We start from the raw sequence: 55,858 nt of genomic DNA, 5'->3' as shown, positions 1-55,858 counted from the left end.
AGCATGATCCACAGATCCACGCGCAGCATCTGCCCCGGCACGTCGAGCGGCCCGAAGAAGCTGGCGATGCCCATGATGGCCGCCAGGTTGAAGATGTTCGAGCCGACCACGTTCCCGATGGCCACGTCCGCCTGCCGGCGCAGCGCGGCGGCGACGGTGGTCGCCAGTTCGGGCAGCGAGGTGCCCGCCGCCACCAGCGTCAGCCCGATGGCCGCCTCGGACACGCCCGCCTCGCGCGCCAGCGCGCGCGCGCCGTCGATCAGCAGATGCGCGCCCACGGGCAGCCCGATCAGCCCCACGGCCAGAAGCGCGGCGATCTTCCACCCCGCCATCGAGGGGTCCACGTCCTCGAGCTCTTCCAGCTCCTCGAGCAACGGGTCGCACCCGTCGCCCGCGCGCGCCGCGCGCGCCGCGCGGTAGCCGTCGAACAGCACGTAGCCCAGCAGCGCCAGCAGCGCCGCGCCATGCGCCCAGCCCAGCGGCCCGATCAGGCACAGCGCGATGAAGAGCACCGACGCCGCGATCATCTGCCAGTAGCTGCGGCCGCCCTTGCAGTCGCGCCCGTCCACCGTCGAGATCAACGCCGGCGCGCCCAGCACCAGCAGCACGTTGGCGATGTTCGAGCCCACCACGTTGCCCAGCGCGATGCCCGACGCCCCGGCCAGCGCCGCCTCGATCGAGACCAGCAGCTCGGGCGCCGAGGTGCCGAAGGCGATCACCGTCAGTCCGATCAGCAGCGCCGGCACCCCCAGCCGCAGCGACAGCGCCACCGCCCCGCGCACCAGCGCGTCGCCCGCGCCCATCAGCAGCGCCAAGCCGGCGAACACCAGAACGAGGTCGATCATCGAATTCCTCCTGCGCGGCGCGCGGCGCCGGCGCTCAACCCTTGCTCCCGCCGCCGCAGGGGCAGCGGGCGCCCTCGACGATCCACGCCCCGCATTCGGGGCAGCGCGCGGCGGCCTTGATCCGGTCCCCGCCGCCCTTCTTGCCCCGACCGCGCCGCGGCGAGGCCAGGAACAGGGCGGCGATCGCCATGCCCACCAGGAAAAGAACCGCCAGCTTGGGCAACATCGCCTAGATCCCCCATTGCGCCCAGAGCGCGCGCGCCTCGGCGCCCTCGGCCACGCCCTGCGCCAGATCCGACCCCAGCGCCGCCCCCGCGCCGGCGCCCATGAGGCGCGCGGCCAGCCCCTTGCGCGCGCCGAACTCGACGAAGCGCACCCTGTCGCCCAGGCGCGCGCGCAGCACCGGTTCAAGATGGCCGAGACCGTCGATCAGACCGGTTCCGATCGCCTCGGCGCCCACCCAGACCGAACCGTCGAAGCGCGCGCGCTCGGTCAGCCGCGCGCCGCGGCGCGCGCGCACATGCTCGATGAAGGCGGCGTGGATGGCGTCCTGCATGCGGCGCAGACGGGCGACGTCCTCGGGATCCTCGGGGCGGAACATGTCCAGCATCGCCTTGCGCTCGCCCGCCGCATGAACGCGGCGCTCGACGCCATGGCGGGCGATCAGCTCGTGCAGGCCGAAGCCGGCCCAGATGACGCCGATCGAGCCCACGATCGACGCGGCGTCGGCGTAGATCTCGTCGGCGGCGCAGGCGATCCAGTATCCGCCCGAGGCGGCGACGTCCTCGCAGAACGCAAGGACGGGAACCTCGTGCCGGTCGGCGAGCCGGCGGATGCGCGCCGCGATCATGGCCGACTGCGCCGCCGCGCCGCCGGGCGAGTTGATCGCCAGCGCCACCGCGTCGGGACGGGCGGCGAAGGCGGCCTCGATGGCCGGCGCGACGCTCTGGTCGCTGAGCGCGCGCCCCAGGCGCCCCGAGGGGCCGATGGGCCCGCTCAGACGCACAACCGCCGCCAACGGGCGGCGGCGCAGCTTGCGGCGAAGGTCGGTCAGGGCCTGTTTCATGGCGCTCACATAGTGGCCGCCGGGCCGGGGGGCAACCGCCGGCCGCGCTTGCGGCGCAGAAGACCGCCAGGTGTTGCGCGCGCGCGCTGCGCGGCGGCGGCGCGCGCGGCGGCCATGCCGGCGGCCGATCGCCTGCACGGCTGGGCGGCCGCCCGGCGCATGAGCGCGGGCGCGTTCGGCCTCGGACCCAAACGGGCGGCGCGCGCCGACGCGGCCTTCGCCGCGCGCGAGGCGGCGGGGATGCGATCCGCGCGATGGTCGCCGGGCTGGCGATCGCCCGCGCAAGGGGGCGGGCGCCTGCACCCCCGCCGGACCGCGCGCCGCATCCGATCGCCCGCGCGCGCAAGGGGGCGGGGACGCTTGTCATCGACAGCGTGACGGCGCTGGACGATCGCCCGCGCGCAAGCGGCGGCAACTGCGCATGAGGCGCTGGGCGCGAACGAGGCGATCATCCCCCCGCCATCCCCCCGCGCGCGCGGCACGGGCGAGCCGCTCCGCGCGCAGGGCGTCTGCAGTCTCGCCATCCCCCCGCGCGCGCGGCACGGGCCATTGGGGCGCGATGGTCGCGGCGTGGCCCGCATCATGCCCCCGCGCGCGGGAATGGGGGCTGCACGACATGCCGAGAGTCGGGGCGCGTCATCATGCCCCCCCGCGCGCAGGACGAGGCCGTCGGAATGCCCGCGCGGACGGGCGCGGCGTTCGGGGCGCGGCGTTCGGGGCGCGCGCAAGGCGGACGCCGCGGGGCGCCGGCCCTGCCCGCCATTCGCCGCCCCGCGCGGCGGGACCGCGGGCGAGGTTCAGAGGCGGGGTTCAGGGACGGGGTTGCGGGGCGCGCGGGATCGGATAGGATCGGGGGCGGAACGGGGCCTGGCCCCCGGACCGTTCGATTACGGCGGTCCCGCGCGGGCCGCGCTCCACATGAAGGCAGGTCCGCAAGCGTGCATGTGATGACCCCCGAAGAGACCCTGCGTCTCAAGCTGGCGCATCTGCGCGCCGAGCATCGCGACCTGGACGCCGCCATCGAGGCCATGCATGCGCGCCCCGCGCCCGACATGCTGGCGATCCGGCGGCTCAAGAAGCGCAAGCTGGCCCTGCGCGACGAGATCGCCCGCATCGAAGACCTGCTCACCCCCGACATCATCGCCTGAGCGCCCGCGCGGCGCCTTTACGGCGCGCGCCGCGCCGGTATAGTGCGCGCCGACCGGGACCGGAGCCGCCGGCCCCGCGCCTCGGGCGGGCCCCGCGCCCCGCCCACAGCCGGAGGAGACGCAATGACGCAGCCGCTTGTGGGCGTCGTCATGGGCAGCCGAAGCGACTGGCCCACCATGAAGCGCGCCGTCGAGGCGCTTGAAGAGCTGGGCGTTGCGCACGAGGCGCGCGTGGTCTCGGCTCATCGCACCCCCGACCGCCTGTTCCGCTACGCCGAAGAGGCCGCCGCGCGCGGCCTTCGCGTCATCATCGCCGGCGCCGGCGGGGCGGCGCATCTGCCCGGCATGCTGGCGGCCAAGACCCGCGTGCCGGTGCTGGGCGTGCCCGTGCGCAGCCAGGCGCTGTCGGGCATGGACAGCCTGTTGTCGATCGTGCAGATGCCCGCCGGCATCCCCGTCGGCACGCTGGCCATCGGCGAGGCGGGGGCGCGCAATGCGGGGCTGCTGGCCGCGGCCATCCTGGCCGGGACCGATCCCGAGCTGGCCGCGCGGCTGGACGCCATGCGCGCGCGCATGGCCGCCGACGTGCCCGAGGACCCCGCCGATGACTGAGCCCGCCGCGCCCCTGCCCCCCGGATCGCGCATCGGCATCCTGGGCGGCGGCCAGCTGGGCCGCATGCTGGCCATAGCCGCCGCCCGGCTGGGGATGCGCGTGCACATCTTCGCCCCCGAAGAGCACGCCCCCGCCGCCGAAGTCGCCGCCGAGCGCACCCGCGCCGCCTATGACGACGCCGAGGCCCTGGCCGCCTTCGCGCGCGCGGTCGACGTGGTCACCTACGAGTTCGAGAACGTGCCCGCCGCCGCCCTGCGCGCCATCGCGCCGCACGCGCCGGTGCGCCCGGGGGGGCGCGCGCTCGAGGTCTCGCAGGACCGGCTCGAGGAAAAGCGCTTCCTCAACCAGATCGGCCTGCGCACCGTGCCCTTCGCGCCCGTCTCCTCGGCCGCCGAGCTGCACGAGGCGCTGGCGCGCATCGGCGCGCCCGCCATCCTCAAGACCCGGCGATTCGGCTATGACGGCAAGGGACAAGCGCGCATCTCGGACCCCGCCGAGGCCGAGGCGGCGCTGGCCGCGCTCGAGGGCGCGCCGGCCATCCTCGAGGCCGTGGCGCCCTTCCGCCGCGAGCTGAGCGTGATCGGCGCGCGCGGGCTGGACGGGGCGGTGGCCTGCTTCGATCCCGGCGAGAACGAGCACCGCGACGGCATCCTGCGCCGCACCCGCGTGCCCGGCGACATTCCGCCGGCCGCCCGCGCCGAGGCCGTGCTGGCGACGGGGCGGCTGCTGAACGCGCTGGACTATGTCGGCGTGATCGGGGTCGAGCTGTTCGAGACCGATCAGGGCCTGGTGGTCAACGAATTCGCCCCGCGCGTGCACAACACCGGCCACTGGACCATCGAGGCCTGCGTCATCGACCAGTTCCAGCAGCACATCCGCGCGATCTGCGGCTGGCCCATCGGCGACGGCGCGCGCCATTCCGACGCCGAGATGCGCAACCTCATCGGCGCGGAAGCCGACGAATGGCGCGAGATCGCCGCCGATCCGCGCAACGGGCTGCACCTTTACGGCAAGGGCGCGGCGCGGCCGGGGCGCAAGATGGGGCACGTCACCCGTCTGAGCCCGCGCGCGCGGCCTTGATGCGCGACGCCGCCCTGGCGTAGCCGCCCCCGGCGCCGTCGATGAAGTGCACATGGTCCGCCGTCATGGCCGAGGGCACGATGCAGGTGATCATCGCCTCGCTCTGGCGCGACAGGCCGTAGCGGATCAGCCCCGCGCGCTCGGCCCGCTCCAGCAGCCGCGTCAGGCGCGCCTCGGTGCGCGGATCGCAGTCGATGGTCATCTTCAACCCGTCGTCGATCTTGCGGAAATCGGCGTTGCGGGTGATCTCGCGCCGGTAGCGGCGGGCGTCGAACCGGCCCAGCGTCAGCCCCGTGCGCAGCAGCAGCCACACCAGCAGGCTCTCCGACAAGGCGCCGAGCCAGGCGGCCAGCCGGGCGCCCCGCCGCCCGCGCGCCCGCACCTCAAGCGCCAGCCCCGCAGGCGGCCAGGCCAGGGCCGGCCCCTCGGGCGGCGCCGGGTTGCCGCCGTTCTCAAGCCTCCGGGCCAGCGCGATCACGGCGCGCATCACGCGCGCCACGGCGGCGGGGTCGGCCCCGGGGCGCGGGACCAGCACCAGCGAGACCACCGCGCCGTTGCGCGCGGGCAGATGCGCCCAGCGGCAGGACAGCCCCGACAGGTCGGGCGGCGCGTCGGGGCTCGCCTCCGGGGCCGGCTCGGGCAAGAGAAAGCGGCCCGCCTTCATCTGCGCCTCGGCCCAGGCCAGGCCGCCGCCCGAGAACATGGCGTAGTCCACCGCCTCGGACGCCCTGTGCCGCGCAACCAGCACATCGCGCCCGGCGGCGCGGATCTGCGCCGCGGGAACGAGCGCCACGCGCAGCTCGATCCCGAATTCCTCGCGCGCCCAGCGCCGCGCCCCGGTCAGCGCGCGGCGCGCGGCGTCGGCGGCCTCGGGCCAGACGGCGAAGCCGGCGCCGTCGCCGCCGAAGACATAGGGAAAGGGTCGGCGGCCAAGCGCGTTGCTCATGGCCGCGATCACGGCGGCGCCGACCATGTTGACGGCCTTGTAGCGTCCGCGCGCGATCAGCTCGGTCGAGCCGACCACGTCGGCCACGCCCACGACCCAGCCCTCGGGCAGCGGACGGTAGGCGGCCGGGTCCGCCAGGCGATCGAAGCGGTCGGCCGCGGGCAGCGCGGCGTAAAAGCCCGGCCCGTCGGGGTCGGGCGGGCTGGCCTGCGCGCGGGTCAGCCGCCCGAGCCCCGCCGCGGTCCGGGGCCGGCGGGCGCGGCCCCGGCCGCATCGGCGCCGGCGGGCGCCGGGCCCGAGGGATCGGGCGCCCCATGCGGCGGCCCGCCGGCGCCGGGCGCGCGCACCGCCTCGAGCAGCCGTCCCGGCCCGCGCAGGAACGCCCGCCCCAGCGGATTGGCGCGGAAGGCGGCCTTGGCGCGCTCGATGCGCATCACATCCTCGATGCGCCGGTCGATGAAGTTCCAGGTCTCGACCCATCCCGGGCTTTCATCCGCCAGCCAGTAGAGCACCGCCGCCGAGTAGACCGCCGCCAGGGTGGCGCGCTTGGTATACCAGTTCACATCCTGCGAATCGTCGCCCACCGCGCGCCATATGGCGTCCGCCGTGCCCCACAGCGCGCGCGCCGCGTCCGGGGCGTGAATCGGCAGCGCCAGCAGGGCGGCGGCGCGGCGCACGGCCTCGCGATGGGGGGCGACGGCCTCGATGCGGGCGCGGATGGCGAAGGCGATGCGATCGCGCACGCGCATCGAGCCCAGCGGCGCATGGGCCAGGCGCTCGGCCATCAGCCGGTCGCCGCGCCGGTGAAAGGCCAGCGCCGCATCGACGCCGCCGCGCGGGAACAGGCGCCGCGCCTGCGCGGGGTCCACGCCCAGCTCGGCCGCGGCGGCGTCGATGGCCGCGCGGCTCCAGCCGTCGAAGGGCACATGGGTCAGCATCGCGTCGACCAGCCGCTCGCGCAGCGCCTCGTCGGCGGTCTGCACGGCCGCATCCGCCGGCGCGTGACCGGCGCCCTGGGCATGCTCGTCCGCCCGGCTCGGCCCGGCTTCGGCTCCGGCTTGCATGTCGTGCACGGTCATCGCATCCTCCCATCGATCGCTTGCCGACCCGCCGCCCAGCGCGCGCGGCGGGCGCGCGCGGCATGTGGACAGGCCGCGCAGAGATTGATATATAGCGCGCTCCTGCGATCCCAACAGCTTGAAAGGTGGTGAAGTCAGTGCAGGTGATGGTTCGCGACAACAATGTCGATCAGGCGCTTCGGGCCCTGAAGAAGAAGCTGCAGCGCGAGGGCGTGTTCCGTGAGATGAAGCTCCGGCAGCACTATGAGAAGCCCTCCGTGAAGCGCGCGCGCGAAAAGGCCGAGGCGATTCGGCGCGCTCGCAAGCTCGCGCGCAAGAAGGCGCAGCGCGAAGGTCTTCTCTGACCCGATCCGGCCCGACCGCATTGCGGCGACCGTATCTGACGACTCGTCAAACCCCCGAGGGCGCCGCCGTCGGGGGTTTTCATTTTCGCGCGCCCTTTTTTTCGCCGCGCGGGCCTGATCGGATGAGCGCACGGCCCGTCCGAAACCGAATCAGCCGCAGGAGCCGCCCGATGCGCCGCCTTTTCGCCGCCCTGCTTGTCGCGGCCATGTCATTCAACGCCGCCTGCGCGCCCACGGCGCCCAACAGCCGCGCCGCGCTGGCCCAGCAGGCCGAGGTTTCCGAGCGCCTCGCCGCCGAGCTGCGCCGCGAGGGCAAGCTGGTCGAGGACCCGGCGCTGAACCGCTATGTGCGCGCCATCGCCGCGCGCATCGCCGCCGTCCGCCCGCCCGGCGCGGTTCCGCTGACGGTGCATATCGTCAAGGACGCGGATGTGAACGCCTTCACCCCCGGCGGCGGGCATGTGTTCGTGAACGCCGGCATGATCGCGGCGATGGAGAACGAAGCCCAGCTGGCCATGGTTCTGGCGCACGAGGCCGCCCATATCGACCGCGGCCATGTGATCGCGGGCCAGCGCGCGGGCGCCGCCATCGGGCTGGCCGCGGCGGGCGGCGCGATTCTGGCGGGCGCGCTGGGCGCGCCGGCCGAGCTGACCCGCCTTGCCGCCGGCGGCGTGCAGAGCGTCGCCTACAACGCCTTCTCGCGCACGCAGGAAGAGGACGCCGACCTGGTCGGCCTGCGCTACGCCGCCGCGGCGGGGTATGACGTGGTCGAGGGCGCGCGCTCGTTCGAGGTTCTGCGCCGCATCTATGGCGAGCAATCGGACCTGGCGAATTTCTTCCTGTCCTCGCACCCGCGCAGCTCCGAGCGCGAAGCCAGGCTGATCGCCGCGGCCCGGCGCATGGGCGCGGCCGGCGGCCGGGTGGCCGAGGCCGAGTATCTGCGCCGCACGGCCAAGCTGCGCCGCCAGGTGCTGCGCTATTACGAAGCCAAGGGCCGCGCCCGCGAGGCGGCGCAGCTGCGCCGCAACCTGCGGCGGATGCGCTGAACGCAAGACGCGCGCGGCCGGGGCCGCGCGCGTCGGAACGTCATCCTCGCCCGGCGTTCAGGCGTTGACGAGCGCGATGAAGATCAGCACCAGGATCGCCAGCCCCGCGACCCGCGCGCTCATGCGCACGAAGGCCTGGAAGGTTTCTTCGCGCTCGCGAATGTCCACAATGCCGGTGTCTTGCTCGCTCATCTGCGTTCATCCCTCTTCGATTTCGCGGCCGCCAGAGGCTCGTGACATTGCCTAGCCGCGGGGCGCGGGCGGTTGCAACGGTTTTCTGACCTCACAGATGCGGCCAGCGCCAGCCGACCATGCCGTTCGCCTCGTGCGGGGCGGGCGCATCGTGGGGGAAGAAGAAGTCCAGCTGCAGCCTGGCGCCCGGCGTGACGGCGTATTTGTCGAAATCGGTCACGCCCTCGGCGGCCAGCACCAGATCGTCGAGGCAGCACCAGCCGGTGAAGTCCACCGGCTTGGCCAGCATGGCCGCGGCCGCGTCGCCCATGATCTGCGGCGTGCGCGATTCGCTGGCCATCTTTTCTCCGCCCAGCAGGTTGCGCACCGCGGCGGTGTCGATGGTGGTGCGGGGCCACAGGCAGTTGGCGGCGATGCGGCCCTTGAACTCTTCGGACCAGGCCATGGTCAGGATCGACATGCCGTATTTGGCCAGCGAGTAGGCGGCATGGCCGCGGAACCAGATCGGGTTGAAGTCCAGCGGCGGCGACAGGGTCAGGATGCGCGCGTGATCCGATTTCTTCAGGTGCGGCAGGCAGCTGCGCGTGACCACGAAGGTTCCGCGGCTGTTGATGCCGGTCATCAGGTCATAGCGCTTGACCTCGGTCATCTCGGTGTTGGTCAGCTGGATGGCCGAGGCGTTGTTGACCACGATGTCGATGCCGCCGAAGGCGCTGGCGGTCTTCTCGACCGCGTCCAGCACCTGCGCCTCGTCGCGGATGTCGCAGATCAGCGGCAGCGCCTTGCCGCCGGCGGCCTCGATCTCTTCGGCCGCGGTGTAGACCGTGCCCGGCAGCTTGGGGTTCGGCTCGGCCGTCTTGGCGGCGATGGCCACGTTCGCCCCCTGCGCGGCGCAGGCCTTGGCGATGGCCAGACCGATGCCGCGGCTGCCCCCCGACATGAAGACGGTTCTTCCGCTCAGCGCGCCCATTGTCGCATCCTTTCGTTTCGCTCCGCCCGCGGCGGATCAGGTTTTCAGCCGATAGCGCCAGACGCCGTCGGCCCCCTCGACGCGCTCGGCCTCGCCGATGCGCCAGAGGTGGTTGAGGTGGGCCAGCGCCTCGGACAGCGCCAGGCCGTAGACCTCGGGTTCGATCTCGCGCCGGAAGATCGGCATGAAGCATTCGGCCGCCGCGCGCGGGCGCGCCAGATGCGGCCGCAGCCGCTCGAGCGCGGCGTGGTGGTTGTCGATCAGCTGCCCCAGCCGCGCCGGCAGGCCGGTGAAGGGCAGCTTGTGCCCCGGCAGGCCGAAATGCTCTTCGCGCGCGTGCCGGCGCAGCCGCTCGCAGCTTTCCAGCCATTCGCCGACCGGGTCGGCGTCGGGCTCCATGGCGAAGACCGACAGGTTCGAGGAAATGCCCGGAATGATCTGATCCCCGGTCAGGACCAGCGCGTCGTCCTCGGACCAGAAGGTGGCGTGCTCGGGCGCATGGCCCGCGCCCACGCGCACGATCCAGCGCCGCCCGCCCATGACCACGCGCTCGCCGTCCTGGATGCGGCGAAAGCCGATGGGCAGCGGCTCGACCGTGCGCGAGAAGTTGAAGGGCGGCGCGCTGCGGTAACGCTCGAGCACCTCGGCCGGCGCGCCGCAGCGGATCATGTGGCGCACGTTTTCGGGCGGGGGCAGGTCGTGATGGTCGAGCTGCAGCATCCGCGCGTAAAGATAGGCGGTGCGCGTGGTCCACAGCTCGGCCCCCGTGCGGCGCATCAGCCAGCCGGCCATGCCGATGTGGTCCGGGTGGTGATGGGTGACGACCACGCGCCGCAGCGGACGCCCGGCCAGGGGGCCGTCCAGCAGCGCGCTCCACGCCTCGCGCGCGACGGCGCCGCGAAAGCCGGTGTCGACCACCGTCCAGCCGTCGCCGTCGTCCAGCGCATAGACGTTGACATGGTCGAGCCGCATGGGCAGCGGCATGCGCGCCCACAGCACGCCCGGCGCGACCTCGATGACCTCGCCCGGCGCGGGCGGGGTCTCGAAGGGATGGCGCACGCCCGGGGCCGAGCCCGTTTCGGGCTCGAGCCCGGCGTCGGCCAGTTCGGCGCTCTCTTCGTCCCTCATGCCGCGAGATCGTCGGCCGACAGCGCATAAAGCGGCGCGGCCCCGGTGCAGGCGGCCTCGGCCAGGCCGGGCACCGCCGACAGCTCGGCGCGCAGGAACCAGTCCGCCAGCGCGGCGCGGCGGCGCGCGTCGTCGCCCGAGGCGGCGGCCGCCCCCTTGACCAGCGCCGCCGCGCCCAGGGTCAGGCCCCACATGCGCAGATAGGGCACGGCGCCGGCGAAGCGGTCGTTGGGCTGGTTGTCCAGCATCCAGTCCGTCGCGCGCGCAAGCGCATCGACGGCGCGGCCAAGGCGCCCCGAGGGCTCGTCCACGGCGCGCAGCTCGGCCAGCAGGGCGCGCGCGGCGGCGCCGCCGTCCATCATCTTGCGCCCGGTCAGGTCCATGGCCTGGATGCCGTTCGTGCCCTCGTAGATCGCCGTCACGCGCACGTCGCGGCTGAACTGGGCGGCGCCGGTCTCTTCGATGTAGCCCATGCCGCCATGGACCTGCACGCCCTCGTAGGCGACCTCGTTGCCGACATCGGTGCCAAAGGCCTTGGCGATGGGCGTCAGGAAGGCGGCGCGGGCCTTCCAGGCCGCGGCCTCGTCGCCGCTCAGCGCGCGCGCCATGTCGGTGCTGAAGGCGGTGTCGAGGCAGATGGCGCGCGCCGCCTCGGTCAGCGTCTTCATGCGCAGCAGCATCCGCCGCACATCGGCGTGGTCGACGATGGCGCCGTTGCCGTCGCCGATCGGCGTGCGGCCCTGGCGCCGCTCGCGCGCATAGGCCAGCGCCTTCTGATAGGCGGCTTCGGCCACGCCCAGCCCCTGAACGCCCACGCCGAGGCGGGCGTTGTTCATCATGGTGAACATGCAGGCCATGCCGCCGTTCTCGGGACCGATCATCCAGCCGCGCGCGCCGTCGAACTCCATCACAGCGGTGGGCGAGCCGTGCAGGCCCATCTTGTGCTCGAGGCTGACGACGCGCAGCGAATTGGCCTGGCCGGGGGCGCCGTTCTCGTCGGGGATGAACTTGGGCACGAGGAAGAGCGAGATGCCCTTGGTCCCCGACGGCGCGCCGGGCAGTCGCGCAAGAACCAGGTGCACCACGTTCTCGGCCACGTCGTGATCGCCCCACGAGATGAAGATCTTCTGCCCGGTGACGCGCCAGGTCCCCTGGCCGTCGGGCTCGGCGCGCGAGCGCAGCGCGCCCACGTCCGAGCCGGCCGAGGGCTCGGTCAGGTTCATGGTGCCGGTCCACTCGCCCGAGATCAGCCGCGGCAGATACAGCGCCTTGATCTCGTCCGAGGCGTGATTCTCGAGCGCCTCGATCTGCCCCTGGCTCAGCAGCGGGCACAGCCCCAGCGACAGGCAGGCCGAGGACATCATCTCGTTCACCGCGGTGGTGAAGGTCATGGGCAGCCCCATGCCGCCGAACTCGGGATCGGCCGAGATGCCCACCCAGCCGCCTTCGGCGATGGCCTTGTAGGCCTCGCGAAAACCGGGCGTGGTGCGCACGACGCCGTTCTCCAGCACCGCGCCCTGGCGGTCCGAGACGATGTTGAGCGGCGCCAGCACCTGCTCGCACAGCCGCGCGGCCTCGGTCAGGATGGCGTCGCGCGCGTCATCCGTGGCGTCGGCGTAGCGGTCGGTGCGGGCAAGGCGGCCGGCCCCGACCACGTGGTCGAGGCAGAAGGCGATCTCGCGGACGGGGGCGGTGTAGGTCATGCTCGGTCTCCCATGCGGCGGCGCCGGCGGTTTCCCGGCGCGCGCGGAAAGGTTATCTGTCGGATGCGGCGGCGCGGCCGGCCGCGGTTGACGCGAACGTTAGGTTGCGCCGCGCCGCAGCGCAAGAGGAACAAGAGGGCGCGCCCCGCGCGCCAAGCGAGGACGCATGACCGGGCGCCGCACGCAGATCCTTTCCGCCGACCCCGCCGGCATCGCGCGCGCGGCCGAGCTGCTGCGCGCGGGCGCGCTGGTGGCCTTCCCGACCGAGACCGTCTACGGCCTGGGCGCCGACGCGCGCGACCAGCGCGCGGCGCAGGCGATTTTCGCGGCCAAGGGGCGGCCGGGCTTCAACCCGCTGATCGTCCATGTCGCCGACCCCGACGCCGCCTGGCGCCTGGCCGCGCCCAACGCCGCGGCGCTGGCGCTGGCGCGGGCGTTCTGGCCCGGGCCGCTGTCGCTGGTGCTGCCCCTGCGCCCCGAGGCGGGAATCGCGCCGGCCGTCTCGGCCGGTCTGCCCACGGTGGCGCTGCGCTGCCCCGCCCATCCGACGGCGCAGGCGCTGCTGCGCGCGGCGGGCGTGCCGACGGCGGCGCCCTCGGCCAACCGCTCGGGGGCGGTCAGCCCGACCGCCGCGGCGCATGTGGCGCAGGAGCTGGAGGGGCGCATCGACGCCATCCTCGACGGCGACCCCTGCCCCGTGGGGCTTGAAAGCGCCATCGTCGGCTTCGAGGACGACGCGCCGGTGCTGCTGCGGCCGGGCGGCGTGCCGCTCGAGGCGCTCGAGGCCGCGCTTGGCCGGCCGCTGGCGCGCGCGCGCACCGCCGGCGAGGCCCGCGCCGGCCGCCCGGACGCGCCGGGTCAGCTGGCCTCGCACTACGCGCCGCGCGCAACGCTGCGGCTGAACGCCGCCGCCCCCGCGCCCGGCGAAGCGTGGCTGGGCTTCGGCCCCGATCCCGAGGGCGTGCGCGGCCCGGCGCGCAACCTTTCGCCCGCGGGCGATCTGGACGAGGCCGCCGCCAACCTTTTCGCCATGCTGCGCGCCCTGGATCGCGAGCTGGCCGGCGGCGGAACCATCGCCGTCGCCCCGGTGCCCGAGCGCGGGCTGGGCATGGCGATCAACGACCGCCTGCGCCGCGCCGCCGCCCCGCGAGGAGACGTCCGCCTTGCCCCATGACCCGCCCGTTGACCGCCCCGCCCGCCCGCGCGAAGGCCCGCGCGCGGCGCCGGAACGGCCCGGACCGCCGCCAAGGCGGGGCAGGCGCGCGGCGCCGCCCCGACAGGGGCGCGGCGCCCGCGCCGGGCGGGCGCAGGCGGCGCCGGCGGATGCGGCGCCGCAAGGCTGGGCCGCACCGGCCGAAACGGGCCGGAAGAACGCGCCGGGCCGCCGCAAGGGCGCCGAACGATGCGGGATCGCCCGGCGATGGAATGGCGTCTGCGGCGCCCGACCGGCGCGGGCGGCGCCGGCGGAGGCGGCGCGTCACGGCTGCCTCGCGGCCGCCGACGCGGGGCGCAAGAACCCGCCGGACCGCCGCGCAGGAAGCGCGCGGTGCGGGTGGCCTCGACAGCGGCTCGGCGCCCGCGCCGGACGGGCGCAGGCGGCGCCGGCAGAGGTCGCGCGTCACGGCTGCCTCGCGACAGCCGAAACGGACCGGAAGAACCCGACGGGACGCAGCAAGGGCGCCAAGCGTTGCGGGTTCGCCCGGCAGGTGCGCGGCGCGACGGGGACCGAGGCGGGGCGATCGCGCCGGCGCGGGCCGCCTCGCCCGCCCTGCCCGTCCGCCGGGACGGCGAGCCGCCGAGCGCGCCGCCCCCAAGGCGCCGCGCCCGCGCAGGGCGCCCGAGCCAGCGCTTTCCACGCCCCCGCCCCATGGCGCCGCATCGCCCCCGCCGCCGCATTGCCAACGGAGACGCCGTCTTGACGCCCGAAACAACGCCCCAATCCACACCGGCCCCCGACCGCGCCCCGGTCCCGCCGGGCGAGCCCCGCCTGCGCGAGGCCGACGAGGCCTTGCTGAACGCCCTGCGCGCCCTGCTTGGCCCCGAAGGCGTGCGCGAAGGCCCCGACGCCGCGCCCTGGCTGCGCGAGCCGCGCGACCGTCTGACCGGCCGCGCCGCGCTGATCGCCCGCCCCGCCGATGCCGAACAGACCGCCCGCATCCTGCGCCTGTGCGCCGAGGCGCGCGTGCCCGTGGTGCCCCATGCCGGCGGCACCGGGCTTGTCGGCGGGCAGCTGGCGCCGCAGGGCATGGCGCCCGAGCCGGCCCCGGTGGTGCTGTCGGTCGATCGCATGAACCGCATCCGCCAGGTTTCGCCCGAGGACGACGCCATGATCGTCGAGGCCGGCGTGATCCTGGCCGACGCCCAGGCGGCGGCCGAGGCGGCGGACAGGCTGTTTCCGCTGTCGCTGGCCTCGGAGGGCTCGGCGCGGATCGGCGGGCTGCTGGCGACGAATGCGGGCGGGGTCAACGTGCTGCGCTATGGCAATGCGCGCGACCTGACGCTGGGGATCGAGGCGGCGCTGCCCGACGGCTCGGTGCTGCGCGGGCTCAAGCTGCTGCGCAAGGACAACGCCGGATACGACCTGCGGCACCTGCTCATCGGCTCGGAGGGCACGCTGGGCGTCATCACCGCCGCGGCGCTGCGCCTGTTCCCGCGCCCGGCCGAACGCGCCGCCGCCTGGCTGGGCACGCCCTCGCCCGAGACGGCGCTGGCGCTGCTGCACCTGCTGCGCGGCGCCTTCGCCGAGCAGCTCACCGCCTTCGAGCTGATGCACCGCACGGGCATGGACTTTCTGGCCGAGCGCCTGCCCGACCTGCGCCAGCCCATGACCCCGCCGCCCGAATGGGCCGTTCTGGCCGAGGTGTCGGGGCCGGCCGGCTCGGCCCAGCGCCCCCGGCTCGAGGCGGCGCTGGCCGAGGCGGTCGAGCGCGGGCTGGCGGCGGACGGCGTTCTGGCCGAATCCGAAGCCCAGCGCGCGCAGCTCTGGCGCGTGCGCGAGGCCATCCCCGAAGCGAACCGCAAGGTCGGGGCGATCTCGTCGCACGACGTCTCGGCGCCGCTCTCGCGCATCGCGCGCTTCATCGCCCTGGGACGCGAGGCGATCGGGCGCATCGATCCGGCGCTGCGCATCAACTGCTTCGGCCATCTGGGCGACGGAAACCTGCACTACAACGTGTTCCCGCCCAAGGGCGCCTCGCGCGGCGACTACGAGCGCCTGCGCGGGCGCATCCAGCGCACGGTCCACGACCTGGTCGCCGAGCTGGGCGGCTCGTTCAGCGCCGAGCACGGAGTCGGCCGGCTCAAGACCGCCGATCTGCGCCGCTACGGCGATCCGGCGGCGCTGCGCATGATGGCGGCGATCAAGCGCGCGGTGGACCCGGCGGGCGTCATGAACCCCGGCGCCGCCCTGCCGGGCGACCCGCCGCCCGCCGCGCCGGACTGACGCGCCGCCGCCGCGCCCGGCGGACGGCGGAGCGAAGCGCCCCGCGCGGGCCATGCGCGTCGCCGCGCCGCCAAGGCGCCGCGCGAACGGGCGGCCCGCCCGGCGCCCCGGGGCGAGACCTCGGGGCCCGGAGCCCGCGGCTCATGCGGCGACGGCCCGCCGGCGGGCGGAACGCGGAACGCGCCCGTTCGGCCGATCGCGGCCCCGCGAGGGCGGCGCGACGGGCGGTCTTGCAGGATCGCGCGGCAAGGCGCCGCGCGGCTCCGGTTCAGCGCCCGCCGCCCTGGCCGGGGCGGCGCATCTGGAACAGGCGCTCGATCACCGCGTAGTCCTGATAGCCGCAGCGCGCCAGCGGGCGGCTGCGCGTCAGGTCGAAGCGCCCGTCCACGATCATGTCGTCGCGGATGTGGATGTGCACCACCTCGCCGAAAACCACCACGTTCTCGCCCGTTTCGTCCCAGCAGGGCAGCGCGACCTCCTGCAGCAGGCGGCATTCGAGCGCGGCGGGCGCGGCCGCCACGCGCGGGGGCGCGACCTCGACGCTTGGCGCCTTCTCCAGCCCGGCGGCGAGGAATTCGTCCTCGCCATGGGGCAGATGGGCCGAGGTGGCGTTCATCTGCTCGCGCAGATCCCACGAGGTCAGGTTGACCACGAACTCGCCCGTGCGGCGGATGTTGGCCAGGCTGTCCTTGCGCTCGTCCAGGCCCAGCTTGCGGCCGGTGGTCGAATACATCACCACCGGCGGGCGGTCGGCCACGGCGTTGAAGAAGCTGTAGGGCGCCAGATTCGCGCGACCTTCCTCGTCCACGGTCGATATCCAGCCGATCGGCCGGGGCGCGACGATGGCCTTGAACGGGTCGTGCGGCAGGCCGTGGCCGTCGGCGGGTCTGTAGCGCATGGGCGGTCTCCTTGGCTGCAAGGCTTGCCGGGGTTGTAGCAAGTCCGGCGCTGGACGGAAGCGCGAAGCGCGTGATACCTCGCCGCTTCGGCGCGCCTTTCCGCGCGCCGGAAGCGGGGGGCGCATGTTCCGTCTGATGCAGGAGCGGCCGCAGGACCGGCCCGAGGTCGAGTGGCTCTACGATCTGGCCTTCGCGCCGGGCCGCACGGCGCTGAGCTCCTACCGGCTGCGCGAAGGCGTCGAGCCGGTGGCCGAGCTGTGCCTGCTTGCGCGCGACGAGTTCGACGCCGTGGGCGGCGCGATCCGCTACTGGCCCGTGCGCATCGGCCCGCGCGGCGACGCGGCGCTGCTGCTGGGGCCGGTCGCGGTGCACCCGACGCGCCAGGGCGAGGGGCTGGGCGCGCTGCTGATGCGCGAAAGCCTCGATCGCGCCGCCGCGCTGAGCTGGACGCGGGTCGTGCTGGTGGGCGACGAGCCCTATTACCGCCGCTTCGGCTTCTCGCGCGATCTGGCGCGCGAGGTCGAATTCCCGCCGCCGACCAACCCCGATCGCATCCTGGCCAAGGAGCTTGTCCCCGGCGCGATGCGCGGCGTCGCCGGCCCCGTCCGCCGCTGGAGCTGAGCGCGGCGCCCGCGCGCGCCCGCATGACGCCGACGCCGCGGACGCCGCCGCGGATCTCGGCCGTCGCCGCCGTCTTTGACCTGGCCGCGGCCCGAAGCGCGCGGTCCGCCATGGCCGGGTCCGGCGCGCCCCGCCGCCCCGCATTCGCCGAACGCGGCGCGACGAAGCCCGGCGGCGGCGCGCACGGGCCGAGGGCCGGACGCAAGGAGCCGGGAGCCGGGAGCCGGGAGCCGGGAGCCGGGAGCCGGGAGCCGGGAGCCGGGAGCCGGGAGCCGGGAGCCGGGAGCCGGGAGCCGGCGTCGCCCAGGCCCCGCCCCATGGCAAGGGCGCGCGCCGGGCCGCGGCGCCTTGGCCGGCCACGGGCGGCGGGTCAGCGCGTCTCGCGCCGCCAGGCCGCCGCGATCAGACCCGCGACGAGCAAGAGCGCCAGCCAGCCCGGCGCCAGCGAGATCAGCGAGACCTCGCGCACCGCGTGCGCCTGGCGCATCGCCAGGCCAAGCCATCCGCGCCCGGCGGCGTCGCGCCCCTCGCGCACGCGGCGCAGCGCGGGCATGCCGTCGGCCAGCCGCACGACGCCCCCCCGCGTCGCGCGCGCCAGCGGCGCCAGCGGCGCGGCCGAGGACACGGCGTCGGCGAACTCGCGCGGCGAGGGCGGCCCCACCGCCGCCAGCCCCTCGCGCACGCCGTCGCTCAGACGCCAGAGCCCCTGCTCGCCGGCTTCGAAACGGGCGACATGCAGCCCCGGCGCCTCTTCGCGCAGCGTCAGGCGCCGCGTCGCGCCCGAGGGCGAGGTCGCCGTCGCCTCGGTCGGCGCGCGGTCGACGGCGCGCACGAAGACCTCGACATTCGCGCCCGAAACCTTGGCCCAGAGCGCGTCCTCCTCCAGCTCGGGCTCCTTCATCAGCCAATGCGCCAGGCGCCGCAGCAGCTCGGCCTGCGGGCCGCCTCCCTCGAAGCCGCGATCCCACAGCCAGGCGTGGTCCGAGGCCAGCAGCGCCACGCGCCCCTCGCCCACCCGGTCGAGCAGCAGCAGCGGCCGTTCCGCGGCGCCGGTCATCAGCGCGCGCCCCGACACGGGCTCGAGGTCGATCTGACGGAACCAGCGACCCCAGCCCGGATCGGCCGGCGGCGGCGGGGCCAGCCCGGCCGTGACCGGATGGCGCGCGCCCTGGGGCGTGACGCGCGGCACGAAGCCGCCCTCGATCACCCGCGCCGTCGGGCGCCCCGGCAGGATCGCGCGCAGGGGCGTGCGATACAGGCTTTGCGCCCCGGCGAAGGCGGGCCCCGAGGCGATCAGCACCGCGCCCCCCTCGCGCACATAGCGCGCGACGTTCTCGAGATAGGCGTCGGGCAGGACGCCTTGGCGCCGGTAGCGGTCGAACACGATCAGATCGAAATCGTCGATCTTCTCCATGAACAGCTCGCGCGTGGGGAAGGCGATCAGCGACAGCTCGAACACCGGCGCGCCGCTTTGCTTGCCCGGCGGGCGCAGGATGGTGAAGTGCACCAGATCCACCGAGGGATCGGCCTTGAGCAGGTTGCGCCAGGTGCGCTCGCCCGGGTGCGGCTCGCCCGACACCAGCAGCACCCGCAGCCGGTCGCGCACCCCGTTGACCGAGAACAGCGCCGCATTGTTGCGCGCCGTCAGCTCGCCCGCCAGAGGCGCGAGCGTCAGCTCGGCCACGTTCGCGCCGCCATGGCGCACGGGCAGGCGCAGCGTCACCTCGCGCCCCACCGGCGCGCGCAGGGCGGCCGCGCGCGCGCCGTCGATCCGCAGCTCGACCTCGGCCGGCTCGCGCGCCTCGGGCGGGGCGGCGCCCAGCGCCTCGACGCGGAACGAGACCTCGACCTCTTCGCCGACGATGCCGAAGGCCGGCGCGGCGGTCAGGGTCAGGCGCCGGTCCCACTCGTCGGGGCGGCCGGTCAGCAGGACATGCACGGGAGCCGGGAAATCCGCGGGCGCGGCGTCGGCGTCATGGGCGCGGCCGTCGGTCACGATCAGCGCCCCGGCGATGCGGTCCGGCGCCACCGGCGCAGCGGCCGCGCGCAGGGCCTCGGCCAGGCGCGTGCCATCGGCGCCGGCGTCGCGCACATGCGTCACGCGCGTCTCCAGCGGGCGGTCGGGGTCGGCGCCCAGCCGCGCCAGCGCCTCGGTCAGCGCGCGCTCGGCGGCGCGGGTCTGCGCGGCGCGGTCCTCTATGCGGTTCGAGGCGCTTTCGTCCACGATCACCAGCGCCACGTCGGGCAGCGGATCGCGCCGCTCGCGCTTGAGGCTGGGGTTGGCCAGCGCCGCGGTCAGCGCCAGCGCCGCCGCCGCGCGCAGCGGCCAGCCCGGCGCGCCGCGCGCCGCGGCCAGCAGCGCGCCCAGCAGCATCAGCGCGCCCAGCGCCGCGACGGCGGCGGGCGGCAGAAGGGGCGCGAAGTCGATGCCGGCGGTCATCTCAGTTCCCCAGCCTCTCGAGCAGGGCGGGCACATGCACCTGGTCGGACTTGTAGCTTCCGGTCAGGGCATACATCACCAGGTTGACGCCGAAGCGAAAGGCCATCTCGCGCCGCCGCTCGCCGGCGCGGCCGACGGGCAGCAGGAAGGCGCCGTCCTCGGACACCGCCCAGGCGCCGGCCCAGTCATTGGCGCCGATCACCACCGGCGAGACGCCGTCGTTCAGGATGCGGAAGGGCCGCCCGTCGGCCTCGCGCGGGGCGGGGGCGGCCTCGATCCACACGCGCTCGCCCGCGCGGCGGCCGGGAAAGTCGTCGAGCAGGTAGAAGGTGCGGGTCAGGACGTGGTCGCGCGGAACCGGCTCGAGCGGCGGCAGGTCCAGCGGGCCGGCCAGCCGCCGCAGCGCCCGTGCGCCGGGCCCGGCCCCGTCCGCGCCCAGCGAAAGGCGCGGATCGCGCAGGTCGAACACGATCATGCCGCCCGCGCGCAGATAGGCGTTGAGCCGCGCATAGGCGCCGTCCGAGGGGCGCGGCTGGGCCGTGGCGACCGGCCAGTAGAGCAGCGGAAAGAAGGCGAGATCGTCGCGTTCGAGGTCCACCCCCATCGGCTCGCCCGGCTCGACCGCCGTGCGCGCGGCCAGCACGCGCGACAGCCCCCGCAGCCCGGCCTCGCTGATGCGGTCGGTCTGGGGATCGCCGGTGCGCACATAGGCCAGCGTCGTGTCGCGCGTGGCGGCCAACGCGCGCGCGTCGCGCTCGGGATCGGGCGGCGGGCGCCGGCGGGCCGGGGGCTGGCCGCCCGCCCCTTCGCCCCCGGGCGCCGAAGCGGCCTGCGCCAGCCGCAGGGGCGCGGCGGCGCCCCGGCCGCGGACGGCAAGCGCGGGCCGCGCGCCCGAGGCGCCGTGCAGGCCCGGCGACGAACCCGCGAAGCGAAAGAGGGCGCCGCGCATCGACCGGAGCGCCGCGGGGGGCGGCGGGGAGCCGGACTGCGCTGCGGCGACCATCGCGGCGCCCGGCGACGATCCCGCGGGGCCCCCGACGGCGGCAAGGTTCAAGGCGGCCGGGTTCGCGGCGCCGCCCTCGGCCGCCGAGGGCGGCGCGGCGGGCTTCGGAGCGGCGGATGCGGGCGGAAGCCCGGCCGCGCCGGCGCCCAGCGCCAGGCCCGCCGCCAGCGCCGCCGCGCCGGCGCGCCGGCTCAGCCGCAGCCGGCCGGTCGCCAGCAGCGCCGCCAGCGCGTCCAGCGCCAGCAGCGCCGCGGCCAGGCCCAGCAGGGGCCCCTTCCAGCCGACCTCGCGCGCGCCGCCCAGCCCCGGATCCACGCGCACGCCCAAGGGCGGCGGCGGCGCCGGGACAAGCTGCGCCTCGGGGCCCAGAACGTTGACCGCCGCGCGCCGCTCGCCCGCCGCATAGATCCCCGGCGGCGCGCCGGGCCCCACGCCGGCGGCCAGCGCCTTGCCGGGAATGGCCGGCATGGCGCCCGGATCGGCGGGGCGGCCGAACCCGTCCAGCACCGCAAGCGGCTTCCACAGCGCATCGTCGGCGGCCAGCTCGGCGGCCGGGCGGGCGGCCGGCGCGGCCAGCGCCAGGCGCTCGAGCATCCGCACGAAGAGCCCGGACAGCGGCAATGACGACCATTCGGCGTCGGCCGTCACATGGAACAGAACCACCCGCCCCGCGCCCAGATCGGCCGCCGTGACCAGCGGCGCGCCGTCCTCGAGCGCGGCCAGCGTGCGGCGCGCCAGGTCGGGGCCGGGCTGGGCCAGGACCTGGCGGCGGATCTCGACGTCCGATGGCGGCTCGAGCCCGGCGAAGGGACCGTCGGGCGGGAAGGGGCGCAGATGCTGCGGCGCGCTCCAGCTCAGGGCGCCGCCCAGCTCGCGCCCGCCCGCGCGCAGGCGCACGGGCAGCAGCGGATCGGGCGGCGCCTGGCCGCTGGCCTGCTCGGCGGCGGCGCGCGCCAGGCGCGGGCCGGCGAAGCGCACCAGCAGCCCGCCGGCGCGGACCCATTCGGTCAGGGCTTGGCGCTCGGCGTCGTCCATCGCGCCGACATCGGCCAGGATGATGGCGTCGGGGCGCGCCGCCAGCAGCGCCGAGACGCCGCCCTCGACCAGCTCGGCCGTGGGCTCGAGCGCCTTGCGCAGGTAATGCAGCGGCGAGACCAGCGGCGCCGCGCCCGCATCGTCGCGCCCCGCGGCAAGGCCCACGCGGCGGCGGCGCAGCGCGTCGTCGGCCAGCGCCGCGCCGCCGGCCGAGGGCGCGTCCAGAAGGACCACGCGCTCGACCCGGTTGCGCAGCTCGAGCGGCAGGTCGAAGCGCAGCCGCGCGAGCTGCGCGCCCTCGGGGATCGCCGCGCGCGCGACGCCCAACCGGCGCTCGACGCCGTCCGGGCCGCGGCCGATGGCCGCCGCCGTCACGGCCCGGGCGCCGTCCGCGCCGGCGCGCACGACCTCGACGACCAGCGCGCCGTCCTTGTCGAGCGCCGGCGGCCGCAGCCCCGGCGCGGGCGTCGCGGGCGGAACGATCGTGGTCGGCCCGAGCGCGGCGAAGGTCTCGGCCAGCCCGTCGCCGGGTTCATGCGCCAGCCCGTCGGTGAGCCACAGGATCTCGAGCCCTCCGGCGGCGAAGCCCATCGCCGCGCGCGCATCCAGCGCCGCGGCGAAGGCGGCGCGCGGCGGCGCCCAGGGGCGCGGCGCCAGCGCGGCCAGCGCGCCGCGCCAGTCGTCGGCCGGGCGCGGGTCGAAGCGCCAGCCCTCGGGCCCCGGATCGGCGATCGAGACCAGGATCGCCGGCCGCCCGGCCCGCGCCGCCTGGTCCAGGGCCTCGGCCGCGCGGGCGCGCCGCGCCTCCCAGTCCGGCGCCGAGGCCCAGCCGCCGTCCAGCGCGATCAGCAGCGTCCCGCCCCCCGCAAGGGCGCGGCGCGGGTTCGAGACGGGCTCGGCGAAGGCCAGGATCAGCGCCGTCGCCAGCAGCATCCGCAGCGCCAGAAGCCACCACGGGGTGCGGTCAGGCGTGCGCTCGGTCTCGCGCAGGCCGGCCAGCAGCCCCACCCCCGCGAAACGGACCCGGCGCGGGGCGGGAGGCGTTGCGCGCAGCAGCAGCCACAGCGCAGGCAGGGCCGCCAGCGCGACCAGCGCCCAGGGGTTCAGGAAAGCGATGGCGCCGAGGCTCAGCATGGCCGCTCGCGCCGCGCGGCGACGGCGCCGTGCAGCCAGACCAGCGCCGCGCGCGCGCTCTGGTCGGTGCGATGCACGCCGAATTGCCAGCCGCTGCGGCGGGCGGCGTCGCGCAGGCGGGCGCGGCGCTCGGCCAGACGGCGGCGGTAGGCCTCGCGCAGCGACTCGGCGCGGTGGGCGTCGTGGCGCATGGCGCCGTCCGGCGACAGGAAATCGACGCGCCCATCGAAGGGGAACGCCTCTTCGGCCGGGTCGAGGATCTGCAGGCACACCCCGCCCACCCCCGCCGCGGCGGCCGCGCGCAGCGCCGCCTCGACCGGGGCCAGGGGGCCGAGGAAGTCGGACAGGAACACCGCCGTGCCGCCGCGCGTCCAGGCGGCGGCGGGCGGCGCGCCCCAGGCCGGGCGGGCGTCCTCGGCGACCGGCGGCGCGGCCAGGGCGGCGGCCATGCGGCGCAGCTGCGCCTCGCCGGCGCCGGGGCGGCCCGCGCCCAGAAGGGCCGCGCGCTCGCCCCCGCGGATGACCAGCGCCGCCAGCGCCAGCGCCAGAAGCGCCGCGCGGTCGCGCTTGGCGCGCGGCGCGGCGGCCGAGCGGCACGACATGGACGCCGCGTCATCGGCCCATAACCAGACCGATTGCGGCGATTCCCACTCGGTCTCGCGCACGAAGAGCTGATCCGAGCGCGCCGAGCGCCGCCAGTCGACGGCCGAGGCCGGATCGCCCGGCATGGCGCGGCGATATTGCCAGAACGCCTCGCCCGCCCCCGCGCGCCGGCGCCCATGCGCGCCGGACGAGACCGCCGCCGCCAGGCGCCGCGCCTCGACCAGCAAGGGCGGCAGCGCGCCCGCCGCGCGCTCGGCGTCGCGCCGCAGCCGCGCCGCGCGCATGAAGGCCGCGTCGGGCGGTGCCTGGGGCGGGCGGGCGCTCATGCGGCGGCCTCGACGCCCAGCGCGCGCGCCACCAGATCGTCGATCAGCGCATCCAGCGAGGCGCCCTCGGCGCGCGCGGCGAAGGTCAGCGCCATGCGGTGGCGCAGCGCCGGCCGCGCCAGCGCCGCCACATCCTCGACCGAGGGCGCAAGGCGCCCGTCCAGCAGCGCCCGCGCGCGCGTCGCCAGCATCAGCGCCTGCGCCGCGCGCGGCCCCGGCCCCCAGGCGACCTGGGCGGCGACGGGCTCGGCGGCCTCGGGCAGATCGGGGCGCGCGGAACGCACCAGCGTCAGGATCGCCTCGAGCACGCTCTCGCCCACCGGCATGCGGCGCACCAGCCGCTGCGCCGCGATCAGCGCCGGCGCGTCGAGGACCGGGGCGGGGCCGGCCTCGTCGGCGCCGGTGGTGGCCAGAAGGATGCGCCGCTCGTCCTCGCGCGAGGGGAAGTCCACGTCGATCTGAAGCAGGAAGCGGTCGAGCTGCGCCTCGGGCAGGGGATAGGTGCCCTCCTGCTCGATGGGGTTCTGCGTGGCCAGCACATGGAAGGGCGCCGGCAGGTCGCGCCGCTGGCCGGCGACGGTGACGTGCCGCTCCTGCATCGCCTGAAGCAGCGCCGATTGCGTGCGCGGCGAGGCGCGGTTGATCTCGTCGGCCATGAGCAGCTGGCAGAACACCGGCCCCTCGATGAAGCGGAAGGCGCGGCCGCCGCCATGCTCGGCCTCTTCCAGCACCTCGGCGCCAAGGATGTCGGCCGGCATCAGGTCGGGGGTGAACTGCACCCGCCCGGCATCCAGCCCCAGCACGACGCCCAGCGTCTCGACCAGGCGGGTCTTGGCCAGGCCGGGCGCGCCGACCAGCAGCGCATGCCCGCCCGACAGCAGCGCCGCCAGCGTCAGATCGACCACGCCCTGCTGGCCGATCACGCTGCGCGACACCTCGGCGCGCACGCGCGCCAGCGCCTCGCCCAGGGACTCGATCTCGGCGGCCAGTGCGGCGGGGTCTTCGGTCATGCGGATCCTCCTGCGCGAAGCGGGGTGCGGGTTGAAACTCTAGACCGCAGGCATAGCATGTCCAGCGTCGGCGATGCAGCCGGCGGCGGAAGCGACACGCAACGAATCGAGGAGCGCGGCATGAGCGAGAGCGCCGGACCGACGGACAAGCCGACGCAGGAGAGCCTTGCGCGCGCCGCCGCCGCGGCGGCGAAGAAGGGGCCGCCGCCGGTGCATCTGTGGAATCCGCCCTTTTGCGGCGATCTGGACATGCGGATCGCGCGCGACGGCAGCTGGTGGTATCTGGGCACGCCCATCGGGCGCGAGGCGCTGGTGCGCCTGTTCGCCTCGATCCTGCGCAAGGACGGCGACCGCTACTACCTTGTCACCCCGGTCGAGAAGGTCGGCATCGTCGTCGAGGACGCGCCTTTCGTGGCGGTCGATTTCCGCGTCGAGAACCCCGGCCCCGATCAGACGATCGTCTTCGCGACGAATGTCGGCGACGAGACCGCCGCCGGCCCCGAGAACCCGATCCGCGTGGCTCACGACCCCGCCACCGGCGAGCCCAGCCCCTATGTGCATGTGCGCCGCGGGCTCGAGGCGCTCATCGACCGCAAGAGCTTCTACCGCCTGGCCGAGATCGGCGAGCGCGCGCGTCAGGACGGGCGCGAATGGTTCGGCGTGCGCTCGGGCGGCATGTTCTTTCCGCTGATCGCCGCCGACGAGCTGCCCGACTGACGATTTGCAGATCGGCGGATCGGTAAATGAACCTTGAATGAATGATTCGTCGCCATTATGATCACGCCGACGCCGGCCGCTCGCGCCAGCGCCGCCGTTCCGCGACGGAGCCCAACCGATGAAGCACGTTTCGATCCTGGCCGCGGCGCTTGGCGCCGCGATTTGGGCCGCACCCGCAGGCGCGCTGCCGCTCAAGTTCAACAACGCCGTCGCGCCGACCGACGTGGCGAACATGGACGGTTTCGCCGGTCCGGCGATCACCAACGCCCTCAGCGTCGACTTCATCGCCGTCGCGACCGACGGCGCGACCACCGTCGACGCCCGCGTGACCGCCGTGGTCGATGAGGCCAACACGCATTTCGCCACCGTCAACGACGGCAGGAGGGGCTCGCGCGGAAGGAAGCTCACGGGCGAGGCCCGGCGCGGCTTCGCGCCGAACTACTACGCCCCCAACGGCGCGGCCGAGCCCAATGACGACCTGGGCTTTCTTTACGAATCGCTCGACTACGGCTTTGCGGGCATCGATCTGACCATCGCGCTGTTCGACGGCACCGGCGCGCTGTCGGGAACCTTCTCGACGCCCTTCAGGGCCGCCGCCGTCGAGCTGCTGATCTATGACGTGGACGGCGAGCCCTCGCAGTCGGAATTCCTGCGCGTCTGGCGCGCCGACGGGCTGGCGCAATACCAGCTGGGCGACGCGCCGCAGGCGCTGACCGCGACGGATGAGGGCGAGACCTACCTGTTCACCGGGCCGGGCACGAACTTCGACGAAACCGACGCAAGCGGCGCGCTGGTGCTGCGCTTCGTGGACACGGACCAGATCCGCCTCTCGTTCGGTTCGGTCGCCAACAGCGCCGGGCCCGAGCGCAACGCCGTCTTCTCGGCCATCGACGGCGATCTGAGCCTGTATGATCCGAACGCCTTCCTCGATCCGGTGGACGTGCGCTCGACCGCCGTGCCGGTCCCGGCGGCCGGCGCGCTGCTGCTGACGGGTCTGGGCGCGCTGGCCGGGGCCGGCTTCGCGCGCCGGCGCGGCTGAGGCGCGCCCGCTCCGCGCCCCGCGACGCGGCCCTGACCGAACGGCGCAACGCCGCCTCGTTCGCCCCCGCGGGGCCCTTGGCCAAAAGGCGCAAGGCCGCCACGGCCGCCCTGCGCCAAGCCCGCGGCAGAACAGCCGGCCGCCGTCTCGACCGCCCGGCGCCGCCGCCTCGCCCGAACGGGACGTCGCCGCGCCCGCCCTCTCGCGGCGCAGCCCCGCCCGCCCGGCCCCCGGTCGAGCGGCGCATGGTCGCCTCGACCGCCCCGCAGCGCGGCCCCGGTCGAATGGCGCGTGGCCGCCCCGGTCGTCTCGCCCCGCAGCGCCGCGCGCACGCCGCGCCCGCCGCCGCGGCCCGCCCCCGATCCCCGCGTCGGTCGAGGTCTCGAAGTCCCCGACCCGCCGCCCGCCTCGACCCTTGGGGGGCGGCGGCGGCCACCCCGGGCGCCTCGGCGCGGGCACGCGGCGCTTGCCAGCGCGCGCCCGGCGGGCCACATCTTGCCCATGCAAGACGCTTTCGACACGCCCCCGCACGATCCCGCCGCGGCCCTGAACGACGAGGCCGACCCCACGCTCGACCCCGGCGCCGGGCCGCAGCCGCTCGACGCGCCGCGCCCGCCCCGGATGCCCGTCAGCGAGGACGACCTGCGCCGCGTGGCGCGCGGCGGCGGGCGTGCGGGCAGCTCGGACTACGACCTCAACCCCGAGCTGCGCGACGCGCTGCCCCCGCGCCGCAAGCTGCGCCCGGCCGCGGTTCTGTGCCCGCTGGTGCGCCGCCCGCAGGGGCTGCACGTGATCCTGACGCGGCGCGCGGACCATCTGCGCCACCACCCCGGCCAGGTGGCCTTTCCCGGCGGCAAGGTCGAACCGAACGACCCCTCGCCCGCCGCCGCCGCGCTGCGCGAGGCGCAGGAGGAAATCGGCCTCGACCCCGCCATGGTCGAGCTTCTGGGCGCCATCGACGGGCACGAGACGGTGACCGGCTTTCTGGTCACGCCCTGGCTCGGGCTCGTGGACCCGGCCTTCTCGCCGCGCCCGGACCCCTCGGAGGTGGCCGAGGTGTTCGAGGTTCCGCTCGACTGGCTCATGGACCCCGCCAACCACGCCCGCGGCTGGCGCGAGTGGAACGGCCAGCGGCGCTGGTATTACGAGATGCCATGGCGCGGACGCCGCATCTGGGGCGCGACGGCGCGCATGCTGGTGGGGCTGAGCGCGCGCCTGGCCGCGCTTGACGGCGCGGGCGGGGGCGCGGCATGAGCGCCGCCGCGCCCGTTCCCGACCTTGCGCCGCTGGACGATGCGTGGCTGCGCGACCCGGCCGCGCAGCGCGTCGCCGCCGCCCTGCTCGAGGGCGGCGCGCAGGCGCTGTTCGTGGGCGGCTGCGTGCGCAACGCGCTGCTCTCGCGCTTCGGAGCGCCGGCCCCCGTGGCCGATGTGGACCTGGCGACCGATGCGCGCCCCGAACGCACCGTCGAGCTTCTGACCCGCGCCGGGCTGCGCGCCGTTCCCACGGGCATCGCGCACGGCACCGTGACCGCGGTCGCCGACGGCCGCCCCTTCGAGATCACCACCTTCCGCGCCGATCTGCGCGGCCATGGCCGCCATGCCGAGGTCGCCTTCGGCGCCGATCTGGCCCAGGACGCCGCGCGCCGCGACTTCACCATGAACGCGCTTTACGCGCGCCCCGACGGCGCGGTGCTGGACCCCGTGGGCGGGCTGCCCGACCTGCGCGCGCGGCGCGTGCGCTTCATCGGCGACGCGGGCCGGCGCATCCGCGAGGACTACCTGCGCATCCTGCGTTTCTTCCGCTTCCACGCCTGGTATGGCGCGAACGGCATCGACCCCGAGGGCCTGGCCGCCTGCGCCGAGGGGCTCGACGGCCTCGACCGCCTGTCGCGCGAGCGCATCGGCCACGAGATGCGCCGCCTTCTGGCCGCCCCGGACCCCGCCCCGGCCCTGGCCGCCATGGCCGCCTGCGGCGCGCTGGCGCGGGTGCTGCCGGGCGCCGACCCGGCGCTGATCGCGCCCCTGACGCATGTCGAGGCGCTGGCCGGCGCCGCGCCCGACTGGCTGCGCCGCCTGGCCGCGCTTGCGCCCGGCGCCGACGCCGACGAGCTGGCCCGGGCCCTGCGCCTGTCCAACGCCGAGCGTCGCCGCCTGGCCGCCGCGGCCGCGGCGCGCGAGGCCGCCGAGCCCCCGGCCCGCGCCGCCTGGCGCCATGGCCCCGACGCCGCGCGCGACGCGGCGCTGATCGACGCCGCCGCCCGCGCCGCCCCGCCGCCCGCGGATCTGGAGGCCGAGCTGGCGCGCGGCGCCGGCGCGCGGATGCCCGTGCGCGCGCGCGATCTGGCCGCGCGCGGCGTCGCCCCCGGGCCGCAGATGGGCGCCGAGCTGCGGCGCCTTGAAAAGGCGTGGCTCGACTCGGACATGCGGCTCGACGCCGAGGCGCTGCTGGCGCGGGTCGGCAAGGGCTGAGCGGCCACGCTTGACGCGCCGGGGCGGAGCGCGTCATATCTTCTTTGGTCACCCCTGCTGACCAAATCGCCCGAAACGCGGAGCCCCCGATGTGGACCTTCGAAACCTTCGCCGCGCTGGCCGCGCTGGCCGTGGCCTCGACCTGGACGCCTGGGCCGAACAACGCGATGCTGGCCGCCTCGGGGGCGACCTTCGGCTTTCGGCGCACGCTGCCGCACGCGATGGGGGTGGCGCTGGGCTTTTCGCTGATGATGTTCCTGACGGCGCTGGGCCTGGCGGGGCTGTTCAAGCAAAGCGCCCTTCTGCGCGAGGGGCTGCGCTGGGCCGGCACGGCGCTGCTGCTGTGGATCGCGTGGCGGATCGCGACGGCGCGCGCGCCCGGCGCGGCGGGCGGCCCCTCGCGCCCCTTCACCTTCCTGCAGGCGGCGGCGTTCCAGTGGGTCAATCCCAAGGCCTGGGCCATGTGCGTGGCGGTGGTCTCGCAATTCGTCGCCGGCGCCGCGCCGCTGCGCGAGGCGGCGTCCTGCGCGCTGGTGTTCGTGGCGTCGGGCCTGACCTCGGCGCATGGATGGGCGGCGTTCGGCGCCGGCATGGGGCGCGTTCTGGGCGGCGGCGCGCGGCTGCGGGCCTTCAACCTTTGCATGGGCGCCATGGTCGCGGCGGGCGCGGCGATGCTGGCCGTCGCCGATCTGGGATGAGCGCCGACGCGCAGCTGGCCCCGCTGGCCGCCTTCGTCTTCGCGGGGCTGTTCTCGCCGGGGCCGAACGTGGTGATGCTGGCCGCCTCGGGCGCGCGCTTTGGCGTGCGGGCCACGGTCCCGCACATTCTTGGCGTGGCGGGGGGCGTCGGGGCGATCGCGGCGGCGGCGGGGCTGGGCGTGGGCGCGGCGCTGGCGGCGGCGCCGTGGCTGGCGGCCGGCCTCAAGGCGATCGCGGCGCTGTGGATCCTGCGGCTGGCCTGGTCCATGGCCGCGGCCGCGCGCCGCCCGCGCGGCGCCGACGCCGGACGGCCGATGACGCTGGCCGAGGCGGCGCTGTTCCAATGGGTCAACCCCAAGGTCTGGGCGGTGGCGCTGGCGGCGGCGGCGGGCTTCGCCGGCGGGGGCGGTCCGGCGGCCGAGGCGGCGCGCCTGGCGCTGGTGTTCTCGGGGCTGAACCTGCTGGTATGCGTGTTCTGGACCTCGGCGGGCGGGCTCTTGCGCCGGCTGATGGCGTCCGAGCGCGCCCACCGCCGCTTCATGACCGCGCTGTCGGCGCTGATGGCGGCGTCCGCGGCGCTGATCTTCGTCTGAGCCGGGGCGCGCCGGCGCGGCGCCCCTCGGCCGCCGCGGCGGCCAGCCAGTCGCGCACGGCGCGCGCCTTGGGCGTCAGCGCGACGCCCTGCGGCCAGACGACGTGAAACGAGCGCCCCGTGCGCAGCGCCGGCCCGCCCAGGCGGCGCAGAAGCCCCGCGCGCAGGTGCCGCTCGACCAGGTGGCGCCAGCCCAGCGCCACCCCCTGCCCCTCGAGCGCGGCCTGGATGACCAGGACGTAGTCGTTGATGACCAGCTCGCGCGCGGGCTCGGCGCCCTCGAGGCCCGCGGCGCGGAACCAGTCGCCCCAGTCGGCGGCCGGGCGCGTGGGCTCTTCGAGATGGATGAGCCGCCGGCGCGCCAGCTCGGCCGGGTCGGCGGGCAGGCCGTGGCGGGCGATCCAGGCGGGGCTGGCGACGGGAAAGATCACCTCTTCGGCGATCGGCTCGGCGCCGTGGCCGGGCCAGTCGGCCGGATCGCCGCCGCGCACGCCGAGGGGCACTCCCTCGGCGACCAGGTCAAGGTCGCGGTCGGCGGTCTGCAGGCGCAGATCGACGCCGGGCAGCGCCTCGCGCAGCTGCTGCAGGCGGGGCATCATCCAGAAGGCGGCGAAGGCCGTCGAGACGGCCAGCGTCACGGGCCCGTCCTCGCGCGCGCGCAGCGCCTCGACCCCGGCGCGGATCTGCGACAGCGCCTGCGAGACCTCGGCGAAGAAGCGCGCCCCCGCATCCGTCAGCCGCGCCCGGCGCGGCGTGCGCACGAACAGCTGCGCGCCCAGCTGGTCCTCGAGCGCGCGCACCGCAAGCGAGACCGCCGCCTGGCTCATGCCCAGCTCGCGCCCGGCGGCGGTGAAGCTGCCGAGCCGGCCGGCGGCCTCGAACACGATCAGATGCCCCGGCGAGGGCAGCAGGCGGCGCAGGTTCGTCATAAGCGCAGCTTATGCGCCGCATGAGAATTTTCCAGCGTTACGCACGCCCGCGCCCGGTCTAGCGTTCCCCTGGGGCGCCGCGCGACCGGCGCGCGCGGCGCGGCGAAGGGAGGCGATCATGGAAGCATCGGCGCGGCGCAAGGGACAAGGCGGAAGGCAGGCGCGGCAGGCCAGGCGCGCCGAGGCGGGCGCGCCGGCGGGGCGGCCGGGCATCCGCCGCGCGGTTCCGCCGATCGAGCTGCTGGACGAGGAATCGCTGCTGCGCATCGAGCGCGCGGCCGACCGCATCCTGGCCGAGGTCGGGATCGAGTTCCGCGACGACCCGGCGGCGCTGGCGCTGTGGCGCCGGGCCGGCGCGCGCGTCGAGGGCGCGCTTGTGCGCTTCGAGCCGGGCATGCTGCGCGAGATCCTCTCCTCGGCCCCGCGCGAGTTCGTCCAGCACGCGCGCAATCCGGCCAACTCGGTGCGCATCGGCGCCGATCAGGTGGTGTTCGCGCCGGCCTACGGCTCGCCCTTCGTGATGGATCTGGACCGCGGGCGGCGCTACGGCACGCTCGAGGATTTCCAGAACTTCGTGAAGCTGGCCCAGTCCTCGCCCTGGCTGCACCATTCGGGCGGCACGATCTGCGAGCCGACCGACATCCCGGTGAACAAGCGCCATCTGGACATGGTCCTGGCGCATATCCGCCTGTCGGACCGGCCCTTCATGGGCTCGGTCACCGCCGAGGACCGGGCCGAGGATTCGATCGAGATGGCGCGCATCCTCTTCGGCGCCGACTTCGTGGACGCCAATTGCGTGATCCTGGGCAACGTCAACGTCAACTCGCCCCTCGTCTGGGACGGGACCATGACGCGGGCGCTGCGCGCCTATGCGCGCGCCAACCAGGCGGCGGTGGTGGTTCCCTTCATCCTGGGGGGCGCCATGGGGCCCGTCACCACCGCCGGCGCCGTCGCCCAGGCGCTGGCCGAGACCATGGCCGGCTGCGCGCTGACCCAGCTCGAGCGACCCGGCGCGCCGGTGATCTTCGGCAATTTCCTCAGCTCGATGAGCCTGCGCTCGGGCTCGCCCACCTTCGGCACGCCCGAGCCGGCGGTCGGCTCGCTGGCGGTGGGGCAGCTGGCGCGGCGGCTGGGGCTGCCGCTGCGCTGCGCGGGCAACTTCACCACCTCGAAGCTGCCCGACGCGCAGGCCATGGCCGAGGGAACCATGTCCATGCTGTCGGCCATTCATTGCGGCGCCAATTTCGTGCTGCACGCGGCCGGCTTCCTGGACGGGCTTCTGTCCATGTCCTACGAGAAGTTCGTTCTTGACTGCGACCTGTGCGGGGCGCTCCACACCTATCTGCAGGGCGTGCGGGTGGACGAGGCGACGCTGGCGCTCGACGCCTTCGCCGAGGTCGGGCCGGGCGGGCACTTCTTCGGCTGCGCGCACACGCTGGCCCATTACGAAACCGCCTTCCGCCCCTCCGAGACCGGCGACGACGACCCCTACGAGACCTGGCTCGAAGCCGGCGCCGAGGACGCGGCGACGCGCGCCAACCGCATCTGGAAGCGCCGCCTGGCCGAGTTCGAGCCCCCGCCGCTCGACCCCGCGATCGACGAGGCCCTGGCCGACTTCGTCGCCCGCCGCAAGGCCCAGGGGCCCGACATGTGGCACTGAGCCGTCGGGCTTGCGCGTCGGCCCAAGGCGCGCGCCAATCGGGTTACGCCCCCAGACCGAGGTCCGAGCATGACGAACGATCCCCTGCTCCAGCCCTTCCGGCTCAAGCACCTGACGCTGCGCAACCGGATCATGTCCACCGCGCACGAGCCGGCCTATTCCGAGGACGGCCTGCCCAAGGACCGCTACCGGCTCTACCACGTCGAGAAGGCCCGCGGCGGCATCGCGCTGACCATGACGGCGGGCTCGGCGGTGGTCTCGCCCGACAGCCCCGAGGCCTTCGGCAACCTGCACGCCTATCGCGACGAGATCGTGCCCTGGCTGCGCCGCCTGGCCGACGAGTGCCGCGAGCACGGCGCCGCGGTGATGATCCAGCTGACCCATCTGGGCCGGCGCACCAGCTGGAACAAGGGCGACTGGCTGCCGGTGCTGTCGGCCTCGCCGGTGCGCGAGGCGGCCCACCGCGCCTTTCCCAAGGAGGCCGAGGACTGGGACATCGCCCGCATCGTCGCGGACTACGCCGCCGCCGCCCAGCGCATGAAGGAGGCCGGGCTGGACGGCATCGAGTTCGAGGCCTACGGCCACCTGATGGACAGCTTCTGGTCCCCCGCCACCAACCGGCGCGAGGACGAATGGGGCGGCTCGCTGGATAATCGGCTGCGCTTCACATGGGCGGTGATCGACGCGGTGCGCGCCGCCGTCGGGCCCGACTTCATCGTCGGCATCCGCATGGTCGCGGACGAGGACTGGGACAAGGGGCTGAGCCGCGAGGAAGGGGTCGAGATCGCGCGCCGCATCGCCGCCTCGGGCAAGTTCGACTTCATCAACCTGATCCGCGGGCATATCGACCACGACGCGCCGCTGGCGCGGGTGATCCCGGTGCAGGGCATGGCCTCGGCGCCGCATCTGGACTTCGCCGGCGAGGTCCGCGCCGAGGTCGGCATCCCCGTCTTCCACGCCGCGCGCATCCCCGACGTGGCCACCGCGCGCCATGCGATCGCGACGGGCAAGCTGGACATGGTCGGCATGACCCGCGCCCACATCGCCGACCCGCACATCGCCGCCAAGGTCATGCGCGGCGAAGAGCACCGCATCCGCCCCTGCGTGGGCGCCACCTACTGCCTCGACCGGATCTACGAGGGCGGCGAGGCGCTGTGCATCCACAACGCCGCCACCGGGCGCGAGGCGCGCATGCCCCACGTCATTCCGCCCGCGCCCAGGCCGCTCAAGGCGGTGATCGTCGGCGCCGGCCCCGCCGGGCTCGAGGCCGCGCGCGTGGCGGCCGAGCGCGGCCACGACGTGACCGTGCTCGAAGCGGCCGACCGCGCCGGCGGGCAGGTCAACCTGCTGGTCCAGAACCCGCGCCGGCGCGAGGTGATCGGCATCATCGACTGGCGCCTGGACGAGCTTGCGCGCCTTGGCGCGCGCATCCGCTTCAACGTCTACGCCGAGGCCGAGGACGTGCTGGCCGAAGACCCCGACATGGCGGTGATCGCCACCGGCGGCCTGCCCCAGACCCCGCCGATGGACGCGGGCGCCGAGCTGACCGTCTCGAGCTGGGACATCCTCTCGGGCGCGGTCAAGCCGGCCGGGCGCGTGCTGGTCTATGACGACAACGGCGCCCATCCGGGCATGAGCGCGGCCGAGGTCGCGGCGCGCGCCGGCGCCGAGGTCGAGCTGGTCACGCCCGAGCGATTCTTCGCGCCCGAGATCGGCGGCCTGAACCATGCGCCCTACATGAAGGCGTTCCACGAGCTGGGCGTGCGCGTGACCATCAACGCCCGCCTGACGGGGGTGCGCCGCGAGGGAAATGAGCTGGTCGCGACCTTCGGCTCGGACTACGCCGAGGGCTGGCGCGAAGAGCGGCGCGTCGACCAGGTGGTGGTCGAGCACGCCACCGCCCCGCTCGACGAACTCTACTTCGCGCTCAAGCACCTGAGCCGCAACCTGGGCGAGATCGACCACAAGGCCCTGCTGGCCGGGCGCGACCCCTTTCCCGCGCGCCGGCCCGAGGCGCGGATGCGCCTTTTCCGCATCGGCGACGCGGTGGCGGCGCGCAACATCCACGCCGCCATCTACGAGGCCCTGCGCCTTGGCATCCTCTGGTAGGGCGCACGCGCAAGTTGACGAAAGGCCCTCCAGCGGCGAAACAGGTTCTTAAGCAAGCTGCGGCACGTTCGACCCAAGGATGAAGGGTCGGCGCCGCCCGGCCGACCGGAAACAGTGGAGCGCGCCCGGATGCCCGGCTTTGCGGAAAATCGCCGACCCGAACCGGCATCGGCGCCGTATGCGCCCCAATCCGACGAACTCGCCGCCCTGCGGGACGAGGTCGCCCGGCTGCGCGCCGAGCTGGACGCCTGCCCCGACCTGGTTCTGGAGCTGGACGCCGAAGGCCGCTGCGCCGGCTGGCGCGGGCGCCCGCCCGCGCGCTGGCCGCTGCCGCCCGCCGCGCTGATGGGCGCGCGCATCGACGACGCGCTTGCGGCCCTCGCTCTCGACCCCGCCGAACCGGCCGCCGCCCTGGCCGAGCTGACCCGCGCGGCCGCCGCGCTCGACGCCGCCGCGCCGCCCCCGCGCGCCACGCTGGGGCTGAAAGAGGGCGGCTCGGAGGCCTGGTTCGAGCTCACGGCGATGCCCGTCGCCGCACCCTCGGGCAAGACCGAGCTGCGGCTGCGCGTGCGCGACGTCACGACCGAGCGCCGGCGCGCCGAGCGCCTCGACTGGCTGGAGCAGACGGCGCAGGAATCCCACCACCTGGTGGTGATGACCGACGCCGCGCAGCGCATCACCTGGGTCAACCCGGCCTTCGAGCGCCGCTCGGGCTATTCGCTGGAAGAGGCGCGCGGCAAGCGACCCTCCGAGCTTCTTCACTTCGACGGCACGGATCCGGCGGTCAAGGCCCGCATCCGCGCCGCCCTGGCCGCCGGCCGCCCTGCGCGCGAAGAGATCCGGAACCGCGCGAAGAACGGCGAAACCTACTGGGTCGAGACGAACATCCTGCCGCAGCGCAGCCGGAACGGCGAGATCGTCGGCTATCTGGCGCTCCAAAGCGACATCACCGAGCGCAAGCTTCGCGAGGCCGAGCTGGAGCGCAGCCGCGCGAAGGCGCAGGCCGCCGCCGACCTTCTGCGCGACGCGATCGAGACGCTGCCGCACGCATTCCTCCTCACCGACGCCGAGGATCGGCTGGTGATGTGGAACAAGGCCTATGCCCGCATGAACCGCGGCGTGGCCGACCTGATCCGCCCCGGCGTCCCGCAAGAGGAGCTGGTCCGCGCGGCCATCGAACGCGGCCTGCTGGGCAGCCCCGACTCGGACCCCGAGCGCTTCGTGCGCAAGCTGCGCGAGCGCAACGCGCAGGACGAATACCGATCGGAAATCGAGCTGCCCAACGGAACCGTCCTGCGCATCTTCGAGCGGCGCATCCCCGGCGGCGGCCGCGTCAGCCTGCGCATGGACGTGACCGAAACCGTCCGCGCCCAGCGCCGCCTGGCCCAGGTGATCGAGGGCGCGCGGGTCGGCACATGGCTGTGGGACATCCGCAGCGGCGAAAACATCATCAACGATCGCTGGGCCGGCATGCTCGGCTACACGGTCGACGAGCTGCGCCCCGTCACCTTCGAGACCTGGCGCCGCCTCACCCACCCCGACGATCTGCACGCCGCCATGGCGCGCCTGCGCCGGTGCATCGGCGGCGAGACCGACGCCTTCGAGGCGCAGTTCCGCATGCGCCACAAGGATGGCCGCTGGATCTGGATCGAAGCCCGCGGCCGCGTCCTGCAGCGCGAGGCCGACGGCAGCCCGCGGCTGATGTCGGGCGTGCACATGGACGTGACCGCGCGCAAGGAGGCGTTCGAGGCGCTGCGCTACCGCGAAGAGCTGCTCGAGGGCCTGGTCGAGCTCTCCACCGTCGGCATCATGCTTTACGACTACCACACCGGCCGCATCGAAGAGGCGAACCCCGCCCTGGCCGAAACCCTGGGCATCCCGCGCGAAAAGCTGCCCGGCATCCGCTATCGCGAGGTGTTCCTGCCCGACGGCCTGGCCGAGGCCGAGGCCAGGGCGCGCGCGCAGATGGCGGTGGGCGAACGTTTCGGACCCTTCGAGCTGACCGTGCGGCGCAGCGACGGCCAGGTGCGCAACGTTCTGGTCAACGGGGTGCTCGTTCAGGACGATCTCGGCCGCAAGCGCATCTGGAGCGTGGTCCAGGACATCACCGAAGACAAGATCCGCGAGGCCGAGCGCGAAGCCGCGCTCGAAGCCGCCAGCACCGCCCGCCGCCAGCTGCTCGAGGCCATCGAGGCGCTGCCCGACGCCTTCGCGCTGTATGACGCGGATGACAGGCTGGTGCTGTGCAACGAGCGCTACAAGGAATACTACCCCCGCTCGGCCCACGCCATGGTTCCCGGCGCCAGCTTCGAGCAGATCCTGCGCGCGGGCCTTGCGGCGGGCGAATACGTCGCCGCCCTCGGGCGCGAGGAGGAATGGCTGCGCGAGCGCCTTGCTCAACATGCGCGTTGCGAGGGCCCGATCGAACAGCGCCTGGCCGACGGGCGCTGGGTGCGCGTGCTGGAAAAGCGCACGGCCGAAGGCGGCTGGGTGGGCATGCGCATCGACGTCACCGCGCTCAAGGAAGCCGAGCAGCGCCTGGCCGACATCATCGAGGGCGCGCAGGTCGGCACCTGGCAGCTCGACATGCGCAGCGGCCGCAACCCGGTCAACCGCCGCTGGGCCGAGATGCTGGGCTATTCGCTGGACGATCCCGACGCGATCACCGCCGACGACTTCGTGGCGCTGCTCCACCCCGACGACCGCGCCAAGATCGAGAAGGAGCATGCCGAGATCCTGGCCGGCAAGGACATGTTCGAGAACGAGGTGCGCCTGCGCCACCGCGACGGACATTACGTCTGGGTCCTCACCCGCGGCCGCGTGACGCTGCGCGCCCCGACGGGCGAGCCCCTGGTGACCTCGGGCGTGCATATCGACATCTCGGAGCAGAAGGCGCGAGAAGAGGCGCTCGAGGCCGCCAAGGCCGAGCTGGAACGCGCCATGCGCGAGCGCGACGCGGCCGAGAAACGCTTTTACGACATCATCTCGGTCAGCGACGACTGGGTGTGGGAGCAGGACGAGAACCTGCGCTTCACCTTCCTGTCCGACAACGCCTCGCGCCAGGTCGTCAGCCAGGACGCCGCCGAGGTTCTGGGCAAGACGCGCGAGGAATACTTCGCCGACAAGCCCGAGGTTCTGGCCAGCGCCGACTGGCAGGCGCTTGCGCGCAAGCTCGAGCGCCGCGAGCCCTTCCGCAACTTCGTCTACATGGCGCCGCACCGGCCGGGCGGCGAAAGGCGCTGGATCCGCATCGGCGGCACGCCCGTCTTCGACGAGAACGGCGCCTTCAAGGGCTATCGCGGGCTGGGCTCGGACGTGACCGAAATCGTCGAGGCCGCCGAAAGGGCCGAGGAGGCCAACCGCGCCAAGTCGCTGTTCCTGGCGACGATGAGCCACGAGATCCGCACCCCGCTCAACGGCGTCCTGGGCATGGCCGAGCTGCTCGAGGAACGGATCGAGGATCCCGAAGGCCTCAGGATGATCGGCGCCATTCGCCAGTCGGGCGAGACGCTGCTCAACATCCTCAACGACCTGCTCGACATGTCGAAGATCGAGGCGGGCAAGCTGACGCTCGAGGCCGCGCCCTTCGCCCCCGCCGAGGCCGCGCGGCGCGTCGCGGACGTGCACGCCTTCAAGGCGGCGGAAAAGGGGCTGACGCTGCGCAGCCGCATCGATTCCCTGGCCGAGGCGCCGCGCCTGGGCGACCAGCACCGGGTCCAGCAGATCCTGCACAACCTGCTGAGCAATGCGGTCAAGTTCACCGAATCGGGCGAGATCGAGCTGCAGCTGCGCGTCAACCGGCGCGACGAAGTGGTGATCGACGTGCGCGACGACGGCATCGGCATGACGCGCGCGCAGCAGAAGAAGCTGTTCGAGGATTTCGCGCAGGCCGACAGCACCATCTCGCGCCGCTTCGGCGGAACCGGGCTGGGCATGGCCATCGTGCGCCGCCTGGTCGAGATGATGCAGGGCCGCATCCATGTGCGCAGCGCCCCGGGCAAGGGCACGCGGGTGACGGTGGCCCTGCCGCTGCCGCGGACCGAGACGCCGCCGGCCGCGGACGAAGCCGAGGCCGAGGCGCCCCCGATCTGCAACATGCGCGTGCTGGCGGCGGACGACACGCCCTCGAACCGGATGATCATTGAGGCGATGCTGCGCGGCATGGGCGTCGAGGCCGTTCTGGTCGAGAACGGCCTTCAGGCCGTCGAGGCCGCCCGCCGCGAACGCTTCGATGCGCTGCTGCTCGACATCTCGATGCCCGAAATGGACGGGATGGAGGCGCTCGATCGCATACGCCGCGACGAGGCCGAACGCGGCCTGCCCCCGACGCCCGCCGCGGCGATCACCGCGAACGCCATGACCCATCAGGTCGCCGAATATCTCGAGCGCGGCTTCGACCGCCACGTGCCCAAGCCCTTCCGGCGCGAGGATCTGCAGGCCGCGCTCGAGGCGCTGCGCCGCGTCGCCCCCGAGGGCTGAGCCCCTTGCGTTCAGAAAATCGTTGGCTTCGCCGAAGAAGCGTTTAGCTTGTGGGCCTTGAGCGCGGCGCAAAGACGCCGCCCGCAAACGGCCGCGCCCTGCGCGGCGCAACGATCGGGAGGTTCGCATGATCAGAAAAACCGCGCGCATCGCGCTTGCAGCCACGGCGCTTTGCGCCTTCGCAGCCGAGGCTTATGCCGTCGAATGGAACGTTTCGGTCTGGGGCAAGCGCCGCGCCTTCACCGAGCATGTCGAGAAGCTGGCCGAGCTGGTCGCGCAGAAGACGAATGGCGAGTTCACGCTCAACATCTCCTATGGCGGCCTGTCCAAGAACCGCGAGAATCTCGACGGCATCTCGATCGGCGCCTTCGAGATGGCGCAGTTCTGCGCCGGCTATCACCGCGACAAGAACCCGACCATCACCGTGCTGGAGCTGCCCTTCCTCGGCGTTTCGACGCTGGAGCAGGAGGTGGCCGTCAGCAACGCGGTCTACGCCCATCCGGCCGTGCAGAAGGACCTGGCGCGCTGGAACGCGAAGCTTCTGATGCCCTCGCCCATGCCGCAATACAACCTGGCCGGCGTCGGCGATGCGCCGACGGGGCTGGACAGCTTCAAGGGCATGCGCGTGCGCGCCACCGGCGGCATCGGCGAGGCGTTCCGCGCCGTGGGCGCCGTGCCCACCTCGGTGACCGCGACCGAGGCCTACAGCGCGCTCGAATCGGGCGTGGTGGACGCGGTCGCCTTCGCGCAGCACGCGCATCTGTCCTACGGCACCATCGACATCGCCAAGTGGTGGACCGAGAACCTGAACCCCGGCACCGTCAACTGCCCGGTGGTGGTCAACATCGACGCCTACGAGGCGCTGTCGCCCGAGCATCGCGCCGCGCTCGACAGCTCGATCGAACCGGCGATCCAGCACTATCTAGCCAATTACGGCAAGCTGCTGGACCGCTGGGAAGCCGTGCTCAAGGAAAAGGGCGTGCAGAAGGTGCGCCTGCCCGAGTCCGAACTGCAGGCTTTCCGCGACAAGGCCGCGGCGCCCATCCGCGACGCCTGGATCGCCCAGATGAGCGCGCAGGGCATCCCCGCGCAAGAGCTCTACGACCTGGTTCAGGAAACCCTGGCCAAGACGCGCTGAGCGCGGCGGGCAGGCCCGGCGCCGCGCCGACGGCGCCGGGCGACGAGAGGGCGAGACATGTCATCGCATTCGGTCCTTGAGGACGACTCCCTGCTCAGCCGCCTCGACCGCGCGTTGTTCAGGGTCGAGAGCGCGCTGAACCTTGCGGGCGGGCTGCTGATCCTGGCGGTCATGCTGCTTTCGGTGGCGAACATCCTGGGGCGCAAGCTGTTCGACGCGCCGATCTCGGGCTACATCGACTGGATGATCCAGGCGGTGCCGCTGATGGCGGTGCTCGGCATCGGCTATTGCCAGCGGCTGGGCGGGCATATCCGCATGGATTTCGTCATCGGCAAGCTCAACGGCCGCGCCGTCTGGGCGTTCGAGCTGCTGAGCACGCTGCTGATGCTGATCATCACCGCGGCGCTGATCTACGGAACCTGGGATCATGCCGAACGCGCGATCCGCCTGGGCGACTCGACGGTGGACATCAACCTGCCGATCTGGCCGACCAAGCTGGCCTTCCCGATCATGTTCGCGCTGCTGGCGGTGCGGCTGACGCTTCAGCTGTGGGCCTACTGGCGCGCGTTGGCCGCGGGCGAGCTGACCCCCGTGGCGGTCCCCTTGATCGAGGACGCCGCCGCCCAGGCCAGGCACGAGGCCGAAACGGTTTCGGGGCTCGAGGACGAGGCCAGCGGCGATGGAGGAGCGGCGCGATGACGACGATCGAGACATCGTTTCTTCTGGCGGGGCTTCTGATCCTTCTCGTGGTGATCGGCGTTCGCGTGGCCTTCGCGACCGCGCTGATCGGCTTCATCGGCCTGTTCACGGTCTTCGCCTTCGACAAGGGCCAGGGGTGGGAGCGCGGGCTGACCACGGCGGTGCGCATCGCCGGCCAGGTGCCGCATTCCAAGACCTCGACCCATGTGCTGGGGCTGATCCCGACCTTCATCCTCATCGGCTACCTGGCCTATTATGCGGGGCTGACCAAGGCGCTGTTCGAAGCGGCCAAGCGGTGGGTCGGCTGGCTGCCGGGCGGGCTGGGGGTGGCGACCGTCTTCGCCACGGCGGGCTTCGCGGCGGTTTCGGGGGCGTCGGTGGCGACCTCGGCGGTGTTCGCGCGCATCGCGATCCCCGAAATGCTGAAGCTGGGCTACGACAAGCGCTTCGCGGCCGGCGTGGTGGCGGCGGGCGGCACGCTGGCCTCGCTGATTCCGCCCTCGGCCATTCTGGTGATCTACGCGATCATCACCGAAAGCTCGGTCGGGCAGCTTCTGCTGGCGGGCTTCCTGCCGGGGGCGGTGTCGGCGGTGATCTATGGCGGGCTGGTGATCACCCTGGCCAAGACGCGCAAGCATCTGGGCCCGCCGGTGACGGGCTTCACCTGGGCCGAGCGGTTTCAGACGCTGCCGGGCGCCTTCCCGATCATGTTCGTGGTTGCGATCATCATCTTCTGCATCTACGGCGGATGGGGCACGCCCACCGAGGCGGGCGCGCTGGGCGCCTTCGTGGTGCTGGTGATGGCGCTCTGGCGCGGCATGCGCTGGTCGCAGCTGCGCGGCGCGCTGATGGAAAGCGCCAAGCTGACGGTGATGATCTTCACCATGATCTGGGGCGTGCTGATCTATGTGCGCTATCTGGGCTTCGCCGACCTGCCGGGCGCCTTCGCCTCGTGGGTGGCGGGGCTGGAGCAGCCCCCGATGCTGACCCTGCTGCTCATCCTCAGCGCCTATGTCGTGCTGGGCATGTTCATGGACGCGATCGGCATGCTGATCCTGACGCTGCCGGTGACGTTCCCGGCGGTCATCGCGCTCAACGGCGGGATGGGGGTGTCGGCGGCCGATTCGGCGCTGGGCATGACGGGCCCCGAATGCGCGGTGTGGTTCGGCATCATCGTGGTGAAGATGGCCGAGCTGTGCCTGATCACGCCGCCGATCGGGCTCAATTGCTTCGTGGTGGCGGGGGTGCGCCCCGACATTTCGGTGCAGGACGTGTTCCGCGGCGCCTCGCCCTTCTTCATCGCCGACGTTCTGACCGTGGCGGTGCTGATCGCCTTCCCGGGCATCGTCCTGTGGCTGCCCGCGCAGCTCGGCGGCTGATCCGCGGCGGGGCGAGGGCCGGCGATCAGCCGCCTTCGCCCCGCGAATTCTCCTTCACCCAGGCCAGGAAGCTGGGGCTGCCGCCGCGGACCTCGAGCGCCAGGATCGCCGGCTCTTCATAGCTGTGGTTGGCGCGGATGAGCGCGGACAGCGCATCGAGCGATTCCCGCGCGGTCTTGAGCAGGATGCGGAACTCGGTCTCCTCCTGCATCTCGCCCTGCCATCGATAGATGCTGCGCACCTCGTCGATGTTGGCGCAGGCGGCCAGCCCCCGCTCGACGCAAAGACGGGCGATCCGCTCGGCCTCGTCGCGCGACGAGGCGGTGGTTTCGACAAGAACGATCATGCGGCCCTCCGTTGCTGCGGCTTGCGCCAAGGCCCGTCACGCCGCGCGGGCCGAGGCATCGCGCCGATAGGACGAGAACGGCCATTGCGACGGGTCGGCGGCCAGGCCCGCGCGAACCGGTGCGCGCCAGCACGCCTCGATCTCTTCGCGCAAGGCCCGTCCGTCGGCAAGAGGGCGAATGACGGCGCCGCGCATCCAGACGCCGACATCCTTGCGCCGCAGCAGGATCGAGCGCCGCTTCTCTTCCGGCGGCAGAGCGCGCATGAAGCCGGCCTTGATCGCGCTCAGCCGCGCCTGCAGGTCGTGATCGGGGGCGCGGATCACCAGGCGCAGCTCGGCCGGAAGAACGACCGCGCCCAGAATCTGGAATGGACGCCGGCGCTTGACCGCGGCGCAGGCGGCGCGCAGGGCCGCGACCTCTCGCACCAGAAGGTCCGAGCGGCGATCGAGCAGACGCAGCGTGCAGGCGGCGTGCGCAGGAAGCGGCGCGGGGTCGGGGCATATGGCGAAGGGCGTGCTCATGCGGGCATCCTGGCGCCGAATCCGTTCACCAAAGGTTTCGCACGCTACGCCGTTGGGAAAAAATGCCTTGCCATGCCCTGCGATTCGGGGCACAAGGGCGCTGCGATCTATCTCTGACTGACTACGGTGACTGTCCTTCGACTGGTGCTGGCGTCTTGAGACTGACCAGCCACAGCCGCGGCATTCCGCGCGCGGCGACAATGCGAAGGATTGGCGACATGGCCACCGGCACCGTGAAATGGTTCAACTCCACCAAAGGCTTCGGCTTCATTCAGCCCGACGCGGGCGGCAACGACGTGTTCCTGCACGTCTCGGCGCTCGAGCGCGCGGGTCTGTCGGCCCCGGCCGACGGCCAAAAGATCGAGTATGAACTCGAGCGCGGCCGCGACGGGCGCAGCTCGGCCGGCAACGTCTCTTACCCCTGACCGGGCGGGCGGCGCGGCGTCAAGCCCGCAGCCCGAGAGAACTTGCGAAAGCCCCGCCGGCGACGGCGGGGCTTTTTCGCGTGCGCAAGGCGCGCTTTCGCGCCGCCGAAGACTGCGTTAACCAAAGCGCGGCATCATTGGATCATTCCCGCGCGAAAGGGACACGCTCGCATGGCATTCGAACACCCCTTCTATTTCCTGCGCCACGGCCGAACCGAGTGGAACGCCAAGGGCGTGACTCAGGGCCAGCTGGACGTGAAGCTGGACGCGGTCGGCTATGCGCAGGCCATGCGGGCGGCCGAGTTGATGCGCGATCAGCCGGTCTCGCACATCGTGGCCAGCCCGCTGGCGCGCGCGCGCGTGACGGCCGAGATCGTCGCCGACGCCAAGGGCCTGAAGGTGATCCTCGACGACGGGCTGAAGGAATGTCACCTGGGCGAGCATCAGGGCAAGCCGCATGGCCCGTGGCTGATGGAGTATTGGCGCGGCGCCTATGCCCCGCCGGGGGGCGAGACCTTCGCCGAATTCGCCGCGCGCGCATGGGAGGCCATGAAGCGCGCCGTCGCGCGCGGCCCCAACACGCTGATCGTGGCGCATGGGGGGCTTTGGCTGGCGGCGCAGACGCGCGTGAAGGTCGATCCGCCCCTGCGCCGCGTGCCCAACGCGCTGCCCTTGCGGGTCATGCCCGCCGCCGACGTCTGGCGGCACCGCGCGCTGGACAAGCAGCGCGCGGCCGAGCTTCTGGACGACGCCGGGGCGCCGCCCGTCTGAGGGTCAGCCGACGGCCGCGGCCGGCTCGGGCGTGACGCGGCAGGCGGCGAACTTGAACTCGGGGATCTTGCCGAAGGGGTCGAGCTTGGGGTTGGTCAGGATGTTGGCCGCCGCCTCGACATAGGCGAAGGGCACGAAGACCATGTCCTCGGCCACCGCGCGATCGGCGCGGGCCATGATGCGGATCGCCCCGCGCCGCGTCTCGATGCGCAGCATGTCGCCCGGCTTCGCGCCCAGCCGCGCCAGCGTGCGCGGATGCAGCGAGGCGTTCGCCTCGGGCTCGATCGCGTCGAGCGCCCGCGAGCGGCGGGTCATCGACCCGGTGTGCCAGTGCTCGAGCTGGCGGCCCGTGGTCAGGATCAGCGGGTATTCGTCGTCGGGCGTCTCGGCCGGCGGCGTGACCTTCGCGGGGGTGAAGCGCGCACGTCCCTCGGGGCGCGGGAAGCCGTCGCCGAAGACGATCGCCTGTCCGGGATCGTCGGGCGAGAGCGAGGGGTAGGTGACGGCCTCGCGCTCGAGCCGCTCCCAGGTGATGTTGTCCAGCGACTTCATCCCGCGCTTCATCTCGGCGAACACGTCGCGCGGATGCGCGTAGCGCCAGTCCAGACCCAGCCGGTTGGCCAGGTCGACGATGATCCGCCAGTCCTCGCGCGCCTCGCCGGGCGGGGGCACGGCGGGGAGGCCCATCTGCACCTGGCGGTTGGTGTTGGTGACGGTGCCGGTCTTTTCGGGCCAGGCGGCGGCGGGCAGGATGACGTCGGCGTAGTTGGCGGTCTCGGTCAGGAAGATGTCCTGCACCACCAGATGCTCCAGCCTAGCCAGCGCGGCGCGCGCATGGGACAGGTCCGGGTCGGACATGGCCGGGTTCTCGCCCAGGATGTACATGCCGCGGATCGCGCCGTCGTGAATGGCGTCCATGATCTCGACCACGGTCAGCCCCTTTTCCGCCGACCAGTCGCCCGAGCCCCAGATCTCGGCGAAGGCCGAGCGCACGCCGTCGTCGGTCACGCTCTGATAGTCGGGCAGGAACATCGGGATCAGCCCGGCGTCCGAGGCGCCCTGCACGTTGTTCTGCCCGCGCAGCGGGTGCAGCCCGGTTCCGGGCCGGCCCACATGCCCGCACATCAGCGCCAGCGAGATCAGGCAGCGCGAGTTGTCGGTGCCGTGCACATGCTGGCTGACGCCCATGCCCCAGAAGATCATCCCCGCGCGCGCCCCGGCGAAGGCGCGCGCAACCTCGCGCAGGGTCTGCGCGTCGATCCCGCACAGATCGGCCATCTTCTCGGGCGGGAAGGCGCGCAGATGGGCCTTCATCTCGTCCCAGTTCTCGGTGAAGCGGGCGATGAACTCGGCGTCGTAAAGCTCTTCCTCCACGATGACGTGCATGATGGCGTTCAGCATGGCCACGTCCGAGCCGGGCCGGAACTGGAGCATCTTCCACGCATGGCGGCGCAGGCCGACGCCGCGCGGGTCCATCACGATCAGCTTGCCGCCGCGCTTGGCGAAGCGCTTGAACCAGGTGGCGGCGACGGGGTGGTTCTCGACCGGGTTGGCGCCGATGACGATGGCGACGTCGGCGTTCTCGATCTCGTTGAAGGTGGCGGTGACCGCGCCCGAGCCGACGTTCTCGAGCAGGGCGGCCACGGACGAGGCGTGGCACAGCCGCGTGCAGTGATCGACGTTGTTGTGGCCGAAGCCCTGCCGGATCAGCTTCTGGAACAGATACGCCTCTTCGTTCGAGCACTTGGCCGAGCCGAAGCCCGCCACCGCGCGCCCGCCATGCGCCTCGCGCAGGCGCGCGAGGCCGGCGGCGGCGACGTCGAGCGCCTCGTCCCAGCTGGCCTCGCGGAAATGGGTCCAGGGATTGGCCGGGTCCACGTTCAGCCCCTTGGGCGGCGCGTCCGGGCGGCGGATCAGCGGGCGGGTCAGGCGGTGCGGATGCGCGACGTAGTCGAAGCCGAAGCGCCCCTTCACGCACAGCCGGTTGCGGTTGGCGGGGCCGTCGGCGCCCTCGACCCAGACGATGCGGTCGTCGCGCACCTTGAAGGTCAGCTGGCAGCCGACGCCGCAATAGGGGCAGACCGAGGTCACCTCGCGGTCGCATGCGCCAAGATCGCCGCGCCCGGCCTCGTCCAGCGCGGCGGCCGGGGCCAGCGCGCCGGTCGGACAGGCCTGCACGCACTCGCCGCAGGCGACGCAGGTGCTGTCGCCCATGGGATCGTCGAAATCGAACGCGATCTTCGCCTCGGCGCCGCGGCCGGCCATGCCGATGACGTCGTTGACCTGCACCTCGCGGCAGGCGCGCACGCACAGATTGCAGTGGATGCAGGCCTGAAGGTTGACGCGCATGGCCACGTGGCTGGCGTCCGGGCGCGGAGCGTGAGCGGCCTCGCGGGTCGGGAAGCGGCTTTGACGCACGCCCAGCCCCTCGGCCACGCGGCGCAGATGCGACGAGCGGTCGGGTGCCTGATCCTCGGCGGGCTGGTCGGCCATGAGCAGCTCGAGCACCGCGCGCCGTGCGGCGCGCGCGCGGGCGCTGTCGGTGCGCACCACCATGCCCGGCGTCGGCGTGCGGATGCACGAGGCGGCCAGGGTGCGCTCGCCCTCGATCTCGACCATGCAGGCGCGGCAATTGCCGTCGGGGCGGTAGCCGGGGGCGGGCTTGTGGCACAGATGAGGAATGACCAGGCCGCGGCCATGGGCCGCTTCCCAGATCGTCTGCCCGGGCCGCGCCTCGACCTCGGCGCCGTCGAGAATGAACCTGATCGTTTCGGTCATCGTCCGCTTCGCGCTCCGCTTCGCACCTGTCGCCGGGGCCGAGTATGCACCCGCGCGCGCCCCTCGGACGACCGGAAATCGACGCGGCGGGGCGGTTTCGCGCCATGGCGCGCCGAACATGCGCCGCGTTGCGCCCGCGCGCGCCGCAAGGCATTGTGCGGGCCGGAGGAGCCGTCAGGGGCAGGCGAAGGGGCGCGCGGTGAAGCTGATCATTCAGATCCCATGCTACAACGAGGCCGAGCAGCTGCCCGCGACGCTGGCCGAGCTTCCGCGCGACGTGCCGGGATTCTCGTGCGTGGAATGGCTGGTGATCGACGACGGGTCCGAGGACGGCACGGCCGAGGTCGCGCGCGCCTGCGGCGTGGACCATGTGGTGCGGCTGCCGCGCAACCGCGGCCTGGCGGCCGGCTTCATGGCGGGACTCGAGGCGGCGCTGCGCGCCGGCGCCGACGTCATCGTCAACACCGACGCCGACAACCAGTATGACGCCGCCTGCATTCCCGACCTGACGGCGCCCATCCTGCGCGGCGAGGCGCAGATGGTCGTGGGCCGCCGCCCGATCGCCGAGATCGCGCATTTCTCGCCGCTCAAGAAGCTGCTTCAGCGGCTGGGCAGCTGGGCGGTCCAGATCGCCGCCGGAATCGAGGCGCCCGACGCCCCCTCGGGGTTTCGCGCCATTCACCGCGACGCGGCGGTGCGGCTTTACGTGTTCAACCGCCACACCTACACGCTCGAGACGCTGATCCAGGCGGGGCGGCTGGGCATTCCCGTCGCCTGGGTTCCGATCCGCACCAACCCGCCCACGCGCCCCTCGCGGCTCATCCGTTCTGTGGCCGGGTATGTGTGGCGCTCGGCGGCGGTGATCGTGCGCGTGTTCGCGCTCTACAACCCGCTGCGCTTCTTCGGCGCGCTGGCGGCGCTGTTCCTTGCGCCGGGGGTCTGGGCCTTCGGGCGCTTCGCCTGGTTCTGGGCGGCGGGCGACGGCGCGGGCCACGTGCAGTCGCTGGCGATCGGCTCGGGGTTGATGGCGGTGGGCGGCGCGCTGGCCGTGGGCGGGCTGCTGGCCGACATGGCGGCCGCCAACCGCACCCTGCTGGCCGAGCTGCGCAGCCGCCAGCTTCTGGCAGAGCTGCCGTCCGCAGAGCGCCGGAATTGACGCAAGTCAAGTCGCGACGCTTTCGCATGTGACAGATTGCATCCGCAACGATCAGGAGAGGGCGGATGCAGTTCGAGACATTCTTTCCCTGGCGGCTGGCCCGCATGGCCGAGGCGGTCAGCCATGCCATGGCGCAGATCTACGCCGGCCGCTTCCAGCTGACGCGGGACGAGTGGCGCGTTCTGGCCGCCGCCGCCGAGGCCCCCGAGATGGAGACGCGCGAGGTCGCGCGCCGCGTCGCCATGGACAAGGTGTCGATGAGCCGCGCGGCGTCGCGGCTCGAGGATCGCGGCCTCATCACCCGGCGCGAATCGCCGCATGACCGGCGCATCAAGCTCATCCGCCTGACGCCCGAGGGGCGCGCGATCCAGAGCGAGGTCGGCCGCATCGTGGGCGAACGCGCCGCCTATCTGATGGAGGGGCTGGCGCCGGCCGAGCGCGAGGCGCTCGACGCGGCCATCGGCAAGCTCGAGCGCCGCGCCCTGGTCTTCGACGAGCCGCAGAACCAGGGCAAGTGCCGCCCCGGCTGCGCCTGCCAGTGCGAGAGCCACTACGCCCGCGCGCTGGAGCTGGCCATGGCGGTCTGACGGGCCGTCAGATCAGCCCCTCATAGGCGCCGCGGGGAATGCGCGCGGCGATGAGGGAGAAGCCCGCATCGGCGTCCAGCGCCCCGGCATAGGCCGCGGCCAGCGAATCGGCGTCGCCGACCTCGACCCCGCGTCCGCCCAGGGCGCGGGCGGCGGCGGCATAGTCGCTGCGCCCGAAGGCGACGCCGGCCTCGGGGCGGCCGTCGGCGCGTTGCTTGAGCTCGATCAGCGACAGCGAGTCATCGGCCAGCACGACCGCGGTCAGCGGCAGGCCGAGATCGCGCCAGGTGGCCAGCTCGCCCAGCGTCATGTCGAGGCATCCGTCGCCCAGCACCGCCACGACCCGCGCGCCCGCCCGGCCCAGCGCCGCCCCCGCCGCCAGCGGCAGCGCGCAGCCCATGGTGCAAAGCCCCGTCGATTGCAGCAGCCGCCCCGGCGCGGCGCAGCGCCACATCTGGCTGAGCAGGATGCGGTGCGCGCCGGTGTCCACGGTCACCACGGCGTCGGGCGGCGTGAGCCGCGCCAGAGTGGCGATCGCCTGCCCCGGTCCCCAGGCCTCGGGCGGCGCGAAGGCGCGCGCCAGCGCCTTGCGCAGCGCGGCCGGCTCGCCCTCGGGCCAGAGCGCGGCGGGCTCGGCCCCCTCGGCCAGCGCGGCCAGCCCGGCGGCGACGCCGCAGACCCAGGCGCGGCGGGCATGGTGCATGTGGTGGACGGGAGGCGCGGCGGCGAACTCGACCGCGCGCGCCGGATCCCACGGATAGCGCCAGCCGGCGCGCATCTCGATCGGATCATAGCCCGCGCAGATGACCATGTCCGCCTTGCGCAGAAAGGGCAGAACCAGCGCGTCCGAGCGCGGCGACAGCCCGTGCCCGCCAAGGCTCAGCGGGTGGTCCTCGGGCAGAACGCCCTTGGCCTTGTAGGTGGTCGCGACCGGCACGCCGAAGCGCTCGGCGAAGGCGCGCACCGCCTCGGGCGCGCCCGGCTCGGACAGAACGTCCAGCCCCGCGATCAGCACCGGGCGGCGCGCGGCGCGGAACATGGCGCGCGCCTCGTCCAGCGCGGGACCGGGCGCGGGCGCCGCCGGGCCAAGGCGCGCGCGCGGCGGCGGCGGGGCGGCGCGCTCGGGCGCGGCGGCGACGCTTGTGGGCACGTCGACATGCACCGGGCCCGGGCGCGGATCGGCGGCCAGCCGAACGGCCTTGTCGATCATCGCGCCGCAGGCGCCGGGGCGGGCCTCGAAGCTGGCCTTGACCAGCGGACGCAGCACCGCCTGGTGGTCGAAGACCTGGTGGGGGAAGGTCAGGGCCTCGTCCTCGGGAATGCGCCCGGTCACGACGATCAGCGGCACGCGATCCTGCGCGGCGTTGGCCACGACGTTGACCGCATTCGCCACGCCCGGCCCCACCGTCGCGACCAGCACCCCCGGCGCGCCGGTCATGCGGTGCACGCCCTCGGCCATGAAGCCGGCGGCGTTCTCGTGCCGCGCCAGGTGGAAGCGGATGCCCGCGCGCTCGAGCGCCTCGATCAACGCCAGCACCTCGCCGCCGGGAATGCCGAAGGCGTGGCGCACGCCCTCGTCATGCAGGCGGCGGGCGATGACGTCGGCGCAGCTGGGCGGATGCGACGATGCGGGCATGGCGGGCGGCTCCTTGCGATGCGGCGGCGCGGGATGCGCGCGAGCGCCGCCATCCTCGCTTGCGGGCGCGCGCGCGGCGAGGGGCCCGCGGCGACGCGCGCGCGATCGTGAAGATCGTGAACGCGGCCCGGCGCGCCCGACCGGGGCCAGGCGTCCGGCCGTCGCGGCGGACCGGGACGATCGGCGGGACGATCGGCGGGGCGGATCGGCGCGGCGGGCGAAGGGCGCAATCGCCGACCGCGGGCCGACCTTGCGCCAGCGCCGGGTCGCCCCCGATCCGCGCGCCAGGACCCGGCGCCGCGCGGTTCAGCCCGCGCGCGCGCGCCGCGCGGCGGCCAGGGTCGCGGCATAGGCGGCCAGCTCGTCCAGCCGGCCGCGGGCGGCGGCCGCGTCGCGCGCCTCAAGCGCGTCGGCCATGCCCTCGTGCAGCGCGGCCACCGCCTTGCGGTCGCGCAGCCGGTAGGTCAGCATGTTCATCAGCGGCTGCATGGCCTCGACCGCGCCGCAGATCTGCATCGCCAGCATCGGATTGCCCGCCGCCTCGGCCACCGCGCAGTGAAAGCGCACGTCCGAGGCGCAGAACGCCTCGTCGTCGATCTCGGGGTCGCGCTGGGCGGCGACCTCGGCGCGCATGGCGGCCAGATGCGCGTCCTCGCGCCGCTCGGCGGCCAGGGGCAGGCATGCGGCCTCGAGCGCGAAGCGCGCCTCGGCCGCCGATTCGAAGTCGATCTCGTTCATGCCGATCATCAGGCGCGAGACGGTGACGATGGTCTCCTGCGCCTCGTCGCGGCTGAGCCGGTTGACGAAGGCGCCCCCCGCCGGGCCGCGGCGCGTGCGGATCAGGTTCTGCGCCGCCAGGCGCTTGAGCGCCTCGCGCACCGTCGCGCGCGAGACGCCGAAACGCTCGGCCAGCTCGGTCTCGCCGGGCAGGCGCTCATCCACCATCAGGCGGCCTTCGACGATGGCCTCGCGGATCGCGTCGGCGATCTGGACGCCGAGCCCCTCGCGAGTCAGGGGCTGATATTCGATGCTCATGCCGGGCTCCGCGCAGTTTGGCGGCAGGATAGAAGCGGGCGCCGGCGCGGTCAAATCCGCCATTTTTTCATTTGTCAGACATTTGCCGTTGACAGCGCCCGCCCCCGCGCGGAACCTTCGGCCGAGGACAAGGCGCGGACGAGGGCGAGGCATGAGCGCGGGCGAACATCCGGCAAGGGCCGAACGGCGCTGGGGCGCGGCGCCCGGCTGGATCGGCTTCTACGCGCTGACGCTGGCGGCATGGTCGGCGGCGGCGCTGATGGACCCGGCGCTGAACCCGCCCGAGGGGCCGGCGGCGCTTGGCCTCGACTGGTGGCGCGACCTTTGCGCGGCGGGCGCGCGCGACGCGCGGCCCTGGGCGCTTGTCGCCATGTGGGCGGCGATGTCGGCGGCGATGATGGCGCCCACCGCCCTGCCCGCCCTGCGCGCCTTTCGCGACCTGACGCGCGCCGGCGCGGGGGGCGAGCGCGACTTCTTCGCGCTGCTGGGCGGGTATCTTGCCGTCTGGCTGGGCTTTTCGGCCCTGGCGGCGCTGGCGCAGGCAAGGCTGTCGGCGCTGGGCGCGATCGACGCCGAGGGCCGCGCGACGGCGCTGTGGCTGAACGCGGCGCTTCTGGCGCTGGCGGGGCTTTACCAGTTCAGCCGGCTCAAGCAGGCGTGTCTGAGCAAGTGCCGCGCGCCGCTGACCTTCTTCATGGAGCGCTGGCGCCCCGGCCCGCTCGCGGCCGCGCGCATGGGCGTCGAGCTGGGCGCGGTCTGCCTCGGCTGCTGCTGGGCGCTGATGCTGCTGGCCTTCGTCGGCGGAACCATGAACATCGCGTGGATGGCGGCGGGGACCGCCCTCATGACGCTCGAGAAACTGCCCGAGCTGGGACGTCCGCTGACGCGCCCGCTGGGGTTCGCGCTGATCGGCGCCGCGGCCGCGACGGCCGCCGGCGCGCTTGCCTAGGGAGGGGCCCGATGGACGACTGGAAGATCGAGGGGGAGCTGATCCTCAACTGCAACTGCACGGTGTTCTGCCCGTGCGTGGTGAGCCTGGGCAAGCATCCGCCCACCGAGGGCTACTGCCAGGCCTGGATGGGCGTGCGCATCGACAAGGGCCATTTCAACGGCGTCGACCTGTCGGGGCTGAACATCGGCATGCTTCTGGACATCCCCGGCCTGATGGCGCGCGGCAACTGGAAGGCCGCCGCCTATATCGACGAGCGCGCCTCGGACGAGGCCTTCGACGCGCTGGTCAGGATCTTCTCGGGGCAGGCGCGCGGCACGACGGGGCTGTTCTCGGTCCTGGTGGGCGAGTTCCTGGGCGCCGAGCGCCAGCCCGTGACCTACGAGACCGAGGGCAAGACGCGCCGCCTGACCGTGGGCCGCAAGATCAAGGGCGCGGTCACGCCGATCGAGGGTGCCGAGCCGGGCGAGGAGGTCAAGGTCGTCAACACCGGCTACTGGATGGGCCCGGACGTGACCATCGCAAAGGCCGATCAGGGCCGCGTGCGCGACCGCGGCCGGGTGTGGGATTTCGACGGCCGCTCGGCCGAGATCTGCCAGATCCGCTGGGGCTCGGCCTGACAGGGCCGGCCGCGGCGGGCGCCGCCCGCCGCAAGCGCGGCGCGGGGCGGCGGGCGCCCCGCGCAGAACCACGCCAGGAGCAGCCGCCATGGCCGAGCTTTCGATTTCGCGCCGCACGCGCCGCACCCCCTTCACCGACCGCGTGATCGCCGCCGGGGTCAAGGGCTGGACTGTCTACAACCACATGCTTCTGCCGACCCATTTCGGCGACGTCGCCGCCGAGTGCCGCCACCTCAAGACCGCGGTGCAGGTTTGGGACGTGGCCTGCGAGCGGCAGGTCGAGGTGCGCGGCCCCGACGCCGCGCGCCTTGTGCAGATGCTGACCCCGCGCGATCTGCGCGGCGTGCATCCGGGCCGATGCCTCTACACCCCGATGGTGGACGAGACGGGCGGGATGCTCAACGACCCCGTCACGCTCAAGCTGGCCGAGGACCGGTGGTGGATCTCGATCGCCGACAGCGACCTCTTGCTGTGGGTCAAGGGCCTGGCCTACGGCTTCAGGCTCGAGGTGGACGTGACCGAGCCCGACGTCTCGCCGCTGGCGGTGCAGGGCCCGCTGGCCGAAACGCTGATGGCGCGGGTGTTCGGCGACCGCGTGCGCGACATCCGCTTCTTCCGCTTCGACCTGTTCGACTTCCGGGGGCGCGAGCTGGTGATCGCCCGCTCGGGCTATTCCAAGCAGGGCGGGTTCGAGATCTATGTCGACGGCGCCGACATCGGCCCCGCGCTGTGGGACGCGCTGTTCGCGGCGGGGGCGGATCTGGACGTGCGCGCGGGCTGCCCGAACCTGATCGAGCGCATCGAGTCGGGCCTGCTGAGCTACGGCAACGACATGACGCGCGAGAACACGCCGCATGAATGCGGCCTGGGCCGGTTTTGCGACACGGCCACGGCCATCGGCTGCGTGGGGCGCGACGCGCTGCTGCGCGTGGCCTCCGAGGGGCCGGTGCGCCAGATCCGCAGCCTCGCGATCTCGGGCGATCCGCTGGCGCCCTGCGCCGACGTCTGGCCCGTCGTTGCGGGCGGGCGGCGGGTGGGGCAGGTGACGTCCTGCGCCTGGTCGCCCGATTTCGAGACCAACGTGGCCATCGGCATGATCCGCATGACCCATTGGGACGATGGAACCGAGGTGACGGTCGAAACGCCCGAAGGCGCGCGCCGCGCCACGGTTCGCGAACGCCCCTTCAACTGAACGACGCACGCCGCGGGGCCCGCGCCCCGCGCCAATGGAAACGACGCACAAAGGAGACTGCGCATGACCTTCAAGGCGCTCATCGTGGAGAAGGACGACGAGGGCAAGACCCACGCCTCGGTTCAGGAGATCGACGAATCGCGTCTGCCCGAGGGCGACGTGACCGTGGCGGTCGAGTACTCGACCCTCAACTACAAGGACGGTCTGTGCCTGACCACGGGCGGCGGGCTGGTCAAGACCTATCCGCATGTGCCGGGCATCGACTTCGCCGGCACGGTCGAGTCTTCGTCCGATCCGCGCTGGAAGCCCGGCGACAAGGTGGTGCTGACCGGCTGGCGCGTGGGCGAGATCTGGTGGGGCGGCTATGCCCAGAAGGCGCGCGTGAAGGGCGACTGGCTCGTGCCGCTGCCCGAGGGGCTGACCACGCGGCAGGCCATGGCCGTGGGCACGGCGGGGCTGACCTCGATGCTGGCGGTGATGGCGCTCGAGGATCACGGGCTCAAGCCCGGCGCCGGCCCGGTGCTGGTCACCGGGGCCGCCGGGGGCGTGGGATCGGTGGCGGTGGCGCTGCTGGCGGCGCTGGGGCACGAGGTGGCGGCGGTCACCGGCCGCCCCGAGGCCGAGGCGTATCTGCGCGGGCTGGGCGCCTCGCGGATCGTGCCGCGCGCCGAGCTGTCCGAGCCGGTCAAGCGCCCGCTCGAATCCGAGACCTGGGCGGGCTGCGTCGACGCGGTGGGCGGCGTCATGCTGGCGCGCGTGCTGGGGCAGCTGAAATACGGCGCCTCGGCGGCGGCGGTGGGCCTTGCGGGGGGCGCGCAGCTCAACACCACCGTCATTCCGTTCCTGCTGCGCGGGGTGAACCTCTTGGGCATCGACAGCGTGATGCAGCCCTACGAGAACCGCGTGCGCGCCTGGAACCGGATCGCCCGCGACCTGCCCATGGACAAGCTCGAGGCCATGGTCCAGCCCGCGACGCTGGCCGATCTGCCCGCGCTGGGGCAGGCCATCCTGAAAGGCCAGGTCAAGGGCCGCGTCGTCGTCGACGTCAACGCCTGATCGCCGCGGCCCGATCGCGCGCGCGTGATCGGGCCTCGGCCGCGCCGCCGTGCTAGACTGCGCGTCACGGCGCGGACCAACCGCGCGGATCGAGCGGAAAGACCCGAATGGCGCGCATTCATCGCCGGCGGCTCCCGAGCGGGGCTGCGACCCTCTTCCTTCTGCACGCGGCGCCGCTGGCGGCGGCCGCGCTCGGCCAGGC

General features: G+C 73.9%; 49 protein-coding genes (2 of these 49 only partly in view). 29 read left to right on the top strand and 20 right to left on the bottom strand.

The window, feature by feature from the left end; all coding sequences use genetic code 11:
* The 3 genes in view from LY05_RS04490 to LY05_RS04480 are tightly spaced (at most 34 nt apart) and all read right to left on the bottom strand, a layout consistent with a single transcriptional unit that may run on beyond the window.
* Positions 1 to 845, bottom strand: the 5' portion of a protein-coding gene (locus LY05_RS04490; protein ID WP_148922244.1) for a calcium/sodium antiporter. Its footprint begins 118 nt before the window's first position; 845 of the gene's 963 nt are visible here — the first part of the coding sequence; the start codon lies at positions 843 to 845; the stop codon falls past the left edge of the window.
* A 34-nt stretch (positions 846 to 879) separates the two neighbouring features.
* Positions 880 to 1,071 carry a hypothetical protein gene (locus tag LY05_RS04485; protein ID WP_148922243.1) on the bottom strand — a complete coding sequence of 64 codons (192 nt, stop codon included), beginning with the start codon at positions 1,069 to 1,071 and terminating at the stop codon, positions 880 to 882.
* Positions 1,072 to 1,074: 3 nt separating this feature from the next.
* A complete protein-coding gene (locus tag LY05_RS04480; RefSeq protein ID WP_148922242.1) occupies positions 1,075 to 1,911 on the bottom strand; it encodes a S49 family peptidase in 837 nt (278 codons plus the stop codon).
* A 947-nt stretch (positions 1,912 to 2,858) separates the two neighbouring features.
* Here LY05_RS04480 and LY05_RS04475 point away from each other — a divergent pair.
* The 3 genes from LY05_RS04475 to LY05_RS04465 all read left to right on the top strand — a co-directional run bounded on the left by LY05_RS04475 (position 2,859) and on the right by LY05_RS04465 (position 4,752).
* A complete protein-coding gene (locus tag LY05_RS04475) occupies positions 2,859 to 3,059 on the top strand; it encodes a YdcH family protein (RefSeq protein WP_072746735.1) in 201 nt (66 codons plus the stop codon).
* Between the two features lie 123 nt (positions 3,060 to 3,182).
* Positions 3,183 to 3,671: a 5-(carboxyamino)imidazole ribonucleotide mutase gene (purE, locus tag LY05_RS04470; RefSeq protein ID WP_072746736.1), complete on the top strand. Its 489-nt coding sequence runs from the start codon at positions 3,183 to 3,185 to the stop codon at positions 3,669 to 3,671.
* Positions 3,664 to 4,752, top strand: coding sequence for a 5-(carboxyamino)imidazole ribonucleotide synthase (locus LY05_RS04465; RefSeq protein ID WP_148922241.1), 1,089 nt, complete (start codon positions 3,664 to 3,666; stop codon positions 4,750 to 4,752). Before purE ends, LY05_RS04465 begins: the two co-directional genes overlap by 8 nt.
* Here LY05_RS04465 and LY05_RS04460 read toward each other — a convergent pair.
* Both LY05_RS04460 and LY05_RS04455 read right to left on the bottom strand, forming a co-directional pair.
* Complete coding sequence (locus tag LY05_RS04460; protein ID WP_346265227.1) at positions 4,721 to 5,836, bottom strand: DUF3095 domain-containing protein; 1,116 nt, start codon at positions 5,834 to 5,836, stop codon at positions 4,721 to 4,723. The genes LY05_RS04465 and LY05_RS04460 overlap by 32 nt on opposite strands.
* Before the next feature lie 80 nt (positions 5,837 to 5,916).
* Positions 5,917 to 6,681, bottom strand: a complete 765-nt coding sequence (locus tag LY05_RS04455; protein WP_428842389.1) for a COQ9 family protein — start codon at positions 6,679 to 6,681, stop codon at positions 5,917 to 5,919.
* Positions 6,682 to 6,914: 233 nt separating this feature from the next.
* On the opposite strand from LY05_RS04455, the gene rpsU reads away from it, so the two are divergent.
* Complete coding sequence (gene rpsU / locus LY05_RS04450) at positions 6,915 to 7,121, top strand: 30S ribosomal protein S21 (RefSeq protein WP_072746739.1); 207 nt, start codon at positions 6,915 to 6,917, stop codon at positions 7,119 to 7,121.
* Positions 7,122 to 7,291: 170 nt separating this feature from the next.
* On the top strand, positions 7,292 to 8,167 hold the full coding sequence (locus LY05_RS04445; RefSeq protein WP_148922240.1) for a M48 family metalloprotease: 876 nt from the start codon (positions 7,292 to 7,294) through the stop codon (positions 8,165 to 8,167).
* A 57-nt stretch (positions 8,168 to 8,224) separates the two neighbouring features.
* On the opposite strand, the gene LY05_RS04440 is transcribed toward LY05_RS04445, so the two are convergent.
* The 4 genes from LY05_RS04440 to LY05_RS04425 form a co-directional block, all read right to left on the bottom strand.
* On the bottom strand, positions 8,225 to 8,359 hold the full coding sequence (locus LY05_RS04440; RefSeq protein WP_083581202.1) for an aa3-type cytochrome c oxidase subunit IV: 135 nt from the start codon (positions 8,357 to 8,359) through the stop codon (positions 8,225 to 8,227).
* A 91-nt stretch (positions 8,360 to 8,450) separates the two neighbouring features.
* A complete protein-coding gene (locus tag LY05_RS04435) occupies positions 8,451 to 9,329 on the bottom strand; it encodes an SDR family oxidoreductase (protein WP_148922239.1) in 879 nt (292 codons plus the stop codon).
* 36 nt (positions 9,330 to 9,365) lie between these two features.
* Complete coding sequence (locus LY05_RS04430) at positions 9,366 to 10,457, bottom strand: MBL fold metallo-hydrolase (protein ID WP_148922238.1); 1,092 nt, start codon at positions 10,455 to 10,457, stop codon at positions 9,366 to 9,368.
* Entirely contained in the window at positions 10,454 to 12,160 is a 1,707-nt protein-coding gene (locus tag LY05_RS04425; RefSeq protein ID WP_148922237.1) for an acyl-CoA dehydrogenase, read from the bottom strand. The genes LY05_RS04430 and LY05_RS04425 overlap by 4 nt, the downstream gene beginning before the upstream one ends.
* A gap of 166 nt (positions 12,161 to 12,326) precedes the next feature.
* Here LY05_RS04425 and LY05_RS04420 point away from each other — a divergent pair, with 166 nt between their 5' ends.
* Both LY05_RS04420 and LY05_RS04415 read left to right on the top strand, forming a co-directional pair.
* Entirely contained in the window at positions 12,327 to 13,334 is a 1,008-nt protein-coding gene (locus LY05_RS04420; RefSeq protein ID WP_148922236.1) for an L-threonylcarbamoyladenylate synthase, read from the top strand.
* 741 nt (positions 13,335 to 14,075) lie between these two features.
* The gene (locus tag LY05_RS04415) at positions 14,076 to 15,602 is read left to right on the top strand and encodes an FAD-binding oxidoreductase (protein WP_428842387.1); all 1,527 of its coding nucleotides are present in this window, start codon (positions 14,076 to 14,078) and stop codon (positions 15,600 to 15,602) included.
* Between the two features lie 268 nt (positions 15,603 to 15,870).
* On the opposite strand, the gene LY05_RS04410 is transcribed toward LY05_RS04415, so the two are convergent.
* Positions 15,871 to 16,500, bottom strand: coding sequence for a flavin reductase family protein (locus LY05_RS04410; RefSeq protein WP_148922234.1), 630 nt, complete (start codon positions 16,498 to 16,500; stop codon positions 15,871 to 15,873).
* Positions 16,501 to 16,624: 124 nt separating this feature from the next.
* On the opposite strand from LY05_RS04410, the gene LY05_RS04405 reads away from it, so the two are divergent.
* Entirely contained in the window at positions 16,625 to 17,122 is a 498-nt protein-coding gene (locus LY05_RS04405) for a GNAT family N-acetyltransferase (protein WP_148922233.1), read from the top strand.
* A 370-nt stretch (positions 17,123 to 17,492) separates the two neighbouring features.
* Here the strand turns inward: LY05_RS04405 and LY05_RS04400 are convergent, their stop codons facing one another.
* Genes LY05_RS04400 through LY05_RS04385 form a run of 4 tightly spaced genes read right to left on the bottom strand, consistent with a single transcriptional unit; the run spans position 17,493 to position 24,673 of the window.
* Positions 17,493 to 19,562 carry a hypothetical protein gene (locus LY05_RS04400; RefSeq protein ID WP_148922232.1) on the bottom strand — a complete coding sequence of 690 codons (2,070 nt, stop codon included), beginning with the start codon at positions 19,560 to 19,562 and terminating at the stop codon, positions 17,493 to 17,495.
* A gap of 1 nt (position 19,563) precedes the next feature.
* A complete protein-coding gene (locus LY05_RS04395) occupies positions 19,564 to 22,734 on the bottom strand; it encodes a DUF4159 domain-containing protein (RefSeq protein WP_148922231.1) in 3,171 nt (1,056 codons plus the stop codon).
* Entirely contained in the window at positions 22,728 to 23,663 is a 936-nt protein-coding gene (locus LY05_RS04390) for a DUF58 domain-containing protein (protein ID WP_346265225.1), read from the bottom strand. Before LY05_RS04390 ends, LY05_RS04395 begins: the two co-directional genes overlap by 7 nt.
* Positions 23,660 to 24,673 (bottom strand): AAA family ATPase, encoded by a 1,014-nt coding sequence (locus tag LY05_RS04385; RefSeq protein ID WP_148922230.1) that lies wholly within the window; start codon positions 24,671 to 24,673, stop codon positions 23,660 to 23,662. Before LY05_RS04385 ends, LY05_RS04390 begins: the two co-directional genes overlap by 4 nt.
* 120 nt (positions 24,674 to 24,793) lie before the next feature.
* Between LY05_RS04385 and LY05_RS04380 the strand changes: the two genes are divergently transcribed.
* From LY05_RS04380 to LY05_RS04355, 6 genes are all read left to right on the top strand, one after another.
* A complete protein-coding gene (locus LY05_RS04380; protein ID WP_148922229.1) occupies positions 24,794 to 25,390 on the top strand; it encodes a DUF1285 domain-containing protein in 597 nt (198 codons plus the stop codon).
* Positions 25,391 to 25,508: 118 nt separating this feature from the next.
* A complete protein-coding gene (locus tag LY05_RS04375) occupies positions 25,509 to 26,429 on the top strand; it encodes a hypothetical protein (protein ID WP_148922228.1) in 921 nt (306 codons plus the stop codon).
* Positions 26,430 to 27,050: 621 nt separating this feature from the next.
* Positions 27,051 to 27,683, top strand: a complete 633-nt coding sequence (locus tag LY05_RS04370; RefSeq protein WP_072746953.1) for a CoA pyrophosphatase — start codon at positions 27,051 to 27,053, stop codon at positions 27,681 to 27,683.
* Entirely contained in the window at positions 27,680 to 28,900 is a 1,221-nt protein-coding gene (locus LY05_RS04365; protein WP_148922227.1) for a CCA tRNA nucleotidyltransferase, read from the top strand. Before LY05_RS04370 ends, LY05_RS04365 begins: the two co-directional genes overlap by 4 nt.
* A gap of 89 nt (positions 28,901 to 28,989) precedes the next feature.
* On the top strand, positions 28,990 to 29,598 hold the full coding sequence (locus tag LY05_RS04360; protein WP_148922226.1) for a LysE family translocator: 609 nt from the start codon (positions 28,990 to 28,992) through the stop codon (positions 29,596 to 29,598).
* Positions 29,595 to 30,191, top strand: a complete 597-nt coding sequence (locus LY05_RS04355) for a LysE family transporter (RefSeq protein WP_148922225.1) — start codon at positions 29,595 to 29,597, stop codon at positions 30,189 to 30,191. Before LY05_RS04360 ends, LY05_RS04355 begins: the two co-directional genes overlap by 4 nt.
* Here the strand turns inward: LY05_RS04355 and LY05_RS04350 are convergent.
* On the bottom strand, positions 30,136 to 31,119 hold the full coding sequence (locus LY05_RS04350) for a LysR substrate-binding domain-containing protein (RefSeq protein ID WP_148922224.1): 984 nt from the start codon (positions 31,117 to 31,119) through the stop codon (positions 30,136 to 30,138). The genes LY05_RS04355 and LY05_RS04350 overlap by 56 nt on opposite strands.
* Before the next feature lie 118 nt (positions 31,120 to 31,237).
* On the opposite strand from LY05_RS04350, the gene LY05_RS04345 reads away from it, so the two are divergent.
* From LY05_RS04345 to LY05_RS04320, 6 genes are all read left to right on the top strand, one after another.
* A complete protein-coding gene (locus LY05_RS04345; protein WP_148922223.1) occupies positions 31,238 to 32,779 on the top strand; it encodes a trimethylamine methyltransferase family protein in 1,542 nt (513 codons plus the stop codon).
* Positions 32,780 to 32,848: 69 nt separating this feature from the next.
* Positions 32,849 to 34,888 carry an NADH:flavin oxidoreductase gene (locus LY05_RS04340; protein WP_148922222.1) on the top strand — a complete coding sequence of 680 codons (2,040 nt, stop codon included), beginning with the start codon at positions 32,849 to 32,851 and terminating at the stop codon, positions 34,886 to 34,888.
* Between the two features lie 129 nt (positions 34,889 to 35,017).
* Positions 35,018 to 39,367 carry a PAS domain S-box protein gene (locus tag LY05_RS04335; RefSeq protein WP_148922221.1) on the top strand — a complete coding sequence of 1,450 codons (4,350 nt, stop codon included), beginning with the start codon at positions 35,018 to 35,020 and terminating at the stop codon, positions 39,365 to 39,367.
* A gap of 127 nt (positions 39,368 to 39,494) precedes the next feature.
* Positions 39,495 to 40,505 (top strand): C4-dicarboxylate TRAP transporter substrate-binding protein, encoded by a 1,011-nt coding sequence (locus tag LY05_RS04330; RefSeq protein WP_072746758.1) that lies wholly within the window; start codon positions 39,495 to 39,497, stop codon positions 40,503 to 40,505.
* A gap of 57 nt (positions 40,506 to 40,562) precedes the next feature.
* Positions 40,563 to 41,204 carry a TRAP transporter small permease subunit gene (locus LY05_RS04325; protein ID WP_148922220.1) on the top strand — a complete coding sequence of 214 codons (642 nt, stop codon included), beginning with the start codon at positions 40,563 to 40,565 and terminating at the stop codon, positions 41,202 to 41,204.
* Positions 41,201 to 42,583, top strand: coding sequence for a TRAP transporter large permease (locus LY05_RS04320; RefSeq protein ID WP_072746760.1), 1,383 nt, complete (start codon positions 41,201 to 41,203; stop codon positions 42,581 to 42,583). The genes LY05_RS04325 and LY05_RS04320 overlap by 4 nt, the downstream gene beginning before the upstream one ends.
* 25 nt (positions 42,584 to 42,608) lie before the next feature.
* Here the strand turns inward: LY05_RS04320 and cutA are convergent, their stop codons facing one another.
* On the bottom strand, positions 42,609 to 42,929 hold the full coding sequence (gene cutA, locus LY05_RS04315) for a divalent-cation tolerance protein CutA (protein ID WP_148922219.1): 321 nt from the start codon (positions 42,927 to 42,929) through the stop codon (positions 42,609 to 42,611).
* 36 nt (positions 42,930 to 42,965) lie between these two features.
* Positions 42,966 to 43,451: a hypothetical protein gene (locus LY05_RS04310; RefSeq protein WP_072746762.1), complete on the bottom strand. Its 486-nt coding sequence runs from the start codon at positions 43,449 to 43,451 to the stop codon at positions 42,966 to 42,968.
* Between the two features lie 218 nt (positions 43,452 to 43,669).
* Here LY05_RS04310 and LY05_RS04305 point away from each other — a divergent pair, with 218 nt between their 5' ends.
* Both LY05_RS04305 and LY05_RS04300 read left to right on the top strand, forming a co-directional pair.
* Positions 43,670 to 43,876, top strand: a complete 207-nt coding sequence (locus tag LY05_RS04305; protein ID WP_148922218.1) for a cold-shock protein — start codon at positions 43,670 to 43,672, stop codon at positions 43,874 to 43,876.
* Positions 43,877 to 44,047: 171 nt separating this feature from the next.
* The gene (locus LY05_RS04300) at positions 44,048 to 44,647 is read left to right on the top strand and encodes a histidine phosphatase family protein (RefSeq protein WP_148922217.1); all 600 of its coding nucleotides are present in this window, start codon (positions 44,048 to 44,050) and stop codon (positions 44,645 to 44,647) included.
* Between the two features lie 3 nt (positions 44,648 to 44,650).
* Here the strand turns inward: LY05_RS04300 and fdhF are convergent, their stop codons facing one another.
* Positions 44,651 to 47,425 carry a formate dehydrogenase subunit alpha gene (gene fdhF, locus LY05_RS04295; RefSeq protein ID WP_148922216.1) on the bottom strand — a complete coding sequence of 925 codons (2,775 nt, stop codon included), beginning with the start codon at positions 47,423 to 47,425 and terminating at the stop codon, positions 44,651 to 44,653.
* A gap of 199 nt (positions 47,426 to 47,624) precedes the next feature.
* On the opposite strand from fdhF, the gene LY05_RS04290 reads away from it, so the two are divergent.
* Together LY05_RS04290 and LY05_RS04285 are read left to right on the top strand one after the other, a co-directional pair.
* Positions 47,625 to 48,581, top strand: a complete 957-nt coding sequence (locus tag LY05_RS04290) for a glycosyltransferase family 2 protein (RefSeq protein WP_211356276.1) — start codon at positions 47,625 to 47,627, stop codon at positions 48,579 to 48,581.
* A gap of 65 nt (positions 48,582 to 48,646) precedes the next feature.
* On the top strand, positions 48,647 to 49,168 hold the full coding sequence (locus LY05_RS04285) for a MarR family winged helix-turn-helix transcriptional regulator (protein ID WP_072746767.1): 522 nt from the start codon (positions 48,647 to 48,649) through the stop codon (positions 49,166 to 49,168).
* Between the two features lie 7 nt (positions 49,169 to 49,175).
* Here LY05_RS04285 and LY05_RS04280 read toward each other — a convergent pair whose 3' ends face one another.
* Together LY05_RS04280 and LY05_RS04275 are read right to left on the bottom strand one after the other, a co-directional pair.
* The gene (locus tag LY05_RS04280; RefSeq protein ID WP_148922214.1) at positions 49,176 to 50,804 is read right to left on the bottom strand and encodes a thiamine pyrophosphate-binding protein; all 1,629 of its coding nucleotides are present in this window, start codon (positions 50,802 to 50,804) and stop codon (positions 49,176 to 49,178) included.
* Positions 50,805 to 51,110: 306 nt separating this feature from the next.
* The gene (locus LY05_RS04275) at positions 51,111 to 51,839 is read right to left on the bottom strand and encodes a FadR/GntR family transcriptional regulator (protein WP_148922213.1); all 729 of its coding nucleotides are present in this window, start codon (positions 51,837 to 51,839) and stop codon (positions 51,111 to 51,113) included.
* Positions 51,840 to 51,990: 151 nt separating this feature from the next.
* Between LY05_RS04275 and LY05_RS04270 the strand changes: the two genes are divergently transcribed.
* The 5 genes from LY05_RS04270 to LY05_RS04250 form a co-directional block, all read left to right on the top strand.
* Positions 51,991 to 52,788: a DUF2182 domain-containing protein gene (locus LY05_RS04270; RefSeq protein ID WP_148922212.1), complete on the top strand. Its 798-nt coding sequence runs from the start codon at positions 51,991 to 51,993 to the stop codon at positions 52,786 to 52,788.
* Positions 52,789 to 52,799: 11 nt separating this feature from the next.
* Entirely contained in the window at positions 52,800 to 53,408 is a 609-nt protein-coding gene (locus LY05_RS04265; RefSeq protein WP_148922211.1) for a DUF1326 domain-containing protein, read from the top strand.
* A gap of 88 nt (positions 53,409 to 53,496) precedes the next feature.
* Positions 53,497 to 54,600: a dimethylsulfoniopropionate demethylase gene (locus LY05_RS04260; RefSeq protein ID WP_148922210.1), complete on the top strand. Its 1,104-nt coding sequence runs from the start codon at positions 53,497 to 53,499 to the stop codon at positions 54,598 to 54,600.
* Positions 54,601 to 54,663: 63 nt separating this feature from the next.
* Complete coding sequence (locus LY05_RS04255; RefSeq protein WP_148922209.1) at positions 54,664 to 55,656, top strand: MDR family oxidoreductase; 993 nt, start codon at positions 54,664 to 54,666, stop codon at positions 55,654 to 55,656.
* 107 nt (positions 55,657 to 55,763) lie between these two features.
* On the top strand, positions 55,764 to 55,858 hold the beginning of the coding sequence (locus LY05_RS04250; protein ID WP_148922208.1) for a lytic transglycosylase domain-containing protein. The gene runs 2,098 nt beyond the window's last position; 95 of the gene's 2,193 nt are visible here — the first part of the coding sequence; the start codon lies at positions 55,764 to 55,766; its stop codon lies off the right edge, out of view.

It is taken from the genome of Oceanicella actignis, assembly GCF_008124525.1.
Lineage (GTDB): Bacteria > Pseudomonadota > Alphaproteobacteria > Rhodobacterales > Rhodobacteraceae > Oceanicella > Oceanicella actignis.
The sequence above is the reverse complement of the archived record's forward strand: the minus strand, read 5'-3'. Positions and strand labels throughout refer to the sequence as shown.

Bases quoted from the DNA above. Each gene is read 5' to 3' on its own strand.
- LY05_RS04485 (WP_148922243.1), bottom strand. From the start codon at position 1,071: ATGTTGCCCAAGCTGGCGGTTCTTTTCCTGGTGGGCATGGCGATCGCC.
- LY05_RS04480 (WP_148922242.1), bottom strand. From the start codon at position 1,911: ATGAAACAGGCCCTGACCGACCTTCGCCGCAAGCTGCGCCGCCGCCCG.
- LY05_RS04475 (WP_072746735.1), top strand. From the start codon at position 2,859: ATGACCCCCGAAGAGACCCTGCGTCTCAAGCTGGCGCATCTGCGCGCC.
- purE (WP_072746736.1), top strand. From the start codon at position 3,183: ATGACGCAGCCGCTTGTGGGCGTCGTCATGGGCAGCCGAAGCGACTGG.
- LY05_RS04465 (WP_148922241.1), top strand. From the start codon at position 3,664: ATGACTGAGCCCGCCGCGCCCCTGCCCCCCGGATCGCGCATCGGCATC.
- LY05_RS04445 (WP_148922240.1), top strand. From the start codon at position 7,292: ATGCGCCGCCTTTTCGCCGCCCTGCTTGTCGCGGCCATGTCATTCAAC.
- LY05_RS04440 (WP_083581202.1), bottom strand. From the start codon at position 8,359: ATGAGCGAGCAAGACACCGGCATTGTGGACATTCGCGAGCGCGAAGAA.
- LY05_RS04435 (WP_148922239.1), bottom strand. From the start codon at position 9,329: ATGGGCGCGCTGAGCGGAAGAACCGTCTTCATGTCGGGGGGCAGCCGC.
- LY05_RS04430 (WP_148922238.1), bottom strand. From the start codon at position 10,457: ATGAGGGACGAAGAGAGCGCCGAACTGGCCGACGCCGGGCTCGAGCCC.
- LY05_RS04425 (WP_148922237.1), bottom strand. From the start codon at position 12,160: ATGACCTACACCGCCCCCGTCCGCGAGATCGCCTTCTGCCTCGACCAC.
- LY05_RS04420 (WP_148922236.1), top strand. From the start codon at position 12,327: ATGACCGGGCGCCGCACGCAGATCCTTTCCGCCGACCCCGCCGGCATC.
- LY05_RS04410 (WP_148922234.1), bottom strand. From the start codon at position 16,500: ATGCGCTACAGACCCGCCGACGGCCACGGCCTGCCGCACGACCCGTTC.
- LY05_RS04405 (WP_148922233.1), top strand. From the start codon at position 16,625: ATGTTCCGTCTGATGCAGGAGCGGCCGCAGGACCGGCCCGAGGTCGAG.
- LY05_RS04400 (WP_148922232.1), bottom strand. From the start codon at position 19,562: ATGACCGCCGGCATCGACTTCGCGCCCCTTCTGCCGCCCGCCGCCGTC.
- LY05_RS04395 (WP_148922231.1), bottom strand. From the start codon at position 22,734: ATGCTGAGCCTCGGCGCCATCGCTTTCCTGAACCCCTGGGCGCTGGTC.
- LY05_RS04390 (WP_346265225.1), bottom strand. From the start codon at position 23,663: ATGAGCGCCCGCCCGCCCCAGGCACCGCCCGACGCGGCCTTCATGCGC.
- LY05_RS04385 (WP_148922230.1), bottom strand. From the start codon at position 24,673: ATGACCGAAGACCCCGCCGCACTGGCCGCCGAGATCGAGTCCCTGGGC.
- LY05_RS04380 (WP_148922229.1), top strand. From the start codon at position 24,794: ATGAGCGAGAGCGCCGGACCGACGGACAAGCCGACGCAGGAGAGCCTT.
- LY05_RS04375 (WP_148922228.1), top strand. From the start codon at position 25,509: ATGAAGCACGTTTCGATCCTGGCCGCGGCGCTTGGCGCCGCGATTTGG.
- LY05_RS04370 (WP_072746953.1), top strand. From the start codon at position 27,051: ATGCCCGTCAGCGAGGACGACCTGCGCCGCGTGGCGCGCGGCGGCGGG.
- LY05_RS04365 (WP_148922227.1), top strand. From the start codon at position 27,680: ATGAGCGCCGCCGCGCCCGTTCCCGACCTTGCGCCGCTGGACGATGCG.
- LY05_RS04360 (WP_148922226.1), top strand. From the start codon at position 28,990: ATGTGGACCTTCGAAACCTTCGCCGCGCTGGCCGCGCTGGCCGTGGCC.
- LY05_RS04355 (WP_148922225.1), top strand. From the start codon at position 29,595: ATGAGCGCCGACGCGCAGCTGGCCCCGCTGGCCGCCTTCGTCTTCGCG.
- LY05_RS04350 (WP_148922224.1), bottom strand. From the start codon at position 31,119: ATGACGAACCTGCGCCGCCTGCTGCCCTCGCCGGGGCATCTGATCGTG.
- LY05_RS04345 (WP_148922223.1), top strand. From the start codon at position 31,238: ATGGAAGCATCGGCGCGGCGCAAGGGACAAGGCGGAAGGCAGGCGCGG.
- LY05_RS04340 (WP_148922222.1), top strand. From the start codon at position 32,849: ATGACGAACGATCCCCTGCTCCAGCCCTTCCGGCTCAAGCACCTGACG.
- LY05_RS04335 (WP_148922221.1), top strand. From the start codon at position 35,018: ATGCCCGGCTTTGCGGAAAATCGCCGACCCGAACCGGCATCGGCGCCG.
- LY05_RS04330 (WP_072746758.1), top strand. From the start codon at position 39,495: ATGATCAGAAAAACCGCGCGCATCGCGCTTGCAGCCACGGCGCTTTGC.
- LY05_RS04325 (WP_148922220.1), top strand. From the start codon at position 40,563: ATGTCATCGCATTCGGTCCTTGAGGACGACTCCCTGCTCAGCCGCCTC.
- LY05_RS04320 (WP_072746760.1), top strand. From the start codon at position 41,201: ATGACGACGATCGAGACATCGTTTCTTCTGGCGGGGCTTCTGATCCTT.
- cutA (WP_148922219.1), bottom strand. From the start codon at position 42,929: ATGATCGTTCTTGTCGAAACCACCGCCTCGTCGCGCGACGAGGCCGAG.
- LY05_RS04310 (WP_072746762.1), bottom strand. From the start codon at position 43,451: ATGAGCACGCCCTTCGCCATATGCCCCGACCCCGCGCCGCTTCCTGCG.
- LY05_RS04305 (WP_148922218.1), top strand. From the start codon at position 43,670: ATGGCCACCGGCACCGTGAAATGGTTCAACTCCACCAAAGGCTTCGGC.
- LY05_RS04300 (WP_148922217.1), top strand. From the start codon at position 44,048: ATGGCATTCGAACACCCCTTCTATTTCCTGCGCCACGGCCGAACCGAG.
- fdhF (WP_148922216.1), bottom strand. From the start codon at position 47,425: ATGACCGAAACGATCAGGTTCATTCTCGACGGCGCCGAGGTCGAGGCG.
- LY05_RS04285 (WP_072746767.1), top strand. From the start codon at position 48,647: ATGCAGTTCGAGACATTCTTTCCCTGGCGGCTGGCCCGCATGGCCGAG.
- LY05_RS04280 (WP_148922214.1), bottom strand. From the start codon at position 50,804: ATGCCCGCATCGTCGCATCCGCCCAGCTGCGCCGACGTCATCGCCCGC.
- LY05_RS04275 (WP_148922213.1), bottom strand. From the start codon at position 51,839: ATGAGCATCGAATATCAGCCCCTGACTCGCGAGGGGCTCGGCGTCCAG.
- LY05_RS04270 (WP_148922212.1), top strand. From the start codon at position 51,991: ATGAGCGCGGGCGAACATCCGGCAAGGGCCGAACGGCGCTGGGGCGCG.
- LY05_RS04265 (WP_148922211.1), top strand. From the start codon at position 52,800: ATGGACGACTGGAAGATCGAGGGGGAGCTGATCCTCAACTGCAACTGC.
- LY05_RS04260 (WP_148922210.1), top strand. From the start codon at position 53,497: ATGGCCGAGCTTTCGATTTCGCGCCGCACGCGCCGCACCCCCTTCACC.
- LY05_RS04255 (WP_148922209.1), top strand. From the start codon at position 54,664: ATGACCTTCAAGGCGCTCATCGTGGAGAAGGACGACGAGGGCAAGACC.